At 71.2% G+C, this 54,205-nt stretch carries 59 protein-coding genes, 1 tRNA gene and 1 pseudogene (2 of these 61 running past the window's edge); 39 read left to right on the plus strand and 22 right to left on the minus strand.

The genetic code is table 11. The annotated features are described in order from the left end of the window. The 6 genes in view from AB0F61_RS08570 to AB0F61_RS08595 are tightly spaced (at most 13 nt apart) and all read right to left on the minus strand, a layout consistent with a single transcriptional unit that may run on beyond the window. On the minus strand, positions 1 to 421 hold the start of the coding sequence (locus tag AB0F61_RS08570) for a SpoIIE family protein phosphatase (RefSeq protein WP_357805296.1). Its footprint begins 1,109 nt before the window's first position; the window shows 421 of its 1,530 coding nt (coding positions 1–421); it begins with the start codon at positions 419 to 421; the stop codon falls past the left edge of the window. Positions 422 to 434: 13 nt separating this feature from the next. After that, complete coding sequence (locus AB0F61_RS08575; RefSeq protein WP_357805299.1) at positions 435 to 1,796, minus strand: ATP-binding protein; 1,362 nt, start codon at positions 1,794 to 1,796, stop codon at positions 435 to 437. Further along, complete coding sequence (locus tag AB0F61_RS08580) at positions 1,793 to 2,806, minus strand: SpoIIE family protein phosphatase (RefSeq protein ID WP_357805981.1); 1,014 nt, start codon at positions 2,804 to 2,806, stop codon at positions 1,793 to 1,795. The genes AB0F61_RS08575 and AB0F61_RS08580 overlap by 4 nt, the downstream gene beginning before the upstream one ends. After that, complete coding sequence (locus tag AB0F61_RS08585; RefSeq protein ID WP_357805302.1) at positions 2,803 to 3,222, minus strand: anti-sigma regulatory factor; 420 nt, start codon at positions 3,220 to 3,222, stop codon at positions 2,803 to 2,805. The genes AB0F61_RS08580 and AB0F61_RS08585 overlap by 4 nt, the downstream gene beginning before the upstream one ends. After that, positions 3,219 to 3,629 (minus strand): STAS domain-containing protein, encoded by a 411-nt coding sequence (locus AB0F61_RS08590; protein ID WP_357805305.1) that lies wholly within the window; start codon positions 3,627 to 3,629, stop codon positions 3,219 to 3,221. Before AB0F61_RS08590 ends, AB0F61_RS08585 begins: the two co-directional genes overlap by 4 nt. Next, the gene (locus tag AB0F61_RS08595; protein ID WP_357805308.1) at positions 3,629 to 4,492 is read right to left on the minus strand and encodes an STAS domain-containing protein; all 864 of its coding nucleotides are present in this window, start codon (positions 4,490 to 4,492) and stop codon (positions 3,629 to 3,631) included. Before AB0F61_RS08595 ends, AB0F61_RS08590 begins: the two co-directional genes overlap by 1 nt. Positions 4,493 to 4,655: 163 nt before the next feature. Between AB0F61_RS08595 and AB0F61_RS08600 the strand changes: the two genes are divergently transcribed. After that, positions 4,656 to 5,012 (plus strand): STAS domain-containing protein, encoded by a 357-nt coding sequence (locus tag AB0F61_RS08600; protein WP_007454464.1) that lies wholly within the window; start codon positions 4,656 to 4,658, stop codon positions 5,010 to 5,012. Between the two features lie 13 nt (positions 5,013 to 5,025). Here AB0F61_RS08600 and AB0F61_RS08605 read toward each other — a convergent pair whose 3' ends face one another. After that, entirely contained in the window at positions 5,026 to 6,177 is a 1,152-nt protein-coding gene (locus AB0F61_RS08605; RefSeq protein ID WP_357805985.1) for an MFS transporter, read from the minus strand. Positions 6,178 to 6,356: 179 nt separating this feature from the next. Between AB0F61_RS08605 and AB0F61_RS08610 the strand changes: the two genes are divergently transcribed. From AB0F61_RS08610 to AB0F61_RS08625, 4 genes are all read left to right on the plus strand, one after another. Continuing rightward, on the plus strand, positions 6,357 to 7,049 hold the full coding sequence (locus tag AB0F61_RS08610; protein ID WP_357805310.1) for a FadR/GntR family transcriptional regulator: 693 nt from the start codon (positions 6,357 to 6,359) through the stop codon (positions 7,047 to 7,049). 39 nt (positions 7,050 to 7,088) lie between these two features. Further along, on the plus strand, positions 7,089 to 7,547 hold the full coding sequence (mscL, locus tag AB0F61_RS08615; protein ID WP_357805312.1) for a large conductance mechanosensitive channel protein MscL: 459 nt from the start codon (positions 7,089 to 7,091) through the stop codon (positions 7,545 to 7,547). Positions 7,548 to 7,628: 81 nt separating this feature from the next. Next, a complete protein-coding gene (locus tag AB0F61_RS08620; RefSeq protein WP_238678688.1) occupies positions 7,629 to 7,880 on the plus strand; it encodes a hypothetical protein in 252 nt (83 codons plus the stop codon). Positions 7,881 to 7,960: 80 nt separating this feature from the next. Next, complete coding sequence (locus tag AB0F61_RS08625; protein ID WP_357805315.1) at positions 7,961 to 8,332, plus strand: hypothetical protein; 372 nt, start codon at positions 7,961 to 7,963, stop codon at positions 8,330 to 8,332. Between the two features lie 67 nt (positions 8,333 to 8,399). Here the strand turns inward: AB0F61_RS08625 and AB0F61_RS08630 are convergent, their stop codons facing one another. Next, positions 8,400 to 9,638: a benzoate/H(+) symporter BenE family transporter gene (locus tag AB0F61_RS08630; RefSeq protein ID WP_357805317.1), complete on the minus strand. Its 1,239-nt coding sequence runs from the start codon at positions 9,636 to 9,638 to the stop codon at positions 8,400 to 8,402. 55 nt (positions 9,639 to 9,693) lie between these two features. Between AB0F61_RS08630 and AB0F61_RS08635 the strand changes: the two genes are divergently transcribed. The 8 genes from AB0F61_RS08635 to AB0F61_RS08670 all read left to right on the plus strand — a co-directional run bounded on the left by AB0F61_RS08635 (position 9,694) and on the right by AB0F61_RS08670 (position 16,402). Further along, positions 9,694 to 10,254 carry an XRE family transcriptional regulator gene (locus AB0F61_RS08635; RefSeq protein WP_357805319.1) on the plus strand — a complete coding sequence of 187 codons (561 nt, stop codon included), beginning with the start codon at positions 9,694 to 9,696 and terminating at the stop codon, positions 10,252 to 10,254. Positions 10,255 to 10,369: 115 nt separating this feature from the next. Beyond that, positions 10,370 to 11,089, plus strand: a complete 720-nt coding sequence (locus AB0F61_RS08640) for a protein phosphatase 2C domain-containing protein (RefSeq protein WP_357805322.1) — start codon at positions 10,370 to 10,372, stop codon at positions 11,087 to 11,089. Between the two features lie 103 nt (positions 11,090 to 11,192). After that, positions 11,193 to 11,531, plus strand: a complete 339-nt coding sequence (locus tag AB0F61_RS08645) for a PadR family transcriptional regulator (protein WP_357805325.1) — start codon at positions 11,193 to 11,195, stop codon at positions 11,529 to 11,531. Next, positions 11,528 to 12,373: an ATP-binding cassette domain-containing protein gene (locus AB0F61_RS08650; protein ID WP_357805328.1), complete on the plus strand. Its 846-nt coding sequence runs from the start codon at positions 11,528 to 11,530 to the stop codon at positions 12,371 to 12,373. Before AB0F61_RS08645 ends, AB0F61_RS08650 begins: the two co-directional genes overlap by 4 nt. Then, on the plus strand, positions 12,370 to 13,062 hold the full coding sequence (locus tag AB0F61_RS08655; RefSeq protein WP_357805331.1) for a hypothetical protein: 693 nt from the start codon (positions 12,370 to 12,372) through the stop codon (positions 13,060 to 13,062). The genes AB0F61_RS08650 and AB0F61_RS08655 overlap by 4 nt, the downstream gene beginning before the upstream one ends. Positions 13,063 to 13,130: 68 nt before the next feature. After that, positions 13,131 to 14,321, plus strand: coding sequence for a GNAT family N-acetyltransferase (locus AB0F61_RS08660; protein WP_357805335.1), 1,191 nt, complete (start codon positions 13,131 to 13,133; stop codon positions 14,319 to 14,321). A gap of 42 nt (positions 14,322 to 14,363) precedes the next feature. Next, complete coding sequence (locus AB0F61_RS08665) at positions 14,364 to 15,113, plus strand: ZIP family zinc transporter (RefSeq protein WP_357805338.1); 750 nt, start codon at positions 14,364 to 14,366, stop codon at positions 15,111 to 15,113. A gap of 89 nt (positions 15,114 to 15,202) precedes the next feature. Then, positions 15,203 to 16,402: a hypothetical protein gene (locus AB0F61_RS08670; RefSeq protein WP_357805988.1), complete on the plus strand. Its 1,200-nt coding sequence runs from the start codon at positions 15,203 to 15,205 to the stop codon at positions 16,400 to 16,402. A gap of 25 nt (positions 16,403 to 16,427) precedes the next feature. On the opposite strand, the gene AB0F61_RS08675 is transcribed toward AB0F61_RS08670, so the two are convergent. Together AB0F61_RS08675 and AB0F61_RS08680 are read right to left on the minus strand one after the other, a co-directional pair. Further along, positions 16,428 to 17,510 (minus strand): NAD-dependent epimerase/dehydratase family protein, encoded by a 1,083-nt coding sequence (locus AB0F61_RS08675; RefSeq protein ID WP_357805341.1) that lies wholly within the window; start codon positions 17,508 to 17,510, stop codon positions 16,428 to 16,430. Positions 17,511 to 17,705: 195 nt separating this feature from the next. Next, the gene (locus AB0F61_RS08680) at positions 17,706 to 18,014 is read right to left on the minus strand and encodes a hypothetical protein (RefSeq protein ID WP_357805344.1); all 309 of its coding nucleotides are present in this window, start codon (positions 18,012 to 18,014) and stop codon (positions 17,706 to 17,708) included. A gap of 211 nt (positions 18,015 to 18,225) precedes the next feature. On the opposite strand from AB0F61_RS08680, the gene AB0F61_RS08685 reads away from it, so the two are divergent. Continuing rightward, positions 18,226 to 18,297 (plus strand) — tRNA-Lys (locus tag AB0F61_RS08685). 425 nt (positions 18,298 to 18,722) lie between these two features. On the opposite strand, the gene AB0F61_RS08690 is transcribed toward AB0F61_RS08685, so the two are convergent. Continuing rightward, positions 18,723 to 19,772, minus strand: a complete 1,050-nt coding sequence (locus AB0F61_RS08690; RefSeq protein WP_357805347.1) for a hypothetical protein — start codon at positions 19,770 to 19,772, stop codon at positions 18,723 to 18,725. Positions 19,773 to 20,280: 508 nt separating this feature from the next. Between AB0F61_RS08690 and AB0F61_RS08695 the strand changes: the two genes are divergently transcribed. Both AB0F61_RS08695 and AB0F61_RS08700 read left to right on the plus strand, forming a co-directional pair. After that, complete coding sequence (locus AB0F61_RS08695) at positions 20,281 to 20,574, plus strand: DUF3349 domain-containing protein (protein ID WP_357805350.1); 294 nt, start codon at positions 20,281 to 20,283, stop codon at positions 20,572 to 20,574. A 149-nt stretch (positions 20,575 to 20,723) separates the two neighbouring features. Then, complete coding sequence (locus tag AB0F61_RS08700; protein WP_357805353.1) at positions 20,724 to 21,749, plus strand: hypothetical protein; 1,026 nt, start codon at positions 20,724 to 20,726, stop codon at positions 21,747 to 21,749. 177 nt (positions 21,750 to 21,926) lie between these two features. Here AB0F61_RS08700 and AB0F61_RS08705 read toward each other — a convergent pair whose 3' ends face one another. Next, entirely contained in the window at positions 21,927 to 23,210 is a 1,284-nt protein-coding gene (locus tag AB0F61_RS08705) for an acyltransferase (RefSeq protein ID WP_357805356.1), read from the minus strand. Between the two features lie 270 nt (positions 23,211 to 23,480). After that, positions 23,481 to 23,897 (minus strand): hypothetical protein, encoded by a 417-nt coding sequence (locus AB0F61_RS08710; RefSeq protein WP_357805359.1) that lies wholly within the window; start codon positions 23,895 to 23,897, stop codon positions 23,481 to 23,483. A 136-nt stretch (positions 23,898 to 24,033) separates the two neighbouring features. On the opposite strand from AB0F61_RS08710, the gene AB0F61_RS08715 reads away from it, so the two are divergent. From AB0F61_RS08715 to AB0F61_RS08735, 5 genes are all read left to right on the plus strand, one after another. Beyond that, a complete protein-coding gene (locus tag AB0F61_RS08715; RefSeq protein WP_357805362.1) occupies positions 24,034 to 25,068 on the plus strand; it encodes an NBR1-Ig-like domain-containing protein in 1,035 nt (344 codons plus the stop codon). A 260-nt stretch (positions 25,069 to 25,328) separates the two neighbouring features. Beyond that, positions 25,329 to 26,192: a peptidoglycan-binding protein gene (locus AB0F61_RS08720; protein ID WP_357805365.1), complete on the plus strand. Its 864-nt coding sequence runs from the start codon at positions 25,329 to 25,331 to the stop codon at positions 26,190 to 26,192. A 33-nt stretch (positions 26,193 to 26,225) separates the two neighbouring features. Continuing rightward, positions 26,226 to 27,110 (plus strand): peptidase inhibitor family I36 protein, encoded by an 885-nt coding sequence (locus tag AB0F61_RS08725; RefSeq protein WP_357805368.1) that lies wholly within the window; start codon positions 26,226 to 26,228, stop codon positions 27,108 to 27,110. 6 nt (positions 27,111 to 27,116) lie between these two features. Beyond that, positions 27,117 to 28,043: a SpoIID/LytB domain-containing protein gene (locus tag AB0F61_RS08730; protein ID WP_357805371.1), complete on the plus strand. Its 927-nt coding sequence runs from the start codon at positions 27,117 to 27,119 to the stop codon at positions 28,041 to 28,043. 163 nt (positions 28,044 to 28,206) lie between these two features. Then, on the plus strand, positions 28,207 to 28,977 hold the full coding sequence (locus AB0F61_RS08735; protein ID WP_357805375.1) for an IclR family transcriptional regulator: 771 nt from the start codon (positions 28,207 to 28,209) through the stop codon (positions 28,975 to 28,977). A 60-nt stretch (positions 28,978 to 29,037) separates the two neighbouring features. Here the strand turns inward: AB0F61_RS08735 and AB0F61_RS08740 are convergent, their stop codons facing one another. Further along, a complete protein-coding gene (locus AB0F61_RS08740; protein ID WP_357805378.1) occupies positions 29,038 to 29,232 on the minus strand; it encodes a hypothetical protein in 195 nt (64 codons plus the stop codon). 43 nt (positions 29,233 to 29,275) lie between these two features. On the opposite strand from AB0F61_RS08740, the gene AB0F61_RS08745 reads away from it, so the two are divergent. After that, the gene (locus AB0F61_RS08745; protein ID WP_357805381.1) at positions 29,276 to 30,712 is read left to right on the plus strand and encodes an extracellular solute-binding protein; all 1,437 of its coding nucleotides are present in this window, start codon (positions 29,276 to 29,278) and stop codon (positions 30,710 to 30,712) included. A gap of 125 nt (positions 30,713 to 30,837) precedes the next feature. Then, positions 30,838 to 32,745, plus strand: a complete 1,908-nt coding sequence (locus AB0F61_RS08750; protein ID WP_357805384.1) for an ABC transporter permease subunit — start codon at positions 30,838 to 30,840, stop codon at positions 32,743 to 32,745. Between the two features lie 81 nt (positions 32,746 to 32,826). On the opposite strand, the gene AB0F61_RS08755 is transcribed toward AB0F61_RS08750, so the two are convergent. The 3 genes from AB0F61_RS08755 to AB0F61_RS08765 all read right to left on the minus strand — a co-directional run bounded on the left by AB0F61_RS08755 (position 32,827) and on the right by AB0F61_RS08765 (position 35,020). Further along, positions 32,827 to 33,384 (minus strand): GNAT family N-acetyltransferase, encoded by a 558-nt coding sequence (locus tag AB0F61_RS08755; RefSeq protein ID WP_357805386.1) that lies wholly within the window; start codon positions 33,382 to 33,384, stop codon positions 32,827 to 32,829. An 80-nt stretch (positions 33,385 to 33,464) separates the two neighbouring features. After that, positions 33,465 to 34,412, minus strand: a complete 948-nt coding sequence (locus tag AB0F61_RS08760) for a GNAT family N-acetyltransferase (protein WP_357805389.1) — start codon at positions 34,410 to 34,412, stop codon at positions 33,465 to 33,467. Next, the gene (locus AB0F61_RS08765; protein WP_357805391.1) at positions 34,409 to 35,020 is read right to left on the minus strand and encodes a dihydrofolate reductase family protein; all 612 of its coding nucleotides are present in this window, start codon (positions 35,018 to 35,020) and stop codon (positions 34,409 to 34,411) included. The genes AB0F61_RS08760 and AB0F61_RS08765 overlap by 4 nt, the downstream gene beginning before the upstream one ends. A gap of 130 nt (positions 35,021 to 35,150) precedes the next feature. Here AB0F61_RS08765 and AB0F61_RS08770 point away from each other — a divergent pair, with 130 nt between their 5' ends. Further along, the gene (locus AB0F61_RS08770; protein WP_357805394.1) at positions 35,151 to 36,032 is read left to right on the plus strand and encodes a LysR family transcriptional regulator; all 882 of its coding nucleotides are present in this window, start codon (positions 35,151 to 35,153) and stop codon (positions 36,030 to 36,032) included. A gap of 71 nt (positions 36,033 to 36,103) precedes the next feature. After that, positions 36,104 to 37,285, plus strand: coding sequence for a low temperature requirement protein A (locus tag AB0F61_RS08775; RefSeq protein WP_357805397.1), 1,182 nt, complete (start codon positions 36,104 to 36,106; stop codon positions 37,283 to 37,285). A gap of 19 nt (positions 37,286 to 37,304) precedes the next feature. On the opposite strand, the gene AB0F61_RS08780 is transcribed toward AB0F61_RS08775, so the two are convergent. Then, complete coding sequence (locus AB0F61_RS08780; RefSeq protein ID WP_357805400.1) at positions 37,305 to 38,201, minus strand: helix-turn-helix domain-containing GNAT family N-acetyltransferase; 897 nt, start codon at positions 38,199 to 38,201, stop codon at positions 37,305 to 37,307. Between the two features lie 10 nt (positions 38,202 to 38,211). Continuing rightward, positions 38,212 to 39,375, minus strand: a complete 1,164-nt coding sequence (locus tag AB0F61_RS08785) for a low temperature requirement protein A (protein ID WP_357805403.1) — start codon at positions 39,373 to 39,375, stop codon at positions 38,212 to 38,214. 191 nt (positions 39,376 to 39,566) lie between these two features. Between AB0F61_RS08785 and AB0F61_RS08790 the strand changes: the two genes are divergently transcribed. Beyond that, on the plus strand, positions 39,567 to 40,031 hold the full coding sequence (locus tag AB0F61_RS08790) for a hypothetical protein (protein WP_357805406.1): 465 nt from the start codon (positions 39,567 to 39,569) through the stop codon (positions 40,029 to 40,031). Between the two features lie 36 nt (positions 40,032 to 40,067). Here the strand turns inward: AB0F61_RS08790 and AB0F61_RS08795 are convergent, their stop codons facing one another. Continuing rightward, a complete protein-coding gene (locus AB0F61_RS08795; protein ID WP_357805407.1) occupies positions 40,068 to 42,467 on the minus strand; it encodes a glycosyl hydrolase family 65 protein in 2,400 nt (799 codons plus the stop codon). 170 nt (positions 42,468 to 42,637) lie between these two features. Between AB0F61_RS08795 and AB0F61_RS08800 the strand changes: the two genes are divergently transcribed. After that, on the plus strand, positions 42,638 to 43,267 hold the full coding sequence (locus tag AB0F61_RS08800) for a phosphatase PAP2 family protein (RefSeq protein WP_357805409.1): 630 nt from the start codon (positions 42,638 to 42,640) through the stop codon (positions 43,265 to 43,267). 8 nt (positions 43,268 to 43,275) lie between these two features. On the opposite strand, the gene AB0F61_RS08805 is transcribed toward AB0F61_RS08800, so the two are convergent. Continuing rightward, complete coding sequence (locus AB0F61_RS08805) at positions 43,276 to 43,953, minus strand: A24 family peptidase (RefSeq protein ID WP_357805992.1); 678 nt, start codon at positions 43,951 to 43,953, stop codon at positions 43,276 to 43,278. Between the two features lie 857 nt (positions 43,954 to 44,810). Between AB0F61_RS08805 and AB0F61_RS08810 the strand changes: the two genes are divergently transcribed. The 12 genes and pseudogenes from AB0F61_RS08810 to AB0F61_RS08865 form a co-directional block, all read left to right on the plus strand. Next, on the plus strand, positions 44,811 to 45,377 hold the full coding sequence (locus AB0F61_RS08810) for a hypothetical protein (RefSeq protein ID WP_357805410.1): 567 nt from the start codon (positions 44,811 to 44,813) through the stop codon (positions 45,375 to 45,377). Between the two features lie 86 nt (positions 45,378 to 45,463). Next, a complete protein-coding gene (locus AB0F61_RS08815) occupies positions 45,464 to 46,330 on the plus strand; it encodes a hypothetical protein (RefSeq protein ID WP_357805994.1) in 867 nt (288 codons plus the stop codon). Then, positions 46,327 to 46,986 carry an SAF domain-containing protein gene (locus AB0F61_RS08820; RefSeq protein WP_357805413.1) on the plus strand — a complete coding sequence of 220 codons (660 nt, stop codon included), beginning with the start codon at positions 46,327 to 46,329 and terminating at the stop codon, positions 46,984 to 46,986. The genes AB0F61_RS08815 and AB0F61_RS08820 overlap by 4 nt, the downstream gene beginning before the upstream one ends. Positions 46,987 to 46,988: 2 nt before the next feature. Further along, positions 46,989 to 47,789 (plus strand): ParA family protein, encoded by an 801-nt coding sequence (locus tag AB0F61_RS08825; protein ID WP_357805416.1) that lies wholly within the window; start codon positions 46,989 to 46,991, stop codon positions 47,787 to 47,789. Continuing rightward, positions 47,779 to 49,320 (plus strand): ATPase, T2SS/T4P/T4SS family, encoded by a 1,542-nt coding sequence (locus AB0F61_RS08830; protein ID WP_357805418.1) that lies wholly within the window; start codon positions 47,779 to 47,781, stop codon positions 49,318 to 49,320. The genes AB0F61_RS08825 and AB0F61_RS08830 overlap by 11 nt, the downstream gene beginning before the upstream one ends. A gap of 4 nt (positions 49,321 to 49,324) precedes the next feature. Next, the gene (locus AB0F61_RS08835) at positions 49,325 to 50,227 is read left to right on the plus strand and encodes a type II secretion system F family protein (protein WP_357805997.1); all 903 of its coding nucleotides are present in this window, start codon (positions 49,325 to 49,327) and stop codon (positions 50,225 to 50,227) included. Continuing rightward, positions 50,227 to 51,096 (plus strand): type II secretion system F family protein, encoded by an 870-nt coding sequence (locus tag AB0F61_RS08840; RefSeq protein WP_357806000.1) that lies wholly within the window; start codon positions 50,227 to 50,229, stop codon positions 51,094 to 51,096. The genes AB0F61_RS08835 and AB0F61_RS08840 overlap by 1 nt, the downstream gene beginning before the upstream one ends. A 21-nt stretch (positions 51,097 to 51,117) precedes the next feature. Further along, the gene (locus tag AB0F61_RS08845) at positions 51,118 to 51,324 is read left to right on the plus strand and encodes a hypothetical protein (RefSeq protein ID WP_357805422.1); all 207 of its coding nucleotides are present in this window, start codon (positions 51,118 to 51,120) and stop codon (positions 51,322 to 51,324) included. An 8-nt stretch (positions 51,325 to 51,332) separates the two neighbouring features. Further along, complete coding sequence (locus AB0F61_RS08850; protein ID WP_357805424.1) at positions 51,333 to 51,779, plus strand: TadE family protein; 447 nt, start codon at positions 51,333 to 51,335, stop codon at positions 51,777 to 51,779. Continuing rightward, positions 51,776 to 52,243 carry a TadE/TadG family type IV pilus assembly protein gene (locus tag AB0F61_RS08855; protein ID WP_357805427.1) on the plus strand — a complete coding sequence of 156 codons (468 nt, stop codon included), beginning with the start codon at positions 51,776 to 51,778 and terminating at the stop codon, positions 52,241 to 52,243. Before AB0F61_RS08850 ends, AB0F61_RS08855 begins: the two co-directional genes overlap by 4 nt. A gap of 68 nt (positions 52,244 to 52,311) precedes the next feature. Beyond that, complete coding sequence (locus AB0F61_RS08860; RefSeq protein WP_357806002.1) at positions 52,312 to 52,689, plus strand: hypothetical protein; 378 nt, start codon at positions 52,312 to 52,314, stop codon at positions 52,687 to 52,689. Between the two features lie 14 nt (positions 52,690 to 52,703). After that, positions 52,704 to 53,738 (plus strand): annotated as a pseudogene (locus AB0F61_RS08865) (LysM peptidoglycan-binding domain-containing protein); the annotation flags it as partial. 383 nt (positions 53,739 to 54,121) lie between these two features. Here the strand turns inward: AB0F61_RS08865 and AB0F61_RS08870 are convergent. Further along, on the minus strand, positions 54,122 to 54,205 hold the 3' portion of the coding sequence (locus tag AB0F61_RS08870; protein WP_357805430.1) for a Rieske 2Fe-2S domain-containing protein. It continues 771 nt past the right edge of the window; only the last 84 of its 855 coding nucleotides appear in the window; its start codon lies off the right edge, out of view; it ends in the stop codon at positions 54,122 to 54,124.

Here is a 54,205-nt window from a genome sequence, read left to right on the forward strand (position 1 = left end):
TGTCGGCAAGCCCGAGCAGGCGCTCGGCGAGCAGTTCGGCGCGCTGCCGGGCCTGGTAGTAGCGCAGCACCGCGCGCGTGGTGGCGATCAGCTCTTCCGGCTCGATCGGCTCGGTCAGGTACGCGTCCGCGCCCCGGGTCAGCCCCTGGGCGCGATCGGCCACGTCGACGGCGTGCGCCGACACGTGGATCACCGGCATCGCCGGGTGCCGGGCCTTGATCTGTTCGCAGACCTCGTACCCGCTCAGGTCGGGCAGCCGGACGTCGAGGACCACCAGGTCGATCCGGTCCACCTCGACCCGCGCCAACGCCTCGGCGCCGTTCTCGGCTTCGAGCACTGTGAACCCGGCCCGGGTCAGCCAGCTGACCAGCAGGTAACGCTTGGTACGACTGTCATCGACCACCAGGATGGTTGCCGGCATGCCGTCCACGCCGTCACGCCTCGACGGCGGGTAGGGAGACGGTGAATGTGCTGCCCTGGCCCGGCGCGCTTGTCAGCGCCAGCGTCCCACCGAGCAGCGTCACCAACCGCCGGGCGTACGGCAGGCCGAGGCCGGTGCCGCCGACCCGGGTGGCGCCCGGCACCTGGTAGAACTCCTCGAAGATCCGGTCGTGCAGCTCGGGAGCGATGCCGGGGCCGGTGTCACTGACCTCGAGGTTCCACCGGTCGCCGTGCCGGCGGGCCCGCAGTCGCACCTCGCCGCGCTCGGTGAACTTCAGCCCGTTGTGCAGCAGGTTACGCAGCACCTGACCGAGCAGCACCTCGTCGGTGCGCAGCGTGGCCGGCGCGGTCGGCTCCTCCACCACCAGCGCCACCCCCGGGCGGGTGGCCAGGGCGCGCAGTGTGCCGCGCAGTTGGCCGAAGACCGGACGCAGGTCGACGTCCGCCCAGTCCGGCTCGATCCGGCCGGACTCCGCCTTGGCGAGGTCCAGCAACTCGTTGACCAGGTTGAGCAGGTCTGCCGCCGACGAGCGGATCAGCTCGATCTGGCGGCCCTGCTCCTCGGTGAGCGGGTCGGAGGCGGAGTCGGTGAGCAGCCGCCCCAACCCGATGATCGCGGTGACCGGGGCGCGCAGCTCGTGGCTGACGTTGGCCAGGAACCGGCTCTTCGACTCGCTCGCCGCGCGCAGTTGCGCCGACTTCTCGTCCAGCTCGGCGTAGAGGGCGACGACGCCCCGGTTGGTCTCCTCCAACTCCTCGGTGAGCTGGTTGTAGAGCGCCAGCACGCCCCGGTTGGTCTCGGCCAGCTCCTCGTTCAGCACGGCCAGTTCGTCGCGCTGGCTGCGCACCTCGTCGAGCGCGGCGATGAGCTGCCCGTTCTGCACTGTCAACTCGTCCAGCGCGCTGCCCGGCCTGATACGGCCGAGTTCGGTGCGGAACTCGGCGAGCCGCTCCGGGGTCGGCGTCGGCGCGTTGGCCGGAACTCGTCGGGACATCCTTACGACCGTAACCCCCTCGACGGTCGTAAGGCTCAGTGTGTCGACCAGTCGGGACACCGCGCCGGACTGCGGCTGGTAGGTGCCGTGTGGGAGCGCGGCCACCGGGGCGAGGTCGGCGCGCAGGTGGAACCGGCCGTCGACGCCCGCGTCGATGTGGAAGGAGACGTCCGCTCCGCCGGTCGTCCGCAGCAGGTCCCGGGCGACCTCGCTGAGCGCTGTGGCGATCCGCACCTGGTCCTGGTGTTCGAGGCCGACGACCGCGGCCACCTCGCGGCCCCGCTGGCGGATCACGAAGATGTCCTGCTCGACCCGCAGCGCCATCTGCAGCAACGGCAGGGCGGCCGGCTCGCCGGTCATGCCCAGGACCTCGCCACCAGTACGCAGGCGTCATCGCGTCGTACACCCGCGTCGCGCAGGAGGGTCGCCGCCATCACCAGCGGGGACCGCTCCGCCAGACCCGGGTAGTCGGCCAACCGCCAACGGTCGACCACCCCATCGCTGTGCATCACCAGCCGGGCCCCCGGAGCGAACGGATAGTCGTACTCCCGGATCGTCGGGCGCTGGTGGCCGGCGATGCCGGGCAGTGACACCAGCCCGCGGCGGCGACCGTCACCCTCGATGACCACGCCGGAGATGTTACCGAGCCCGGCGTAGCGCAGGATGCCGGCCGCTGGCGCCAGTTCGGCGACCGCGAGCGCGGCGCCCCGGGTGTGCGACATGCTCCGGTGCAGGTGGCCCACCACGGCCGCCGGTGGCCCGGTGGGGGCGTCCCGGAACGCGGCGAGCGCCGCGTCGGTGGCGGCGGCGGCCAGCGGGCCGTGCCCCAGCCCGTCGCTGACAAGCACCTGGTGCCGCCCGTCGGCGATCCGGACGGCGTACCCGTCGCCGCTCACCGTTTCGCCTGTCAACGGGCGGGTGAGGGCACCCGCCCAGGACGGCAGCGCCGGCTCCGCCGGCCAGACCTGCACGGCGAGGACGGTGCCCCGGCCCGGTAACGAATATCCGTCGAACCAGCTCGCCTGCCGGACGATGGCGCCCAGGCCGATGCCGAGCGTGCCGGTGGTGGAGTGCCCGTCCTGCGACGAGACGGTCAGGTCGGCCATGCCGGGGCCGGAGTCGATAGCGATCAACTCCACGCCGGCCTGCCCGGCCCGGCGTACCGGCCGGAGCAGCAGGACCCCGTCGTCGGCGTGCTTGACGAGGTTGCTGGTCAGCTCGGCGGCGACGATGGCCAGGTCGGCGACGCGCGTCGCACTCATCTCCACCTGCGCACCGAGGCGTTCGGCGGCGCGCCGGACGGCGCTCGCCGCGCTGCTGGCCTCTACCCGGAACCAGATGCCACTGTCGGTGACCGCGTCGGCGTTCACCGCGACCACTTGGTGACCGTGATCCGCGTGCCCGACTCGGGGGATGTCTCGATCTCGAACTCGTCGACGAGTCGGCGTGACCCGCTGAGCCCGAGGCCGAGCCCGCCGCCTGTGGTGTAGCCGTCGGTGAGGGCCATGTCCAGGTCCGGGATGCCCGGCCCGGAGTCGGCGAAGACGATCCGCACGCCCTTGCGTCGACCGTTGTCCACAGTTGTCACCTCGACCGAGCCGCCGCCGCCGTACACCAGGGTGTTGCGGGCCAGCTCGCTCGCCGCGGTGACCACCTTGGTCTGGTCGACGAGTGACAGCTTGACGGCCACGGCCACGCTGCGGACCAACTGCCGCACCCGCACCACGTCCTCGTCGCTGCGGACCGACTGCGCCTGCGGGTGGCCCAGGTCGATGTCCGCGGTCACGTCGTGGCCGTCTCGGCGTCCGGATCGTCGTCGAGCTGATGATCGAGCTCGTCGGCGTTGGCCGCCGCGATCAGCTCCATGCCGCGCTCGACGTTCAGCGCGGTACGGATGCCGTTGAGCGACAGCCCCAGTTCGACAAGGGTGATGGCGACGGCGGGACGCATCCCGACCACCACCGTCTCCGCGTCGAGCACCTTGGAGATCGACGCGATGGTGGAGAGCATCCGCCCGACGAAGGAGTCGACGATGTCCAACGCGGTGATGTCGATGATGACGCCGTGGCAGCCGGTGTCCACGATCCGCTCGGCGAGATCCTCCTGAAGCTGGACCGCCGTCTGGTCGGACATGTCGAGCTGGATGGAGACGAGCAGGATGTCGCCGATCTTGAGGATCGGCACCCGTTCCATCAGACGCCCCGGCGTGGCTGCTGGCGGCGGGCGGTCTCCACCCCGGTGAGCCGCAGCACGTGACGCAGCGCGTCGGCGAGGCTCGCCTTGGTGGCGATGTCGCCGAACTCGATGCCGAGCGCCACGATGGTCTGCGCGATCTGCGGGCGGATGCCGGAGATGATGCAGTCGGCGCCCATCAGCCGGGCGGCCACCACGGTCTTCAGGATGTGCTGAGCGACCTGGGTGTCCACCGCCGGGACGCCGGTGATGTCGATGATCGCGTACGGGGAGCTGGTATCGACGAGGGTCTGCAGCAGCCGCTCCATCACCACCTGGGCCCGGGCCGAGTCCAGGGTGCCGACCAGCGGGACGGCCACCACGCCCTCCCAGAGCTTGACCACCGGCGTGGAGAGTTCGAGCAGTTGCTCGGCCTGATCGGCGATCAGGCTCTCCCGGGTGCGGACGAAGCTCTCGAAGGTGAACAGGCCCATCTCGTCGACCAGCTTGGAGAAGGCGATGTAGTCGTGCAGCGCGTTGCTGCCGCCGGCCTCCTGCACCAGCTCGGCAAGCACGTCCTTGAGCGCGAAGATGCTGACCGTGGTCTCGGTGGCCGAGAACCCCTGCCGGGCCCGGCCACGGGACAGCTCGGAGAGGGCGGCCCGCAACTCGGCGGCCTTGTCGCCGGTCAGGTCGATGTCGCCCTGCTCGGCGGCAGCGACGACGACGCGATGCAGGTCCTGGACCTGCCGGCGCAGCTCGGCCTGGCTCAGCCGGCCTCGCAACGAACTGGTGACGATCTCGGTCCACCGCGACGTGACCCGGTCGGCCTGCCCGCTGAGCAGCGCGGCGAGCCGACCACTTTCTTCGGTGCTCAACGCCATTTGGAACCCCCTTGACCTGGACCGGGCGGACTCTATCACCGGGGTCTGATCAACTAGTTGCCACGTAGCAACGGAATGACGACGGCCACCGGCTCCCGGCTCCCGTTCTGCGTACGACCCCGGTCGTGGGATACCGTTCCCCCGATAACAGGAGGTCTGGCAAATGTCCTTGACGGTGCACACGGAACAGCGCGGCGACGTGGTCGTCGTGTCGGTCGCGGGCGAGCTGGACATGGCCACCGCACCGCAGCTGCAGGACCAGATCACCGACCTGCTCGACAAGGGTCGCAACCGGCTGGTGTTCGACCTGGCGGACGTCTCGTTCTGCGACTCGACGGGTCTGTCGGTCTTCGTCCGGGCCAAGAACAGTTGCGACGAGGCCGGCGGCGTCGTGCGTCTGGCCGCCCCGCAGCGGGGCGTGCTTCGCATCCTCGAGGTGAGCGGGCTGGTCGAGGTGCTGCACACCTACCCGACGGTGGACGAGGCAGTCGCCGGCGAACCGACGCCGGCCTCCTCCTGAGCGCCGCCGTTCGTCACTCGTCCTCGACGTAGCGGGGACGAGCGATCGCCATGCCCGCCGCCGTCTGCACGGCGAGCGCGCCCAGCAGGAACCCGAGCGGAGCGGTCCAGCCGCCGGTGACCTCGTAGAGGATGCCGACCATCAGCGGGCCGAGGGCGGCGATCACGTACCCGGTGCTCTGCGCGAACGCGGAGAGCGCGACAGTCCCCTCGGCGGTGCGGGCGCGCAGACCGATGGCGGTCAGGATCATCGGGAACGCGCCCTGGCCGATCGCCAGGAGGGCGACCCAGAGCAGCGCGGCACCGCGCGGGGCGAACGCCAACCCCAGGTAGGCAAGCGTCGACGCGGTGGTCAGCCCGAGCACCAGCGGACGCAGGCTGCCCAGTCGGCCGGCCACGGTGGGCATCAGCAGCGCGATCGGCACGCCGAGCGCGGTCACGCCGGCGAGCAGCAGCCCGGCCGACTCCGGCTGGTAGCCGGCGTCCCGGAACAACTGGGCCAACCAGCCCATGATCGCGTACCCGCTGAGCGACTGCGCCCCGAAGTAGACGGCCATCGCCCAGCCGAGCCGGGTCCGCGCCGGCCGGACGCGTACCGGCGCGGCGACGGCAGCCGTCGGGGTCGAGCGCCGTGCGCCCGCCCGGGTCCGCAGCGCGAGTGGCACCCACGGGAGTACGGCCACCGCTGCCATCGCGGCCCAGACGCCCAGCCCTGCCCGCCACGAGCCGAAGGCGTGCGCGATCGGCACCGCGGAGGCCGCGGCCACCGTCGTGCCGAGGGTCAACGCCATCGTGTACGCCCCGGTGACCAGCCCGGTGCGGTGCGGGAAGTGTTGCTTGACAAGCATCGGCAGCAGGATGTTGGCGACCGCGATGCCGGCCAGTGCCAGCGCGCTGGTGAGCACGAAGATCCAGGCCGAGTCGGTGGTGGCCCGGAGCACCTGGCCGACGGCGAGGGCGAACATGGCGACCACCAGCACCCGGGCCGGTGCCACCCGGCGGACCAGCCACGGGGTGAGCGCGCCGAGGCCGGCGAACGCGATGGTCGGCAGGGTGGTGACCAGACCGGCCATGGTGCCGGAGAGCCCCAGACCGTCGCGGACCTCGTCGAGCAGGGCGCCGAGGCTGGTCACCACGGCGCGCAGGTTGAGCGCGACAAGCAGCATCCCGACCAGCACGAGCGCCCCACCGGTCGCCGGGTGCGTCCGTCGGCCGGCACCGGGGTCGCGCGTCGGGGGTGGGTCGACGCGGACGGGAGCGGGCGGCGCCGGAGCGGCGGTGGGTGGCGGGGTCATGACCGCTAACCTACAATCATGGGATGAATTATGGGCCGGTGATGTAACCAGTGCCACCGTCTGTGGATTCCCCCTCCGCCCCGCTGGTGCCGCCCCGCGGCCACCGGGTCCGGCAGACCATCGAGCAGCTCCGCGCCCGGATCCTCGGAGGCGAGTGGCCCGTTGGCGGGCGCATCCCCACCGAGCCGCAGCTCGTCGCCGCGCTGGGCGTGGGGCGCAACACCGTCCGGGAGGCAGTCCGCGCCCTGGTGCACGCCGGGGTGCTTGAGTGCCGGCAGGGCTCCGGCACGTACGTGGTGTCCACCGACGAGCTGGCTCCGGTGGTCGCCCGCCGGCTCAGCGACGACCGGATGACCGAGGTCATCGAGGTGCGGCGCGCCTTCGAGGTGGAGGCCGCCCGGCTCGCCGCGCTGCGGCGTACTCCGGAGGACCTGGCGGCGCTCGACGGCGTGCTCGCCGAACGCGAGGCCGCCTGGCGCGGCGGCCGGGTCGACGCGTTCGTCGAGGCCGACGCGGCCCTGCACATCGCGGTGGTCGCCGCCGCGCACAACACCATGCTCGCCGAGCTGTACGCCTCGGTCGGCACCGCCCTGCGCAGCACTGTCGCCCAGGCGATGGGGGGCGCGCTCACGCCCGAGCGCTACGTCGACCACACCCGGTTGGTCGAGGCGATCCGGGCCGGTGATCCGGGCCGGGCGGCGATCGAAGCCGGCGCTTTTCTGGAGCCCGCCGCAGGGGCATAGGTTGTCCCGGACATAAAAGCGGACACCTCGGGAGTACGGATGCTCAAGGGCTTCAAAGACTTCATCATGCGCGGCAACGTCGTCGACCTGGCGGTCGGCATCGTGATCGGCGCCGCGTTCACCGGCGTCGTCACCCAGCTCACCAAGTCGTTCCTCGAACCACTGATCAAGATGATGGGCGGAGGCAGTGGCCTCTCAGCCGGAAGGTGGAAGCTCGGGGGCCAGTACTTCGAGTGGGCCGCGTTCATCAACGCCCTGATCACGTTCCTGCTCACCGCGGCGGTGCTCTACTTCTTCGTGGTCTACCCGATGAACAAGCTGGCCGAGCGGCGGCGTCGGGGCGAGGAGCCGCCGCCGGCGGCGCCGAGCGAGGAGGTCAAGCTGCTCACCGAGATCCGGGACGCGCTGGTCTCCGCCGGTCACACCACCCCCGGCCAGCAGCGTGGGGCACTCGACGACGTGCTGGGCCGGCGCACCGAGCCCCCGACGCAGCGCTGACCCGAACGGATGCACATCGGCCCCTGTGGGATTCCCGCAGGGGCCGCACCTTCTCGTACGTGTGTTCGATAGAGTCCCGCCATGGAGCAGCGGAAGCACTGGTGGAACGGGAAATGGGGGCGGCTGGCCCGACGGGACGTCTTCCTCCGGGTGGACGCCGACAGGTGGCACGTCGAGCAGCGGGCCGGCGGCGCCGAGGGCATCTCCCGGTTCTACGAGTACGGCAGTGCGGACGAGGCCGAGGACACCGTCCGGGCGCTCCTCGACGGCCCGGACACCTGGCGGGAGCTGTCTCCTCGCCCGCCCGGCGGCTGGACCCTCCCGAACGGCTGAGCGGTCGCCGCAGGCTCGCGGCTGGGCTGCCGGGCTGCTGGCGGCGTTTAGCGGCGTACCGCCCCGGGAACCGCAATGGGATGGATCAGCAGGACGCGCAGCAGACGCCCATCTCGCGGATCACCACCGGGATGCCGGTGATCGACTCAGCCGGCACCGAGGTCGGCACGGTGGACCTCGTCCAGCGGGCCGACCCGAACGCGGTGACCGTCCAGGCACCGACCGCCGACCCGGGCAGCAGCCTGGACGAGCTGATCGAGGCGACCGCGGTCGAGGAGCCCGACGTTCCGGCCGATCTGGCGGCACGGCTGCTGCACAGCGGCTACCTGAAGGTCTCCACCGAGCTGACCCGCACGGGCGCGGTCTACGTACCGGCCGACCGGATCGGGTCGGTGGCCGACGGCCGGGTCCTCCTGGCTGTCGGCGTGGCCGACCTGCCTCCCGAGGAGTAACCCCAGCGCGCTGATCGACTCGGGCTCAAGGAAGTCGGGGCGTCCGGAGCCTCGGGACAGCCCGACTTCACGAAACCCGAGTGGATCTTTCCGGAGGGGCGGCGGCGAGCTGGTCCGGCACGGCGGCGAGCTGGTCCGGCTCGGCGGGGGCGGGTGCGCGGCGGTGGAAGAGCAGCAGCATCAGGCAGCCCGCGATCAGACCCCAGAATGCCCCGCCCACGCCGACCAGGGTCACCCCGGAAGCGGTCACCACGAAGGTGACCACGGCGGCCTCCCGGGTCGCCGGGTCGGTCACGGCCGCGGCCAGCGCGGTGGCGAGGGCACCCAGCAGCGCCAGCCCGGCGACCGCCTCGATGAGGATCGGCGGGGCGACCGCGACCAGCGCGGTTGCCACGCCGGCACCGAGGCCGAGCAGGGCCAGCCCGGCACCGGCGGTGACCGAGGCGACCCATCGGCGCTCCGGGTCCGGGTGCGCGTCGGGGCCGGCGGCCAGCGCGGCGGTGATCGCCGCGAGGTTCACGGCGTGCCCGCCGGCCGGGGCGGCGAGCAGGCTGGCCAGGCCGGTGGCCCGCAGCGCGGCGCCGAACGGCGGCCGGTAGCCGTAGCCGGCCAGCACCGCCATCCCGGGCACGTTCTGCGCGGCCATGGTGACCAGGAACAGTGGCAGGGCCAACCCGACAAGCGCGGACGCGTTCCAGGCCGGCGCGGTAAGCGTGATCGACGGGGCCAGCGTGGCACCGGTCAGGCCGGCCGGCGGTGCGGTGAGCGCGATCGCGACCACTGCCACCAGCAACGCGCCGGGCACCGCCCAGCGGCGGGCGAACCGGTGCAGCAGCAGCCAGCCCACCACCACCGGACCCGCCACCGCGGGCAGTTCCACGAGTGCGCGTACCGGGGCGGTGCACAACGGGAGCAGCACCCCGGCGAGCATCGCGCCGGCCACCGGCTTGGGGATGGCGGCCACCGCACGGCCGAGTGGCGGAAAGAGCCCGGCCGCCACGATCAGCACACCGGAGACGAGGAAGGCGCCCACCGCGACCGGCCAACCGCCCGGCGGTGCTCCGGTGGCCACCAGCAGCGCGGCGCCCGGCGTGGACCAGGCCACGCTCATCGGTATCCGGTGCCGCCAGCCCAGCCAGGCCGCGGCGAGCCCGCACGCCACGCAGAGGGCGAGCAGACCGGAGGCGGCCTGCTCGTCCGACGCGCCGGCCGCGCGGAGCCCGGCCAGCACGACCGTGAACGAGCTGGCGAAGCCGACAAGGGCGGTCACCACGCCGGCCAGCACCGGTTGGACGCGTCCGGTCATGCCACCTCCCGGGGTGTTCCGTTTACGGAACGACAGTGTGTAGCACGATAGCCGGGTGCCGCAGCAGCCACCGAACCCCCGCCCCGGCCTCGACGTGGATCCTGCCGTCGTCGGCCGCCGGGTCCGCGCCCTGCGCGAGGAGCGGGGAATCTCGCTGTCCACCCTGGCCCGGCTCGCCGGCGTCGGAAAGGCCACCCTCTCCGGCCTGGAGCACGGCAGCCGCAACCCGACCCTGGAGACGCTCTGGGCGGTCACCGCGCAGCTCGGCGTACCGTTCACCGCCCTGCTGGCCGAGCCGACCGCCGGGCCCACCGTGCACGGCACCGCGGTCACCGCCACCCTGCTTGAGGTGTTCACCGACACCGACGCGACCTACGAGCTGTACCGGATGCGGGTCGCGCCCGGCCCGGTACAGCTCTCCCCCGCCCACCAGCCGGGGGTCACCGAGCACGTCACCGTCTTCGCCGGAGTGCTGCGCGCCGGCCCGGTCGACGCGCCGCTTACCGCGCCGGCCGGCGGTCATCTCCGCTGGGTGTCCGACGTGCCGCACAGCTACGCGGCGGTGGGTGACGAGGAGGTCGCCGCCAGCCTGCTGCTGCGCTATCCCCGGCGCTGAGACCCGGCCGACCGGTCACGCACCGTCGGGTCCGTCGACGAAAATCGCAATCATTTCTCGACGCACGCAGGAGGCGTAGAGACGAAGGCGGGGTGTTCTTGGCAAGCTTGACCCCATGACGCTGATCCTCCGCTCGGTCATCCTCAACGACATCGGCCTGGTCCGCACCAACAACGAGGACTCCGCCCTCGCCGGTGACCGCCTGATCGCCGTCGCCGACGGCATGGGTGGGCTGCCCGCGGGCGAGGTGGCGAGCGAGATCGTGATCCGGATCCTGGACGAGCTGGCCCCGCCCACCGATCCCGACAGCGCCGCCGACGCCCTGCGTGCCGTGGTCAGCACCGCCAACCAGCGCATCCACGCCGCCATCACCGTCGACCCGAGCCGCGACGGGATGGGCACCACACTCACCGCGGCGCTGCTGGCCGGCGAGACGCTGGTGCTGGCCCAGGTCGGCGACTCCCGCTGCTACCTGCTGCGCGACGGGGAGCTGACCCAGCTCACCCGGGACGACACGTTCGTCCAGGCGCTTGTCGACCAGGGCACCCTCTCCCCGGAGCAGGCCCGCCACCACCCGCAGCGGTCCCTGGTGACCCGGGCCGTGCAGGGCGCCGACACCCCACCCGCGGTCGGCGTGCTCACCGTGGTCCCCGGCGACCGGCTGCTGCTGTGCAGCGACGGGCTCTCCGACTACGTCGAGGACGAGGCCATCGCGGCGGCACTGGGCATGTACGCCGACCGCCAGCAGTGCGGTGAGCAGTTGGTGAAGCTGGCCCACCACGCCGGCGCACCGGACAACGTCACAGTCGTGGTCTCCGACGTCGTCGCCCGCTGACCGGTACGGCTCACTCGACGGCTCGCCCGAACCGAATGGTTCGGGTTTCGCCGACCGCAGTAGGTGGTTGTGCCATCTAGGTTGCGGCGCTACTGTCCGACGCGTGGATTCCGACAGGCGCGGGCAGTGGCTGCGGGGGGTGCTCGACATCTGCGTCCTGGCCCTGCTGTCCGAAGGTGAGTCCTACGGCTACCAACTCGCCCAGGCGCTCGACGCGGCGGGCGTCGGGCCGATCCAGGGCGGCACGCTCTACCCCGTACTGCTGCGCCTGCAGAAGACCGGCCTGGTGACCGCGCAGTGGCGGGAGGGCAGCGCCGGGCCGGCCCGCAAGTACTACCGGCTCACCGACGACGGGTACGCGGCGCTCCGCGCCGGCGGCAGCTCCTGGCTCACCTTCGTCCGGCCGGTGAACGACATCGTCACGAAGGGGGTCACCCGGTGAACGCCGATGATTGGCTGCGTGCGCTCACGACCGAGTTGCACCAGCGCCGGGTCGCGGCCGACGCCGCTCGGCACGTGGTCGCCGAGGCCGCCACGCACCTACGCGAAGGTGGCGGCGACCCCTGGGTCGTCTTCGGCCCACCCCAGCAGTACGCGGTCGCGGTCGTGGAGAGCATCGGCACCGCGCCCGGACCGCGCCCCGGGCCGGTCCGGCTGCACGCGGCGGGCATCACCAAGCGCTACGGACGACAGACGGTGCTGAACGACGCCACGCTCACCGTCCGGGCCGGACAGATCGCCGCCGTCATCGGCGCGAACGGCTGCGGCAAGAGCACCTTCCTGCGGATCTGCGCCGGACTCATGTCGCCGGACGCCGGTGAGGTGACCGTCTCCGGGCGGCTCGGCTACTGCCCGCAGTCCGGCGGCACCGCCGACTTCCTGCTCGCCGACGAGCACTTCGTGCTTGTCGGGGCCGCCCAGGGCGTGGCCCGAGGGCCCGCCCGCCGGGCCGGTCGGGCGGCGGCCCGTCAGCTCGGCTGGGAGGCGGGCGGGGACGTGCAGGCCCGTCACCTGTCCGGCGGCACCCGGCAGAAGCTCAACCTGACCATGTCCACCCTCAGCACCCCCGACGTGCTGCTGCTCGACGAGCCGTACCAGGGCTTCGACCAGGGCACCTACGTCAACTTCTGGGACCAGCTCAGCAGGTTGCGCGACACCGGCGCGGCCATCGTCGTGGTGACCCACCTGCTCAACCACCTCGACCGGGTGGACATCGTGCTCGACCTGACCCCGGCACAGGTGAGCGGGCGGCAGGCGCCCAGTGTGCAGGGAGGCCACCGGTGAACCGGCTCGTCGTCGTCGCCGAGATGACCATGCGGGAGCTGCTGCGGCGTCGGGGCGTACTCCTGCTGTTGTTGTTGATGCCGTTGACCTTCTACCTGATCCGACGGGACGCCTACCTCGGGCAGTCGGTCCGGTCGCTGCTCCTCGGCGTGGGTTGGGCGGTGAGCACCGCCGCGCTGTTCGCCACCACTGCGGCTCGTGAGGTGGAGCCGAGGCTGCGGCTGGCCGGCTACCGTCCACACCACCTCTACCTCGGCCGGGTGCTCGGCCTGTGGACGGTGGGACTGGTCATCTCCGTGCCGTTCTTCCTGCTCCCCATGATCGACGGCGCGGATCTGCGGTACGGCGGACTGGCCGCCGCGCTGCTCTGCTCGGTCGCGGTGGCGGCGCCGTTCGGGATGCTGATCGGCGCGCTGCTGCCCCGCGAGATGGAGGGGACGCTGCTGCTGCTCACCGTGGTCACGGTGCAGATGTTGATCGACCCGGCCGGGTCCGGGGCGAAGTTGACGCCGTTCTGGTCGACCCGGGAGATCGCCACCTGGGCGGTGGACCACACCGACCAGGGCTACCTCTCCCGTGGCGTGCTGCACGGGCTCGCCGTCACCGCCCTGCTGGTCGTCGGGGTGGCCGCCGTGGTCAGCGTCCGCCTGCGCCGCCGCCGGCACCTGCGGCACCTGCCGGTCGGCTGACCGCGGCCGGCGCCACGGATCGGGCCAATCCGGTTGCTGCGATCCGCGCGGCAGGTTGAGATAGGCGGATGACCATCCGCCGGGTGACCGCCGACGAACGTCTCACCACCAGCTTCCCGCTGGCCGCGTACGCCTTCGAGTCGTCGCCGCTCGGCGCTGCCCGGACCGAGGAGTTCCGCGACTACCTGCCCTACAACCAGGGCAACCGGACGCTCATCGCCGAGGAGGGCGGCACCACGCTGGCCGCCGCCTCGTCCATCCCGATGCGGCAGAACCTGCGCGGGGCGGTGTTGCCGATGGCGGGTGTCGCCGGGGTCGCCACCCACCCGCTGGCCCGCCGGCAGGGGCACGTGCGGGCGCTGCTGCACCAACTCCTCGACGAGGTACGCGACGAGGGGCACCCCCTCAGCGCGCTCTACCCGTTCCGGCCCAGCTTCTACGCCCGGTTCGGCTACGTCGGGTTGCCCAAGGCGCGCCGGGTCACCTTCGCTCCGGCCCACCTGGGTTCGCTGCTGCGCGCGGACCTGCCCGGCGAGGTGGGGTGGGAACGCATCGCGGCCGGCTATCCGGCGTGGCGGGCGTTCACCGAGCGCTGCCTGAAGGAGCGGCACGGCTTCGCGCTCTTCCCGGACTACCGGGCGGACGGGATGCGCGACCGGGACGAGTACTGGCTGCTCACCGCCCGGGTCGGCGGGGAGGTCACCGGCGCGGTGACGTACCGGATCGACGAACACGGCGGCACGCTGCACGGCAACGAACTGCTGGTCGGCGACCCGCTCGCGCGGGCGCTGCTGTTGCAGTTCTTCGCCCGGCACGTCGACCAGGTCGAGCGGGTCACCGTCCAGGTCCCGCCCGACGAGTTGCCCGAGCTGTGGGTGACCGACCTGGACGTGCACGTCGAGGCGCGGACAGCCATCCCGGGTTCGTCCGCGCCGATGGCCCGGCTGCTGTCGCTCGACGCGTTGCGCGGGCTGCCGGCCGGCCCCGGTCGGGTGCGGGTCGAGCTGACCGGGGACCGCTGGTTGGCCGGCACCCATCTGTTTGACGGCACCACCGGCGCGCTGGAGTTGGTCGACGACACCACCGGCCGCGCGCCGACCGCCACCCTCACGGCGGCCGGGCTCTCCGCCCTGGCGTACGGGGTGCTGGATCCGGCCGAGCTGCCGTTGCGGGGCCTGGGCGTGGTGCCGGTGGACGCCGCCGCGGAGTTGCGCGGCATCTTCCCGCGCCAGGTGCCGTACCTCTTCGCCGACTTCTGAGGGCGGTTTGCCGCCCGTGCCCCACCGGGTACGGTCCCGGGAATGCCGGAGTGGTTACAGGCGGGTGGGTGGGGACTGCTGGCCGGGTCGGCCCTGCTGGTCGGGGCGGCGGCCGGTTGGTTCGCCCGGGTGCCGCAGCGCGTCATCGCGTCGATCATGGCGTTCGGGGCGGGGGTGCTGCTCTCCGCCGTGTCGTTCGAGCTGATCGCCGAGGCACACGCGCAGGGCGGGCTGCTGCCCACCGCGCTCGGCGCGGGCGGCGGTGCGGTGGCCTACACCCTGGCGAACCTGGCCCTGGCCCGGCACGGCGCGCGGCACCGGAAGCGCTCCGGCGACCAGCAGCCCTCCGAGGGCGAGCAGCCCGGCTCGGGGTCGGCGATCGCGGTGGGCGCGCTGCTGGACGGCATCCCGGAATCCGTGGTGATCGGCGCGAGCCTGCTCAGCGGCGGCACGGTCAGCCTGGTCACGGTGGCGGCGGTCTTCCTCAGCAATGTTCCGGAGGGGCTGTCCAGCGCGGCCGGCATGCGCCAGGCCGGCCGGTCCCGGCGGTACGTCTTCCTGCTCTGGATCGGCATCGCGCTGATCAGCGGGGTGGCGGCGCTGCTCGGCAACACGCTGCTGGGCGGTGCGCCGCCGGAGGTGCTGGCCGGAATCACGGCACTTGCCGCCGGGGCGATCCTCGCCATGATCACCGACACCATGGTCCCGGAGGCGTTCGAGGACGCCCACCTGCTCGTCGGTCTCATCACTGTCGCCGGCTTCCTGACCGCCTTCGCCCTCTCCCACGCCTGACCAGCGACCACCGCGTCTTAGCGGCGCATTAAACCGGCACTGTGGATTCGTCGCGACGCCGCTACGGCTCCTAGCATCACGGGGTGCGCATGACGTCGCTTGCCGCTCTGCTCGTCCTCGGTGTCGCCACGGCGACCCTGCCCGCCTGCGCCTCGAACGAACCGGCGCCCGCCTTCCAACCCGGCTCGTCCGCCTCGCCGACCGCCTCGCCGGCGAGCGCCCAGGCCGAGGCGCCGCAGACCCGCGACGGCCTCGGCGGCCCGGGGGCCAGCGCGAGCCCGAAGCCCGCCGCGAAGGTGCTCGCGGCCGGCAACCCGAACGGCAGGGCCACCGTTCCGGCCGAGGCACGGGCGGTGGACACCTCGAAGCCGACCCGGACCATCGGCACGGGCACCCCGGCGAGCTGCACCTCCGCGGCGGTCGTGAAGGCCGTCGCGGCCGGCGGTGTCATCACGTTCAACTGCGGACCCGCCCCGGTGACGATCAAGATGACCGCCACCGCGAAGGTCCGCAACGCCAACGGGCCGAAGATCGTGCTGGACGGCGGCGGCAAGGTCACCCTGAGCGGCCAGGGGCAGCGCCGCATCCTCTACCTGAACACCTGCGACGAGGCCCAGGGCTTCACCACCTCGCACTGCCAGAACCAGGACCACCCGCAGCTCACCGTGCAGAACCTCACCTTCGCCGACGGCAACTCCACAGGAGAGAAGGCCGAGGGTGGTGGCGGCGGGGCGATCTTCGTCCGCGGCGGGCGGTTCAAGGTGGTCAACTCGCGCTTCGTCCGCAACCGTTGCGACCGCACCGGCCCCGACCTGGGCGGCGCGGCCATCCGGGTGCTGAGCCAGTACGAGAACAAGCCGGTGTACGTGGTGAGCAGCACCTTCGGCGGCGCGTCCGGCCAGGGTGGCTCCTGCTCCAACGGGGGCGCGTTGAGCAGCATCGGCGTCTCCTGGGTGGTGCTGAACAGCGTGCTCAGCCACAACGAGGCGATCGGCAGCGGCGCCAACCCGGCCAAGTCCGGCACGCCCGGCGGCGGCAGCGGCGGCGCGATCTACTGCGACGGCAACGAGTTCACCGTACGGCTCGCCGGCACGATCATCGAGAACAACAAGGCAAACGAGGGCGGCGGCGCGGTCTTCTTCGTCAGCAACAACCGCACCGGCACGATGAAGATCGAAAGCTCGACCCTGCGCCGCAACCCCAGCGCAAAGTTCGAGACCCGAGGCTTCCCCGGCATCTTCTTCCTGGGCGCCCAGAACCCCACGGTGACCGGCTCCAAGCTGAGTTGACGGTGTCGCGCCCACCGGGCGTACCTCAGTAGGGGTTTCCCTGGCCTGGAGGTCGGGCCTGAAGGAGCGCGGCCGGGCGGCCGGGCAGGTCGCGCGCGCCGGACAGCGGAGGGCTTGCGGTGTGGCCGCCGTCGGCCATGCCGGCGAAGAGTTCCTTGAGCGCGGTCAGCGCACTGATCCTGGGCCGCCAGCCCAGCTCGCTCTCCGCCCGCTCGCTCGACATCAGCGGGGCGTTCAGGCCCAACTCCACCCAGCCCACGTCGACAGGCTGCAACCGCGCCCGCCAGGTGAGCGCCGCCGCCGCCCGCAGCACCGGCGCGGCGACCGGCACCGTCCAACCGTGGAAATGCCGAGCCACCAGCTCCGGAGTCAGCACCGGGTCCGCGGCGACGTTGAAAGCGCCGCGCACATCACCCAGGACCGCCCGGGTGTACGCGTCAGCCACGTCGTCGGCGTGCACCGCCTGCATCCGCAACCGGCGGTTCGTCGGCACCAGCGGGATCCGACCGAAGCGCAGCAGCCGCACCGGCGCCAGCGGGCCGAGAAAGTAACGGGTGATCTCCGCACCGGCGGCCCGCTGGAAGATCAGCCCAGGTCGCATCCGCACCACCCGCAACGTCGGATGATCACGCTCGAACCCGTCGAGCAGCGCCTCCACCTCGGCCTTGTGCTCGCTGTACGACGAGCCGGGCACCCCCGTGGCCGGCCACCGCTCACTGATCGGGTGGTCCTTCGGGCCAGGGGCGTAGGTGCCGACCGACGAGGCGTACACCAACGCCGGCACACCGGCCCGGATCACCGCCTCGAACACCGCCCGGCTGCCCTCGACGTTGGTCCGACGCAGCACCCGCTGGTCGTGACTGGGCTGGATCTGCCAGGCCAGGTGCACCACCGCGTCCACACCCGCGAACACCTCGGCGAGCTGCCCCGCCGCCCCCGGCGCGCCGATGTCGCAGGAGTGCCACTGAACCTGGTCGTACGGCTCACCGGCATCCGGACCGGGCAACCGCCGGGCCACCCCGGCCAACTCCACGTCCCGCTCCTGGCGCAGCCGCCGCAGCACCGCCGTACCGACATTGCCGCTCGCCCCCACCACCACGATCCGCATGCTCGACCCCGTACCCGCCCAGCAGCCGCTCAACCGCCCCCGCCGGCCTGGCGGCCGTCCCTGCGCGGCGGCCTCGCGCGGCCTCGCGGGCGGCGGCCTCGCGGGCGGCGGCCTCGCGGCTTGATCCACTCGACTTCCTGGAACTCGCGGTGTCGTGGCAAGCGGGACAGCCCGACTTCCGGTATTCCGAGTTGATCAAGGGCGAGGGGAGTCGCGGACCCAGCCGCGCCTACCCTCCCCGCGTCGGCCGGTGGTGGCGGCCAGGCAACGCGGGCAGATCCAACCAACCGCGTCCGCCTCGGTGAGCACGTCAGTGCCCGAGTAGTCGAAACTGATGTGCGGGAAGCGACGCAACCGGGTCCGGCTCAGCGCCAGGCCGCAGACCGTCTGGTTCTGACCAGGCAGCCAGGCGTGCACCTCCCCGCCGGGCTGGCGTACGCCGTCCGACCCGATCTCCTCCCCGGACGCGGCTACCGACGGGGTGCGGCTCGATCTCATGCCCATCCCGGTTCCCCATCCACCCGGACCCATGCACCGCTGCGCTACCTGGCTTGATCCACTCCTCCTTGCCGACCCGGAATGTCCGAGGTGTCGGACAATGCCAGCCCGTCGAACTGGTCATGATCAGGTGCGACGAGCCCGCAAGCCGCAGGCATCGACGGCCGGCCGGAAGCCGTGAGCCGCCGACGCTCACCGTCGGGTAACCTGAGCGCGCGGGCCGCTAGCTCAATGGCAGAGCTGTGGACTTTTAATCCATAGGTTCAGGGTTCGAGTCCCTGGCGGCCCACTCTCCCGCAGCTCAGCGGCCCTTTGCGGGGCCGCTGTCTTTGTCAGCACGGCTCATACAGCAGTCGGTGCGCTGCTCGCCCAGGCCCCGGCCGGTCTGCCGCTCGACAGCGGCGATCGTGCCGGTGAGGCGAACAGGGCGGGCGCATCCGCCGGCGGTACGGGTGTGCTCCAGCCAGCCGGAAAACTCAGGCGTGGCGGTCGGCCTTGAGCACAAACCGATTCCCAAGCTGACTGTGCGGGACCGAGTCCCATCACCTGCTCCATGGGGAAGGCCCTGGTCGGGACGTGAATCCCGGTCAGGGCCTTTGGCGTTACGCAGCTCATCGGTGGTCGGCGGGCCAGCCGTCGATGGGCGGCCAGGACCTGGATCGCTTGATGAGGCTGGGGCGCGCCGCCGAGTGGTGGCGCGCCCCAGCAGCACAGTCAGACCAGCTGCTTGGCGCGGGTCGTGGTCACCGTCGCGGTGCCGGTTGTCGAGAGACCGGAGATCAGGTATGCCCGGTAGGTGCCGTTCGGCAGCACGGTCCACAGGTCCGGGGTGCCGTCGGCGTTGATGTCGGCGGCCTGCAACGTGCTGATCGCGACGCCGGTGTTCCAGTTCGCCGCCACCTGGTACTGGTTGTGGGTCAGCGTGCCGGTGCCGTCACCGTTGTCGACCATGGTGACGCCGGTCCACAGGTACAGGTCACCGGTGGTGGCGTTGCGCAGGAAGAGCGCGACGCCGGAGGCGGTCTCGGTGCTGGCGATGCTCCAGTTCTGCCAGTCGCTCCCGCCGGTCGGCGTGGGGTTGGACAGCGTCGTGGTGCCGAAGTAGAGGCCAGCTGCGCCGAAGCTGGGGTGGTAGCCAAGCCGGTAGCCGTTGGTGGCGTCACCGGCGATGCCGAGTAGATCCGGAATGCCGCTGTCGACACCGTCAGCCTGGAACACGTTTACCAACTGCAGGGGGCTGTTGCCGTTGGCGTCGAGCAGATTTTCGTATCCAATCGTGAATTGGTTGTTGTACGGGCTGGCCATCGTGCCGTCTCCGGTGCCTCGGATGACGCCACCGATACCGGCGGCGGTGCCGGTCGGGTAGTAGTACAGGAAGTCCTGGCGGTCGACGCCGGTGAAGCGTCCGGTGAGGACCTGGGCACCGTCGAAGTCGGCCGGGGATTCGTTCCCGGTGACTCCGTTGCCGAGTAGGCCGATGTTGGTGGCCGGGGTCTGTACCTGGCCGGTGCCGACGCCGGTCTTGCGGGATTTTACGCCGAGCGCCGACCAGACGCCGGAGCTGAGGCCAGTACCCGGGCCGCCGCTGGTGACCAGGTCGGGGACGCCGTCACCGTTGAGGTCCTTATCGACCGGGCCGGCCGTGGCGGTGGGCCTGGGCTTCGCTGCGGCCTGGGCTGGCAGAGTCGGGGCGAGCGCGCTCAGCGCGAGCGCCACGGGCGCGGTCCAGGCGAGCATGCGGCGGGAACTGAAGGAATTCGTCAAGGGTTCCCCCGTGTTGTTAGGAGTTTGCCGCTCGGACGGTACTGGATCAGAGCAACGGTCACTACAGCCAATTGGTAGCAGCCCTTACGATCGAGACAGCCAAGAGTTAGACGTGGGCGCCGGTTCAGCGCGTGCATGCCTACATAGCTCTCGACTGCCTCGTATCGCTCGTCTGGATGACCGACATCCCATGAGCGGAGCGGTCGCGGACAACGATCGGGACCGGCGGCCTCGCGCGGACAGCCGCCTGAGGTTGTGGATCTGGACGGCCCATCGCCGAACACCGTGCCCATCGTCAGCAAGGAGGCAGCACGACCCCTTGAGGCGGGTCGGTCCGGAACATCAACCGACGATGTCCGGCACCTACTCGCCGACACGGGTCATCACCACGGCAGCAGGCGACAGCCTGAGGCCGCATCCCCCGGCGGGTTTGACCGAGGCGTAGGGAACGGCGACGTTGCGCCTGCGGGGCGCGCTACTGGTTGCCCCACCTGGGATGCTGGTAGCCATGTTGCCGCCGCACCTGGTGCCGGTTCTCAAGATCTTGCGGCTGGCTTACCCGGGAGGGCCGCCGGACCGCGATTACCTGCCCCTTCTGGCTGCACTACAGGCTGACCTCTGCGAATCGAACCTTGCCGCCGTCGTCGCGGAACTGGTCGACGGCGAAGCGGCGGTTGTCGACAACGACGCCGCTGCGGCAGCGTCGACGCGTCGACCACCTCCGCAGGAGGTGGAGAGGGTCCGCAGGCTGCTCATTTCGGCGGGCTACGCGGAGGAAGATCTGTACCCGCAGGACTGGTAGGCGTGATCCGCACCCGCTATGACAGCTCGCCGGGCTTTGAGCGCCGGCCAGTCCGGACTCAACTGCAGGACCCCCGGCGCGTCGACCAAACGGTAGGCTCTCGCGTCGGAGCGCACTGATCCAGTGACAACAAGGAGTGGCGGCCGGTCATGTCCTTCCTGCCCTCACCACCGAAGAGCCGGCACTGGACCTTCACCGCTGTCGCCACCGCGCTTGCCTCACCGACGCTGGCGTGGGGCATCGACTGGTCGTACGGGTCCGTGGACAGGTGTCTTCGGGCGCACGGACAACGGATCAGCGATTCAGAGGTGGACATACCCGACGCCTGCTCGGGGATCAGCGCCCTGCTGGCTCTGGTGGCACTGATCGCCATCGTCTTCGTCGCCGCGACGGCGATCACAGGCCTGTGCGTGGGAGTGGTGGAGGGACGGCACCGACGTGGCTTCGGCCACCGACGGTGGTTCGCTGTCACGGTCGTCGGGCTCGCCGCCCCGTGGGCGCTAGCAACCTACGCCGCCGGCTACGGCATCGGCCGGCTCGTACCGCCTCCCCCCGTCGACACGGCATGGGCCGAAGGTCGCGACGCCGCGCACCGGCTTCTCGATTTCCTCTCCCTGGGTGGCAAGCCGGGAGCCGTCCTCGCGCCAGGTTTTCTCACCGAGGAGCCGGTGTACCTGGACGCGCGGCTGCACTACACCCGCCACTACGGCTCGACGGTCACCTACACCCAGACCTCGGCGGTGGCGTTCGGATCGGCGGGCTTCGTCGCTGGCGCTCTGGTAGCCAATGCCATCGGCAACAGCAGCGCCAGGTCCCGGGCGGAACGCCTGGCCCGCCCGCAGTGGCGCGAGCACCAACTCACCAGAGTCGTGCTCACACCCACCAGGACCTGGTGCTACGCCTCGGGACGGTGGTTGTCGTTCGACCACGCCGCCGTCATGGAATACCACCTCGACCACCAGGGCGTGGTCCTTCTCTTCGCCGACTCCGAGCCGCTGCGACTGAGCGGGCCCGCCGCATGGGCTCACGCTGTGCTCTTCGCGTACTTCCGTTTCGGCGCGCAGGCGCTGTCCACCGCCCCGTTCCTCATGCCGATCCGCGCCACGCCTCCGCAAGCACCTGTCGCGCGGTCAACGGCCAAGGGTTCCGCGACCTCACCCGCGGCAGGCAGGTAGGAGCACGGACAACACCGACCGGAGCACCACCCGGTCGACGATCCTGTTCGATGCCGACACCGTTCATCCGCGCCCGGTGCACCGCCGTTGGCCGAGATCACGAAGCGCGGCACTACCCGTGCCGAACGCGCCCACGTGGCTCGGCAGCCGAACCGGCTACACCGGCGCCGCGCCGGATCATCGGCCGTCGAAACTCCCGGTGCTCCGATAGACGCCTGGTTCGAATTCCTGAGTGACGACCCCGTGCCCGGTCAGGACGACTTCGGTGGGCTGTTCGGACACCACAGCCACCGCCAACTCCTGCGGCTCCAGCGGTTCCTGCGCCACGGGCGCCACGGGCGGCGTGGACGCCACGGGCGGTGCAGGAGGCGCGGGCGGCACGCGGCGCGGGTAGAGGTTGCGCAGGAATCTCTCCACCGGGTGTTCGACCCAGCGGTAGCAGGCCCAGGCCAGGGCGATGCCCAGCACCGTCCAGATCAGGAGGACCTTGAGGTTCGTCCAGCTCGCGGGGCTGGTCTTCACCGTGCCCATCAGCCAGTGGATGACCGACAGGTGGACCAGGTAGAAGGCGTAGGACCAGGCGCCGAGGGCGACGAGCGGTTTGCTCCGGAAGATCGAGGGCCGCCCGGAGATGTCGCGGATCGCTGCCGCGAGCACCACGAGTACGCAGGCGGGCACCAGACCCTGCTGCGACCAGTGCGCACCCCACCAGCCCTGCTGGGCACCCCACCACAGCAGCAGCACCGATGCGGGCACCGTCGACAGGGCGAGCCACAGGTTGAGTTTCGGCCGCCATCCGCGGAGGAGAGCGGCGGCGGCGATCATTCCGAGCAGGAATTCGATGAATCGGATCGGTGGGAAGCGGAGGTACCAGGAGAGCTGGATCCAATACTGCTTCGGGTCGATCAGATCCTGCACGAAGAACCAGTAGGCCCACTCGATGAACAGGCCGGCCGCCGCGATGATCGCGAGTGCCGGCAGCCGCAGTCGCAGCAGCGGCCGGATGACGAACGGGAAGAGCAGGTAGAAGAAGGCCTCGCAGGAGACCGACCAGGCCACCGGGTTGGCGACGAGGAAGTCCGCCGGGCGGAACCACGACTCGGTGAGCGTCAGGCTCAGCAGGGTTCGCTTCCAGGAGTCGTGCCAGACCTGGTCGAAGCTGACCCAGGCGATGATGGTGCTGACCACGAGCGCGGGCCAGACCCGGGCGAAGCGGCGCCAGTAGAACGTCCCGGTGCCCACTGCGGGGGAGAACGACCAGGTCAGCACGAAGCCCGAGAGAACGTAGAAGAACGTGACGCCGGCGTCACCGAACCGGAAGAAGTCGCCGAGTTTGATGCCGTAGACGGTGGGCAGCTTGATGATCTGGTTCGCGTGGAACAGGAACACGGCGAACGCGGCGAACCAGCGCAGCCCGGTCAGCGATTCGACCCGAGGCATGCGTTCTTTGGCGGAATTCATCGTGATCTGGCACCTTTTGGGCATCGGCCTGACCGAGGGTCGGCTGGCGCTCCAGGCATAATGCCAGGCTTCCATCTGCCGTGGCAGAGGGGCCGGTCGCGGCCCGGCCCCTCCGCGAGGGCCGGTCAAAGCCTCCGTCGCGCATCATCGGCGTCCCGCGACCGACCGGCTGCCGGCGTGCAGATCCCGGCCGTGACGTGACACGCCGTCGGCCGCTCGGTCGCGGGGCACGGACTCAACAGAGGGACCGGCCGCGTTCGGGCTCGCCGATCAGCAGCGCTCTGCGGTCTCCTTCTGCGCCACGTCGGAGATCCCGCCGAGCGCCCGGGTGCACACCGACAGCGTGTTGGCGCCTGAGGACCAGACGTCCGGCCCGCTTGAGCACTGCAGGTCGCGCAGGGTGTTCCCGGTCACGATCGAGGTGCAGACCTGGTACGAGCCGTGGCTCGCCCGGTACTGCTGCCACACGTACGTGTAGGCGTAGTTCTTTCCGCACCCCTTGTACTGCTTGACCGATGCGGCGGTCTGCCCACCGACCGTGACGTACGCGGTGGCGCCGATCTGCACCGAGCTCGCGCAGCGCGGGTTGGTCTCGGCGTAGGCGGGACCGGCGACCACCAGCGCGGCGGGCATCGCCAGCCCGGCGGCCGCGAGGATGCGCACCCCACGTCGGGAAAGGCTCTTCATCGGTGACCTCCTCGGATGCACCGGGACCGTCGCGCCCGGCGTCTTCATCCATCACGGTGATCGTTGACGAGGGCCGTTCGGTACCCTCTTACACGCCCTGACAACGGCTGACGACGATGTCTGACATGGGGGACGGATGGAAGACCAGCGTGCTGCCGCCGAGTCGATCCAGGACCGGGTGGCCGCGGAGGAATTCGCCGAACAGTTGCGGACGCTGCGCAACGCCGTAGGCAACCCGTCGTTCCGGAAGATGGCGGGGCGGTCGGGCCGGATCTCGCACACGACACTGCACGAGGCTGCCGCTGGAACGAGGTTCCCCTCCTGGGAGACCACGCGCGAGTTCGTCCGCGCCTGCGAGGCTGACGAGGCCCAGTGGCGGCGCGCCTGGGAGGACGCTCAGCGTCAGGTGACGGTCCGCGCCGTCCCGGCCGGCGAACCGGCGCCGGTCGGCAGCGACTTCCCGACCGACGTCGATGCCCGCAACACGGTGGGCACCGACCTGGCCGGCGGCACCACCGCCACGTCTGACCCCGCGGAGACTCCGTCGGCCGGTCGGTCGGTGATGTCCGACGATGCCGCACCCTCCGGCCAGGTGCCGGGCCAGCGCGCGCTGCGGGGCGTCGAGGACCCGCGGGCGGCGGAGGATCGGGCCACGGACGGGCGACGGCACCGGTCACCGTGGCTCGCGGCCGCCGCGGTGATGGTGGTGGTGTCGGTCGCCGCCGTGGGCGTCATCATCCGCGACCGGTCGTCCTCGAATGGCGCCGGCGCGGCGAGCGCGTCGCCGACAGCGACACCGTTCTCGGACGCGTTGATTGCCGGGGACTCGAGCAAGTTCGTTGCCGACGCCACCATCCCCGACGGTACGCAGGTGCCGGTGAACGCCACCTTTGTGAAGGTGTGGACGCTCGCGAACGTGGGGAAGGTCGACTGGCACAACCGCTTCCTGGCGCGGACGAACCCGACCGCTGACGCGGACGGTTGCCGGGTGCCGGATCGGGTGCCGATCGGCGACACGCCGCCCGGCGAGAAGGTCAACATCAGTGTTCAGGTCACCGCGCCGGACCGCCCCGGGAAGTGCTGGGTCAGTTGGAAGATGGTCGACGAGCACGGGCAGGAGTTCTTCCCCAGCCGTAGGCCGGTCTACTTCATGGTCAACGTCGTCGCCTGAGCGCGTCCGGCGGCGGGCGCGGTCAGGGCCGCCGAGCCGCCGACCGCGGCCGGTTCTCCGGGTCGCGGGTCGTCGGGGGGGTGTCAGGGCTCGACGGCTCGATGTCAGTCCCGGGCGCCCGCCGAACTGACAACACCGCATCGATCGAGGTCGGTGCGGGCCTGACGAATCTGACAGGGCAGCGGGGTACCGAACAGGTGGCCCCTTCTCGCACAGTGATGTCCGTTCCCAACGTGACTCACCTTCGAGGAGGACCGTCTATGCGCCGTCCCTGGATAGCCGTCGGGCTGGCCGCGCTCTGCGGTGCCGTCGGCGTCCCGGCCCATGCCTCTGGCGCGCCATCAGGCGTCAGAGCCCAGCCGAGCGTCACCACTGCCGCGCGGCCCGTCGTGAACATGGAGGCGACCGTCCTGGCCGCCCAGATCGACCCCCGCCGCGCCGACAACACCCTGACCACCGGCGCGAAGAGCTCCGTGCTCGCCGTGGAGCAGGCGCTCCAGGCGCAGGGCCTGCTGGACGCGCAGTGGGTCGACGGCTACTTCGGCACCGTGACCATCTCGGCGTACGCGGCCTACCAGCGCTCGCTCGGCTACACGGGCCTGGCCGCGAACGGGCTGCCCGGCACGACGTCGCTGACGAAGCTCGGGCTGAACCGGTACACCGTCGCCAACACCATCGGACCGGGCGCGAAGGTCCAGCGGGACGGGTACGTCGTCAATGCCCGTACCCAGGCGATGCTGGCCGAGGCCCAGCGTCTGCTCGGTTACTCCCTGGTGCTGGAGCAGGGCTCGTACAACCCCGGGGGTGACCCGACCTCGGCCGGTACGCACGACGGCGGGGGTGTCGTGGACATCTCGGTCGCCGGCATGACCGCGGCGAAGCGCACCGCCGTCGCCAAGGCTCTGCGGCAGGTCGGCTTCGCCGCCTGGGTCCGTGATCCGAGTCAGGGTGACTGGCCGTGGCACATCCATGCCACGGCGATCAGCGACACCGACCTGTCGAGCCAGGCGCAACACCAGGTCGGCGACTACCACCTCGGCATGAACGGCCTGGCCAACCGCGGCCCGGACGACGGCCCCCAGGTCCCGATCAGGACCTGGGAGCAGTACCAACGCGCGCAGTGACCCGCACCCCCTCACCGTTTCTGAAAGGACACCATGAACATTCGTAAGAGTCTCGCCGTCGTCGGCACCGCGCTCGCGATGTCCACCTCGATCCTGAGCGTCGCCTCGCCGGCGTCCGCGGCTGCCCGCGACGGGATCTGCGACAGCGGTGAGTTCTGCTACTACTACAACAGCGACAACGCGGGATCGATCTCGGACTTCACCGGATCGCTCGACGACTACGGCACCGAGCAGCCCTCGTGCTACGACTTCAAGGGCGCTGGCGCCGGCAAGGGCCTGTGCATCAAGAACGAGGCCGCCTCGGTCTGGAACCGCAGCACCAAGACCGTGCGCGTCTACTTCAACAGCGGGTACGCCGGTTCTTACCAGGACTTCGCGGCCGGCGCGAAGGGCAACCTCAACGCCACGCTGAAGAACAACAACGCCTCGCACCAGTTCTCGCCGTCGACGCGCACGAACATGTCGTACGCCCTGTACCAGGCCAGCGGCGGCACTGTCACGTGCGGCTTCGACGGTTACACCACCACGCCCGGCCGGCACGAGGGCATCGACATCGCCCGCAGCGTCGGCTCGGACGTGCACGCCCTGGTCTCCGGGACGGTCATCTACGTCGCGCAGGGCAGCACCGGCAGCGGCGGCCTGTCCACGATCTCCGTCTACAACTCCTCGCTCAACAAGTCGGTGATCTACCTGCACACCGCGCCGAGGTCCGGCGTGAGCGTGGGCGACGCCATCAGCAAGGGCGAGATCATCGCCGACGAGTCGTGGCACGGGGTTTCCTCCAGCTCCGGCGCGCACACCCACGTCGAGGTCCGGGCCGGCCGGCAGACCCACGCGGCCGTCAGTGTCGGTGACTCCACCCTGGACAACGCCGACCCGACCTCGTTCTGGAACTCCCAGGGCTACAACGAGAAGTAGGACACCGTGAATCTTCGCAAGGGCCTCGCCGTCGTCGGCACCGTCCTCGCCATGTCCATCTCCATCCTGACCGTCGCCTCGCCGGCACAGGCGGCCGCACGGGACGGTGTCTGCGACAGCGGCGAGTTCTGCTACTACTACAACAGCAACCAGGCCGGCTCGGTCTCCGACTTCACCGACTCCCAGGACGACTACGGCACGACCCAGCCGTCCTGCTACGAGTTCAAGGGCGCGGGCAGCGGCAAGGGCCTGTGTGTGAAGAACAACGCCGCGTCGGTGTGGAACCGCACCTCCAAGACCGTGCGGGTCTACTTCAACAGCAACTTCGCCGGTGCGAGCCAGGACTTCGCGGCCGGTGCCAAGGGCAATCTCAACGCCACGCTGAAGAACAACAACGCCTCGCACGACCTGTTGACGGGCGGTCCGACGGGGTGCAGCACTGACGGCACCAACAGCAAGCTGCCCACCACCATCCTGGTGTACCGGGTGAGTCTCGGGCGGGTCGACCGGGTGGACTTCAAGACGTACGTCAAGAATGTCCTTCCGAACGAGTGGGTGACGAGTTGGCCGGCAGCCTCGCTTGACGCCGGTGCCATGGCCGTCAAGAGCTACGCCTGGTACTGGGCGCTGCACTCGACCCGGAAGACGCCCTCCGGGCAGTGCTACGACGTCGCTGACAACACCAACGACCAGGTCTACCGGCCGTCGTCCGCAGTGGCATCGACGTCGGCCGCGGTGGACCGCACCTGGTCGACCCGGATGACCCGGAGCGGCAACATCCTGCGGGCGCACTACTGCGCGACCACGACCGCGTGCGGTGGCTGGGTGGACGGGAACTGGATGTCGCAGTACGGCTCGCGTGATCTCGCGAACGCGGGCAAGACCTACCAGGCAATTTTGCACTACTACTACAGCGACGTGACCATCTCCTGATGGTCTGAGAGCACGCGCCAACCGTGCCGCCCGCCACGAGTCCGTGGCGGGCGGCACGCTCGTCGCCGCAGCCCGTGCCGGGGCTGACGCGGTTATCCTCTTCAGGTGCTGGTCCGTGTGGATCTCGCTGACACGGGTCCGGCATTTCGAAGGGACTATCGACATGGCCCGTGTGGTATCGGCGGTCATCCGCGCACTCGACATCCTCGAACTGTTCCTGGACCACCCCCAACTGTCGGCCCGCCAGGTGATGGAGCGGCTCGACCTGCCCCGCACCACAGTCCACGAACTGCTCGTCACGCTCGAGGCTCGCTCGTACCTGATCTCCGTCCCGGGCCAGCCGGTGCACTATCGGCTCGGCATGCCGCTGTTCCAGCTCGGCGCGGCGTTCGCCGGCCGGCTCGACCTGGTCCGCGAGGCACAGTGCGTGGCGCGGGACGTGGCCGCCGCGTGCGACGAGGCGGTCCACGTGGCCGTGCTCGACGGCGCCGATGTCATCTACCTCGTCAAGTTCGACAGCACGCACCCGGTCCGGATGGTCTCCGCGGTCGGGCGGCGGTTGCCGGCGCACTGCACGGCGGTCGGCAAGGTGCTGCTGTCGGGCCTCGACCAGGCGGCCCTGGACGCCGTCCTGACGAAGGGCGACCTGCCGGGCATGACGCCGGACAGCATCACCGACCCGGACCGCCTGCGTGCCCATCTCGAACGCGTCCGGGCGGAGAGCGTCGCTGTCGACATCGGCGAGTCGGACAGCGCCATGCGCTGCGTCGCCGCGGCGGTTCGCGATCATTCCGGTGCGACGATCGCCGGGATGAGCCTGTCCGCACCGATCATCCGCTGGACGCCGGAGGCGCACGTGCGGTGGACCGGGCTGGTTCGCGAGGGCGCCGCGGCGCTGTCCACCCGCATGGGCTACCGGGCCCAGCCTCGATAGCCGGCCTCGCGCTTTCGGTCGAAACACCATCGAAACATTGACATCCATCAGGATGCTGCTCTAGCGTCGCGACCACTCGATGCGGTATCTCGAACTCAGTTCGAAATCTCGAACGGTGGTGGTCCCGTGGCCCGACCGGGGCAACCCCACCAGCTCCAACGACGAGTACGCGAACGCATTGATCGATGCGGCGACGTGCCAGCGGTCGCCGGCCCGGAGACACACCTGGAGCACGAGCATCGCAGTGTTCGCCATGAACTCCTTCGGCGTCCAGCGGTGCCGAAATGAAGGAGGGCGAATGGCCATGGAGGACAACCCGGCTTGGTCCCGGCGCGGCTTTCTGGGGATGGGGGTGGGGGTGCTCGGCGCGGCCGGTCTGGCCGCGTGCGGGGGAAGCTCCGAGTCACCAAGCAAGGTGCAGCCGGAGGTTCCGCAGGAGCTGATCGACGCCGCGGCGGCGATGAAGGGCTCCTCGATGGGAATGCTGTCGCAGAAGCTGTACTCGACTGCGGCGAACGAAGCGCTCGACAGCTCGATCAAGAAGTTCGCCGACACCACCGGAACGAAGATCGAGAACAGTCTGGTCCAGGCCGACGCCGGTGATGTGGTAGCCAAGATCGATGCCGAGGTCAAGGGCGGGGTGGCGCGTGACCTGGCGTTCATGACCGACTCGCGGTTCGTCGCGCAGTTCCAGGCGCTTGGCGACCTGGAGGACGTGACGGACGTCGTCCAGGCGCTGACCGCCAGGTACGGCGAACCCTGCGCCGAGGCCAAGAACTTCTGCGTCTTCGACGGCAAGTGGTTCGCCATCCCGTACCACTTCATCGGGATCGGGTCGTTCCTGCGCAAGGACTGGATGCAGGACAAGGGCATCGCCCCCAAGGACATCTACAGCTGGGAGGAGCTGCGGGACCTGTGCCTGGAGATCTCCGATCCGGCCAAGCGCCGGTTCGGCTGGGGCATGACGGTGAACCGGTCCGGTGACGGCAACGGCATGATCGAGGCGCTGATCAACGCGTACGGCGGGTCGATCGCCTCGAACGACGGCAGGAAGGTCACGTTCGACTCCCCCGAAACGGTGCAGGCGGCCACCTTCCTGGGCGACATCTACACCAATCCCAAGTACAAGCCGATGCTGCCGCCCGGGGTGGCGAGCTGGACCGACACCAGCAACAACGAGAACTGGCTCGCCGGGGTCCTTGGCTACACCCGCAACCAGTTCAGCGTCTACGCGGACTCCCGGACCAAGAAGAACCCGGTCTACGCGAACACCCACGTGTTCTCCGACTGCATCGGGCCGGCGACGAAAAATCCTCTGCTGCTCGGCCAGTCGCAGGGTTTCGTCGTCTTCAAGGGCGCCAAGAACCCGGCGCTCGCCAAGCTCCTGGCGCAGTACCTGGTCAGCGCGCCAGCGCTGCTCGGGGTGGCGAAGGAGGCGCCCGGCCTGGTGATGCCCGCCTGGGAGAAGGTCTGGGACGCCGACCCGTTCTTCACCAGCGGCGACCCGGCGTTCCCGATGCTGCGTAGGATCACCGAACTGTCGCTGCCGCTGAACACGAAGAACGGCCTGGCCTTCCCGCAGAAGGCCAGCGCGGGCCAGCAGGCCGTCGGGGCGGCCTACGTCCTCACCGACATGATGCAGCAGATCGTTCAGGGCACGGCGCCGGCGCAGGCCGTGACGGCCGCCCACGCGAAGATGGTGCAGATCTTCAACCAGCAGGGGCTGCCGCGGTGAGGTCCGTCCGCCCTGCGCGGGTCCCGGCGGCGACGAGTTCGCGGCCGCCGGGACCCGGCTCTCTCACCGCCACGCAGCGGCGGCTGGGTCGTGACTGGCGGCTGGGGGCCCTGTTCCTGGCACCCATGGCCGTGCTTGTCGGTGGTCTCGTTCTCGTGCCGATCGTCCGGTCCATGGTCACCAGCACCACCGAACGGCACGGGCAGGACACCGTGTTCGTCGGCTTGGACAACTACCTCGCCCTCGCCGGTGACGAGCAGTTCCACACCGGCGTGGTGAACTCGTTCGTCTTCACCGCGTACGCCGAGGTCTTCAAGGTGGTGCTGGGGTTGTCTGCGGCCCTGCTGCTGCACCAGCGGCGTCGTGGGCGGGCGGTGCTGGCCGGGCTGCTCCTGCTGCCGTGGGTGGTGCCGACCGTGGTGACGGCGTTCAGTTGGCGCTCGCTGCTCGACCCGATCTTCGGCAGCGTCAACACGGTGCTCACCGCCTCGGGGATCGGGCCGCTGCTGGCAAGCGCGCACCTGGTCGAGAGCTGGCCCGCGGGTTGGCTGTCCGAGCCGTCGCTGGCCATGCCGTCGGTGATCCTGGTCAACGTCTGGAAGGGGGTGCCGTTCTTCACCGTGTGTTTCCTCGCGGGGTTGAAGGCCATCCCGGCGGACCTCTACGAGGCGGCGACAATCGACGGCGCCTCGTCGTGGCAGCGGTTCGCCAACGTGACGCTGCCCGGACTGCGCCACGTGATCACCGTGACGGTGACCCTGTCGTCGATCTGGACGTTCAACAACTTCGACCTCGTCTGGTTGTTGACGCAGGGCGGCCCCGGCGACGTGACCGCGCCGTACGTGCTCGTCGCCTACTCGAAGGCGATCCTGCAGTTGCAGTACGGCGCGGGGGCGGCGGCCACCCTCGTCATGCTCCCGATCATCGGCGGACTGGTGTTCGTCCTGGTCCGACTGCTGCGCCAGGACACAAACGTCAAACTGCCCCGGCGACGCCGGACCGCACGGTCGATCAGGACGGGGCGGTGGGCCCGGACGGCGCGGAAGGCGCTGCCGTGGGTCGTGGCCGCGGTCGTCACCGGTCTGCTGGCCTGGGCATCGCCACAGATCTTCTGGAAGGCGGCGGTCGTCCTCGGGGTGATCCTGCTGATCGCGGCGGCGGTCGGCCGGGTGGTCTCGGCCCTCCAGTCCCGGGGTGGTCGCCGGGCGTCGTCAGTGGTGTCGGGCCTGGGGTCCGGTGTCGCGCTGGCCGGGTTGCTCGTCTTCGTGCTGGGCCCGCTGTACTGGATCGCCGTCACGGCCTTCAAGTCCGAGGGCCAGGTCGTCATGCGCACCCAGGACCTGTGGCCGACGCCGTGGACGTTTGAGCAGTTCGGTGCGCTGTTCGACAACCAGCCATTCGGCCGCTGGTACCTCAACACCCTGCTGGTGTCCGTGGCGTCCACCGCTGTGGCACTGGTCTGCGCCGCCCTGGCGGGGTACGCGTTGGCCCGGCTGCGGTTCCGCGGGGCGCAGGGCTTCACCGTCACGGTGCTGCTCACCTACGTGATGCCGGGCGCGCTGCTGTTCATCCCGCTGTACCAGATGCTCATCGGCGTACGGCTCACCGACTCGTTGTGGTCGCTGGTGCTGACCTACCCGACCTTCACGCTTCCGTTCGCCACCTGGCTGCTGGTCGGGTACTTCTCGTCGATCCCCGTCGAGCTGGAGGAGGCCGCGCTCGTGGACGGCTGCACCCGCGTCCAGGCGTTCCGCCGGGTGGTGCTGCCGCTGGCCAAGCCAGGGCTGCTGGCGGTCGCGCTCTTCACCCTGACCAATGCCTGGAACGAGTTCCTCTTCGCCTTCGTGTTCATCACGAAGGACGAGTACAAGACGCTCCCCGTGGGGATGCAATCGATGATCGCTGGAGATGTGGTGCCGCAAGGACAACTCGCCGCCGCGTCGCTGCTCGTCAGCATCCCCGTGGTCGTCATGTACGCCTTCGGGCAGCGCTTCCTCACCGAAGGGCTCACCGCCGGCGCGGTGAAGGGCTGATCGAGCGCACCGACGGGCCGCTGGTGCCGATGGGGCACCAGCGGCCCGGCAACGCAACGTCCGGCTCCCGCAGGCGTCGGGTCAGCGGGTGGCGTCGACCGTTCCGACGTCTGTCGAGATCATCGAGAAGACGGCCAGGTCATGCGTCTTCTCGCCATCCCAGTCGGCCATCCGTAGGGTGCCCTCCCGCTGGTATCCGGCCTTCTCCGCGACCCGTAGGGAAGCGATGTTGTCGACCCGGGAGCGCAACTGGACACGTCGCATTCCGCCGTCGGTGAGCGCCCATCGGCCGACCACGCGGGCCGCCGTGGCCGCATAGCCTCGGCCGCGACGACTGGCCCGCACCCCGTAGCCGATTTCGCCGCGTCCGGCCCTCCAGTCGATGTCACGCAACCCGATGCTGCCAACGATCTCGCCACTGGCCGCGTCCAGAAGTGCCAGGAGCACACCGTCGCCGTCCAGCCGTCGGCGCACCGTCCCGGTCAGCCACTCGTCCACCTCGGCGACGGTTTGCGGTGCGCCGGGCGGCAGCGCCGTCCGATCGTCGGCCGCCACGAACGCCGCCACCTGGGCGGCGTCCTGCGGCCCGAACTCACGAATCTCCAGACCACCCGAAATGATCTTCACTGGTGCGAACATGGTGCGGAGCGTAGAGCCCGGTCCCGAGTCGTCGCGCACCTTTATCCCGCCCGGGAGGAGAACGGATGCCGGGCCGCGGCTCACTGCCAGGCCATGTTGATGGCCCGTTCGAAGTTGACGTAACCGGCACGGGCGAACGCCGCTGCCATGGGCACGTTGCCCAGGTCGGTGGCGGCGCGGATGCGGGGGACGTCCTCGGCGGCCAGGATTCGGGTGCCCTCGGCGAGAAGGCCGTCGACGTAGCCGTGGCCCCGGTGTTCGGGGACGACGCCGAGATAGGCGATCACCGGGTGGTACGCGTTGCGGGCCGGAATGACGAACCCGACCGGCTCACCGTTCTCACCCAACGTGCCGATCCGCCACCATTGCCGAGGGCTGGAGTACGTGGCGAGTTCCTGCTCGTAGTGCTTGAGCGCGGCCTCGTCCGGCGACATCCGCGCGAGGTCGGTACGGCTGTGCGCGTCCAGGGTGCCGGCCAGGGCGCGGGTCATCAGCGCGACCAGCTCGTCGGTGTCCAGGGCCGGGCGGAAGGCCAGACGCGGGTCGGGCGCGGGCAGGCCGCTGTCGGGACGCCACTGGAGGCGTAGCCGTTCGACGGTCAGGCGTGCGCCGGTGCTCTCCAGGACGCTCATCCTCGTGCGCACCGCCCGGTACGTGTCCGGGTCCTCGCGCCAGTCCGCCGGGAGGAAGCGGCCGTACTCCGGCGGGGTGACGCCCGCGGGCAGGACCTGCCTCGCGGCCGTCTCGTACAGCGCCCGCGCCACCTCGGTGAGGTCTTCGGTGCCGTCGTCGACGTCGAGGATGTCCAGGAGCAGCGGGCTGCTGTCGTCGCCGCGGCCCCACCAGGCGACCCTGGCCAGCAGGCGGTCCCCGTGCAGCGCCACCCACATCCACTCCGGTCGCCGGCGTTGCGCGGCGAGGTCGTCGGCGAGTTCGTGGTTGATCGTGTACGGCAGGCGGTTGAACAGCGCCACCTCGTCCGGCCCGGTGAGGGGACGGATCGTGACGGTGTCGAGGGCTGTGCTCATGCGGGCTCGTTTCCGGTCTGGGCGTGGGTGTAGGTGAGGAAGAGCGCGCCGCTGCCCAGGACCGTGTGGTCGGTCAGGCGCCAGGTACGCGGCGCGAAGACGGCGTCGCGGCCGAAGAGCGGGATGCCGGCGCCGATGGTCAACGGGGCCAGCTTGACGATGAGCTTGTCGATCTCCGGGTAGAGGGCACCGGCCAGGGCGCCGCCGCCGATCACCCAGACGTCCTTGCCGTCGTGCCGCTTCAGCTCACGTACGGTGGCGATGGGGTCGGTGTCCAGGACCTCGACGGCCGGGTCCGGGCTGCCGCCGAGCGTGCGGGAGAACACCAGGTGGCGCAGGTGCGGGTACGCGTCGGTCACGCCCGCCTTCAGGCCCACCTCGTAGGAGTGGCGCCCTTCCAGGACGGTGTCGAACCGGCTGCCCTGGTCGGTGATGCCGAACGCCTGCCGGGCCGGGCCGGGCAGGGTCTCCGGATATTCGGTGACGAGGTGGTGCAGGTAGTCGTCCGGGATGGGCCAGAAGCCGTCGGGGCCGGTGGGGTCGGCGCCGTCGGGCCCGGCGATGAAGCCGTCCAGGGTGGCGGCGATGTAGTACACGAGCTTGCGCACGAGCATCTCCTTGGTTGAGGCGTGTTCCGCGCTCCGACGTGGATCAGCGTGCGCGACGACAGGCCCGTCCACAAGATCACTTCTGGTAACGTGCCATAACCCTTCGCTAATTCATGAAACGAGATGAGCGGTGGAGCTTCGAGACATCGAAATCTTTCTGACCCTGGCGGAGGAGCTGCACTTCACCCGCACCGCCGAGCGGCTGCACGTGACCCAGGCCCGGGTCAGCCAGGCGATCAAGAAGCAGGAACGTCGGATCGGCGCCGCCCTGTTCGAGCGGAACAACCGACTGGTGGCGCTGACCCCGATCGGTAAACGGCTCTTCGACGACATCCAGCCCATGTACCGGGGCCTGTGCGAGGGGATGGACCGGGCCAGGCTCGCCGCCCGCGGCAGGACCGGGGTGCTGCGGGTCGGGTCGATCGCCGTCAACCTGCACGACTTCCGCGAGTTGTTCGACGCGTTCGCTCAGGACCACCCCGAGTGCGAGGTGCAGCTCCGGCACGTCGACTTCGGCGACCCCTTCGCTCAACTGCGCGCCGGCGACATCGACGTGCAGATCGTGTGGTTGCCCGTCAGGGAGCCGGACCTCACCGTCGGCCCGGTCATCTACACCGAACCCATCGTGCTGGCCGTCGGGGCAAGCCACCCGCTCGCCACTCGTGACTCGGTCTGCTACGAGGACCTGGCCGACGTGACAGTGATGGGCGGGGCCCGGCCGGACTACTGGCGGGAGATCCTGGTGCCCCTGCGCACACCCAGCGGGCGCCTGATCCGCATCGGCCCGTCCGTCTCCAACTTCCAGGAGATGATCCCGATCCTCGTCACGGGCGAAGCCGTCTCGCCGGTCCACGCCCAGGCCGCTCGCTACTACGCGCGCCCGGACATCGCGTACGTGCCCATTTCTGACGCCCCGCCGGGCCGGTGGGGGCTGATCTGGCGCACCGGCAGCGAGACCGAACTCGTCAGGTCGTTCGCCAACGCCGCCCACCGCCTCGACTCCGTCGAATAGCCGGCTGGCTCACCCCTGCCGCGTGGTACGAATGCCGCGAAGCGCGCGTAAGCCACTGGACGGGCGGGCCGATGACGACGAGCAGGGCGGGCAAGCTGCTACGGAAGCCCGGTGATCCGCAACGGGCCACCTTTCTGGAACTCTTCTTCGACCTGGCGTTCGTCTACGTGCTCGTCCAGCTCGGGCAGGTGCTCAGCCAGGACCTCACCTGGCGCGGCGCCTTCCACACGCTGGTGCTGTTGCTGGCGGTGTGGTGGGTCTGGTGCAGCACGGCGACGGTCCCGGACCGGTTCGACCCGCAGCGGCCGACGATACAACTGCTGGTCATCGCGACTCTGGTCGGCAGTCTGCTGATGGCTGTCGCGTTACCGGAGGCCTTCGGAGCGCAGGCCCTGGTCTTCGCGGGCGCGTACGTCGCCGTCCAGATCGGTCGCAGCGTCGGCCTTCTCATCGCCCTGCGGGGCCACGAGCTGCAGCGTGGCGCCCTACGGGTGGTCATCTGGTTCGGCGTATCCGCTGTGCCGTGGATCGCGGGGGCACTGGTGCACGGCACCGCCCGGGAGGCGCTGTGGGTGCTGGCGGTGGCCATCGACTATCTGGCGGGCAAACTCCGCTATCTGACACCCGGCCTGGGCCGCTCGCCGCCCGCGGAGTTGCCGAGCGCGGCCGAACACCTGGCCGAACGTCACCGACAGTTCTTCATCATCGCGCTGGGCGAGATGATCCTGGTCTCCGCGTCGACCCTCGGCGGCAGCGGCTTCGCACCCGCCCGGACCACGGCGTTCCTGGTGTCGATCGCCGCCACGGTGCTGCTCTGGCGCATCTACATCTACCGCGCCGGGGAATTGTCAGCGGCAGCCATCGCCAGTTCCGCCGATCCGGCCCGCCTCGGACTGTCGGCGTTCTACGCCCACCTGGTCATGGTGGCCGGTGTCGTCGTCGCGGCGGTCGGCGCCGAACTCGTCGTCGCCCATCCGTCCGGGCATCCGGAACCGGCCTGGATCGCGATCATCCTCGGCGGACCGGCGCTGTTCCTGGCCGGGCGCTCCCGCTTCGAGTACGTGGTCTTCAGCCGGGTGTCCCGGGACCGGCCGGTCGGGCTGCTCGCCCTGGCCGCCCTGACGCCGCTGCTGCTCCTCGTACCGCCGATCGTGGCCGCCCTCGCCGCCGCCGCTGTCCTGGCCGGGGTCGCCATTTCGGACGCCGCCCGCGCGAGAGCACGTCCATCTGAGGTGCCGTCGCCACCTGGATAGCCGGCCAGGACCCCCACCGTCACCGGCGCAGCTGCTTCTCGAACCAGTGGTGGGCGTAGTGCTCGGTGTTGTACGCCTCGATCTCCCGATAGCCGGCCGAGCGGTACATGGCGATCGCCTCGGTGAGGTTGCGGTTGGTGTCCAGCCGGACCGCCGTCGCGCCACGCTCGGCGGCGTACCGTTCCAGCTCGCCCAGCAGTCGTCGCCCGATGCCGAGCCCGCGTACGGTGTCGGCCACCCACAGGCGTTTGAGCTCGGCGGGGCCGTGCGGGTGAAGTTTGACCGCGCCGCAGCCGACCGGCTCGCTGTTGAGGGTGGCGAGCAGGAGCACGCCGGCAGGCGGGACGAGCGCCTCGTCGTGGACCGGGTTGCTCAGTGCCGGGTCGAATCCGTCGTCGAACCGTCGTCCGATCTCCCGGGCGTAGGCGCGCAGGCAGGCGCGGGCTCGCCTGTCGCTCGGCGGGCATGCCTCGATGACGACCATCGACCCGACGAGCAGCCGTTCGACCTCGGCCATGGCGGCGACGAGTCGTTCCCGCCGGCGCTCGGTGAGCGGTTCGAGGATCGAGGCGGCGAGGTCGTCCGACCGTTTGTCCAGATCGGCCCATTGGATCCGGCCGGCGTCGGTGAGCGCGGCAACGCGTACCCGGCCGTCGCCTACGGCCTGGTCGGCCGGTCCCACGGTGACCAGGCCGTCGTTCTCCAGGGCGCGCAGCAGTCGGCTGAGGTGGCCGGAGTCCAGGCCGAGCCGGGCCCGTAGCGCGGCGACCTCGGCGCCGGCGGGGCCGATCTCCCAGAGCAGACGCGCCTGCCCGAGGGGTCGCCCCTGGGCCATGTACTCGTCGTCGAGCGCACCCACACGTTGGGTGACTGTCCGGTTGAACCGCCGCACGGCGGCGATGAGCGCGGTGTCCATACGTCTGACTTTAGTCAGGATTTTGGATGCGACGGTAGGAGCGGATGCCGGCGTGGTCCAGGAGGACCACCGTGAGCACCACCCCGGTGGCGACCGCGCTGACCGCCAGCAGCGGCAGCCGCAGCACCACCGCCGCGCCGGACATGACGACCAAGGCCGCGACCCGGGGCCAGGAGAGTCTCCGGTGGATCGCCAACGAGAACAGGATCCGCCCGAGGAGGAACAGCGCCGGACCTCCCAGGATGACGACGCCTGCGGTCAGGTCACTCGCCTTCGTGGGATGGGCGATGCTCAGTTCGGCCCCGACGGCGGTGACCACCAACCCCGCGACCATCACGAGATGCAGGTAGCCGATGATGACGCCGAGCCGGGTCGGGTCGGCCTGCTCGATGGCCGGGCCCAGGCGCTGACCGGCGGGCGTCACGTAGAGCAGACCGATGAGCACCGCGGCGGCGAAGACCAGCAGGAAGGCCGCGGTCTGCGGAGGGTCGAGGTGGGTGCCGGCGTACGAGAGGCCGGCGACCAGGACGAGTTCACCGAGCGCGATGATCATGATTTGCTGGTACCGCTCGGCGAAGTGCTCGCCGGCCAGGTGCAGTTCCTGCCTGTTCGTCCGTCCGAGCCTTGGGGTGGGCCAGCCGACTCGTGGGCCGGTGAAGTCGACAGCGAGAGCGAACAGCCACAGCGGCACCCGCCACTCCGGCAGGAACCCGCCGACCAGCCACGGCACGGCGGAGACGCTGAACCAGAAGAGGATCCGCAGCGCCCTCCTCTGCCGGGGGTGACCGCGCAGCGAGAAGGCGGTCACCACGCCCCGGGCGATGTGGACCGCGACGTACGCGCCGGCGAAGAGCAGACCCCGCCCGTCCAACGCCTGCGAAATCGCCACCCCGGCCAGCAGGCTGCCCAGCGCGGAACCGACAAGCAGCCAGCGGACCCACGGACTGTCCGGGTCGTACCAGTCGGCGAACCAGGTGGTGGTCACCCAGATCCACCACACCCCGCCCAACAGCAGAGCGGTACGCAGCGCGCCGAGCACTGTGAGGTCGTGCAGCAGATGGTCGGTGAGCCGACTGAGGGCGAGCACGAACGCCAGGTCGAAGAAGAGCTCCAGGAACGAGGCGCTCAGCGGCGAGTCGTCGCCCCGCAGCAGCCGTTCGGGCCTCCTCGCCATCGGCGCTCCTCCCGGTGGCCCACACGCCCTGCCTCCGTCGTACCACCCGAGGCTGGCCGCCGGAGCCGGAAACGGGTCAACGGCGGATCCCCGCGACGACGACCCGCCGACCCCTCGTGTCGTTGATCCGGCAGCGCCCAAGGTCGCCGCTGACCACGGTGGGGGCACCGACTCAACGAGGGGGGACGACGATGACCGCTCAGCGGGAGACCGTGCAGGTCGACCACGACCTGTTCCGCGCCGTGTACGACTCGCCCGCGGCACTGCCCGGCCGACACCGCTGGACCACCCCGGAGTCGGACGTCCGGCGACTGGAGAAGCTGCTCGGCATGCCGGCACGCACCATCGGCGCCCCGCTCTGGGTCAGCGGCGACGAACCCGACTGCCCGAAGTGCGGCCGACGGGTCACCTGGTACGACATCGTCTCGTCGGCGCTCTCCGGCCTGCACGACAAGACCATGATCGCCACCGTCATCCTCGGTGAGCACAAGTACGTCAACACCGGGATCCCGGACGCCATCGCCGGCGTGCGCTGCGCCGACTGCCACACCGCGATCGACGGCCTGCGCAGCTTCAAATGCCACAACTGGGCGTACGCCTTCGAGGCGCTGGAGGCCGTCCGCGAACGAATGGCCGGCCGTCCCGGGCCGACCTGAGCCGGCCGCGCGATCCCGAGCCGCGCGCGCTGCGGCTCAGTCGGCGAAGCGGCGGGCGGGGCGGCGACCGGGCGGGGAGGGCGGCTCCGGCCCGGGGTCCGGCACCGGCGGCATCGGTCGGGTGACCGGCTCGGCCCCGGTGATCCGCAGCGACTCACCGTGGTGCCACAGCTCGACCTCGGCGTCCGGGCCGGCGCCGGGCAGTTCGTAGCGGGCCTCGGCCGGAGTCAACGTGACTCGCAGCCGGTGGCCGCGCCAGCGCAGGCTGAACGCCAGCCGGTCGATCCGTCGCGGCAACCGGGGATCGAAGGAGAGCACGCCCCGGTCGTCGCGCAGCCCGCCGAAGCCCTGCACAAGCGTCAGCCACGCACCGGCCAGCGACGCCAGGTGCAGCCCGTCGGCGGTCTTGTCCCCCAGGTCCGCCAGATCCTGCAGGACCGACTCGGCGAACAGGTCGTACGCCAGATCCAGGTGCCCGACCTCGGCGGCCAGCACCCCCTGCGGGGCCGCCGACAGCGACGAGTCGCGGACCGTGCGGGCCTCGTAGTAGGCCAGGTTGCGGGCCTTCTCGGCGGCGCTGAACTCGCCGGGGCAGAGCTGCATGGCGAGCACCAGGTCGGCCTGCTTCACCACCTGCTTGCGATACAGCTCCAGATAGGGGAAGTGCAGCAGCAGCGGATAGTCGTCGTCGCCCGTGTTCGCGAAGTCCCACTCGGGCTGCTCGGTGAACCCGGCGGCCTGCTGGTGCACCCCGCGCTCGCTGTCGTACGGAACGGCCATCGCGTCGGCGGCGGACCGCCAGTGGGCGATCTCGTCGCCGTCCACGCCGAGTCGGCCGGCCAGGTCGGGGTGGCGCTCGGCGGCCTCCGCCGCGCCCCGCAGGTTGCGCCGGGCCATCAGGTTGGTGAACACGTTGTCGTCGACAAGCGCGGCGTACTCGTCCGGGCCGGTCACCCCGTGCAGGTGGAAGTCGCCCCCGTTCGACCAGTGCCCGAAGCCGTGCCAGAGCCGGGCCGTCTCCACGAGCAACTCCAGCCCCGCCTCGGCGAGGAACCGCTTGTCGTCAGTGGCGGCCAGGTAGCGCAGCACCGCGTCGGCGATGTCGGCGTTCACGTGCAGCGCGGCGGTGCCGGCCGGCCAGTAGCCGGAGCACTCCCGGCCGCCGATGGTGCGCCACGGGAACGTCGCGCCGGTCAGCCGTAGTTCCGCGGCCCGCTCGCGGGCCTCGGGCAGGTGGGCGTGCCGCCAGCCAAGCGCCGAACGGGCCACCGCCGGGGCCAGGTAGGTGAGCACCGGCAGGACGTAGGTCTCGGTGTCCCACAGGACGTGCCCGTCGTAGCCGTTGCCGGTCAGCCCCTTCGCCGCGATGGTCCGGCCGGAGTCCGGGCGGCCGGCCTGGATCAGGTGGAACATCGCGAAGCGGACCGCCTGCTGAAGCTCCGGGTCACCGTCGAGCTGCACGTCGGCGACCTGCCAGGCCGCGTCCAGGGCGGCCCGCTGGTCGGTGAGCAGCGCGTCGAAGCCGTCCGCGCGGGCCGCCTCGGCCTCGGCCACGACCAGGGCCGCCAACTCGTCGGCGGACGTGGCGTCGATCTCCGCCCACTCGTACGCCGCGAACTTCGTCAGCCGCAGCCGCTCCCCCGGGTGCAGCCGGTCCGCCACGGTCAGCCGAACCCGGTCCGGGGTGCGGTCACCGGTGACGGTGGCCGTGCCCGGCCCGTCCACCAGGTGGCTGACCGCGACCGCGACACGCTGACCGCTGCGTTCGGTGCGGTGCACAAGCACCCCGTCGAGGTCGGTCGCGCGGTACACCTCGGCGGTCAGCGGGTTGTCGGGCACCGACGCGGCCCGCGGATCGTCCGGGCGCTCCGGCACCGTCTCGTTGGCCAGCAGATCCGAGCAGACCCGCACCTCGACGGGGCCGTCCAGCGGCTCGACCTCGTACCGGACGGCGGCCACCGGGCGGCGCGGCAGGGACACCAACCGGGTGCTGCGGATACGCACCCCCCGCCCGGCCGGCGAGATCCACTCGGTTTCCCGGCGCAGCACGCCGGCGCGCAGGTCGAGCACCTGTTCGTGGCCGCGCAGCGTCCCGGTGCGGACGTCCAGCGGCTCGTCGTCGACCCAGAGCCGGATCAGCGCGGCATTCGGCGCGCTGATGACGGTGTCGCTCTCCTGCGGAAACGCGTACCCCTCCTCGGGGTAGCTCAGCTCGCGCCGCTCGTGGAAGCCGTTGACGTAGCTGCCCGGCATCCCGCACGGCGCACCCTCGTCGAGAACACCACGCCAACCGACCCATCCGTTGCCCACCGCGAAGATCGACTCAGTCTCGCCGAGCCGGTCCAGGTCGGCCTTGGTACGCCGAATCCGCCAGGTCTCGTCGTCCACCGATCCGCTGGCGGGCGGCGGTTGGTCGGTGGCCGAACTGGTGTGCACAAAGCCTCCTGTGGATGCCGACGTCCTCGACAAGCCAAGCAGAGCCGGCTGGACGAATCCTGGACGAAGGTCAGGAAGCCCGACCGACCTTCGACTGCTCCGTTGCCCTCTGCCGTGTTCCTAGGGTGTCCCCAAGGTGAACAGGGTATGAACGTGATGTGAGGTGATGCATGGCCGCCAACGGCAGCACGGATGTTCCAGAGATCAGCGCTGAGTGGTACCGCGACGTCGTCGACGCCGCCGCCAGCACCCCCGAGCCGGTGCAGTGGTTCGTCGGACACGCCACCGAGGGGGTGATCCTGCTACTCGGCGCGCTGCTGGTGATCGCCGCGCTGACCCGCCGGTCCGGCGGTCCGCACGACCGGGCGCTCGCCCTTGTCGCGCCGGTGCCAGCTCTCCTGGCGTACGCCGGCAGCGAATGGTTCAAGACCGTGGTGGACGAGGACCGCCCCTGTCGGACGGTCGGCCGGGCGATCATCGCGGGCGCCTGTCCACCCCCGGGTGACTGGTCGTTTCCCAGCAACCACGCCACCCTGGCCGGCGCGCTGGCGGTGACCACGCTCCTGCTCTCCCGCCGACTCGGCCTGGTCGCGCTGCCACTTGCCGCGTTGGGCGCCTTCTCCCGGGTCTTCGTGGGCGTGCACTACCCGCACGACGTGATCGCGGGCGTGCTGTTCGGCGCGCTGGTCGCCGTGGTGGCAACCCCGCTACTGGCCCGTCCGACCGCCGAGGCGCTGCGCCGTCGAACCGACCGCGCCGACCGCCCGGTCCCGAAACTGGCGAGCCGCACCCGCCCCTGAGCCAGCGGTCAGCCGGCCAGCAGGAGCGCGCCCACGGTGCCGAGCAGCAGGAACGGGCCGAACGGCAGGTGCGTGCTCCACCGGGCCCGACGCCCGGCCAGCAGGCCCACACTCACCAGCGCGGACAGCCCGAAGGCGAGCAGCAGCCCGAGGAGCAGCACCGGCCAGCCGTACCAGCCGAGTAGTGCTCCCACACCGAGCGCCAGCTTGGCGTCACCCAGCCCGAAGCCCCGTTGGCCCAGCAGCAGCGTGGTGGTGGCGAAGAACAGCGCCAGCCCCGCGCCGCTGAGGACGGCCGTCAACAGGTGCCCCGGCCCGCCGTCGAGGGCGGCGACGCCGAGCAGTAACCACGTCCCGGCCGCCGCCGGCAGGGTGAGCCGATCCGGCAACCGGTGCACGGCCAGGTCGACGAAGACCGCCGGGATCGTCCAGCCGAGCCACCAGGCCAGCGCCGGCAGCACACCGCCCGACGGACCGACAAGCGCCAGCAGCAGCACCGCGGTGAGCCCGGCCAACTCGACAGTGCCCGGCGGTGGGCCGACGGGTGCCCGGCAGTGCCCGCACCGGGCCGCCGGGCCCAGCGCGGGCCAGGGCCGGGTCAGGCCGATCGGCGCGCCGCAGGCGTCGCAGCCGGTCCGGTCCGGCCGGCCCGGAGGTACGGCGTAGCGCAGTGCGGCCATCCGCATCAGCGGGCTGACCGTGAGGAACGCGAGCACGGTCGGGACCCGGACGCGAGCCACGGCTGCGGCACGTGCCGCCGTTGGTGCGCGAGGCCCCGGGGACGACGACGTCGTCGTGTGCGCCGAGCCGGCGGGCGTCGTCGTGCTAGTCCCGGGTGCGGCCGCTGACGGGCGGGCGGGTGCCGTCGGGCCACCGGACGACGGGGGTGCCGGGCTCCGATCGGGTGGGTTTTCCCGACCGGGGACGGCCGCAGGGGGGCCGGTCAGCGCCATGTCACCGCCGGTGCGCCCCGGTGTTGCCCCGCAGCGGTGAACACGGATCGTGACGGAACGATCGCTACGGTGTAGCGGATGGCGCAGAAAGCGACCTGCCCGCCCGACCACCGGAGGACGCCGCCGACCGGTTCGGGGCCGGGCGGCCCGTCGGGTGGGGCAGGTCGCCCATCGGTCGACAACCGCGCCGGGATGCCGGGATCAGGCCGCGATGTCCCACTCCCAGGACCGGCGACGACACCCCGTCGGGCCGATCCGGCGCGACGCCGCGCGGCCACCGACGATCGCTCGCTCCGCCATCGCGCGGGATGCGGTACGGACACCCGCCACCACCACCTCTCATCACGCAGAGTATTCGGTTGAATTGCCTCTGTTGCATCGGCGAGCGTCAGCCTATGCTCGCCCCTTGGGTGTGACGCAAGCCTCACCTTCACCACCCGACGACACAGGACATTGCATTTGTAGAAGATCCGTAACGGTGAATGCAGAAGCGCAATGATCGGCTCCGGATGTGCTGATCCGGGCGCGCTTCCGCATGCCCTGCGGCGGTGATCCGTCACCACGCCGGGCGACCACGAGGAGGCTCGACGGTGCGCGGACGGCAGCTCAGACGAGCGGCAATCTGCCTGCTCGCGGTCGTGACAGCGGTGCCGGTCGCCGCCTGCGCCAACGGGCGGGAGGCCGTCGAAAGGCCGACGGCAGCCCCTGACGACGGGCAACGGGCAGCTTCCGACGCCGAACGGCGCGCCGCCGAAAAGGCGGCACTTGACGCGTATTCCGGATATCTCGCGGCCTCGCGGACGGCGAGCGGCCGCAGTGATCCGCGCGCGCCGGAACTGTCCCGGTTTCTCGCTGATCCACTTCTGACCCGGGTGCAATTGTCCATTCGAGACGCCAAGGAGCACGGTGCTGTGCGTACCGGGACGTTGAAGTCCGACCCGACCGTGACCGCCGTCAGCCTGGACGCGAACCCGGCCACCGTCGAGATCCAGGACTGCCTGGACCTGACCGGGTACCGGCTGGTCTACGCCAAGAACAAGCGCGTCGTCCCGGGCAGTGGGGGCGGCAGGCACCTCTCCACCGCCACGGCGACCCGATATCCCGACGGCCGCTGGCTGATCAACTCGGGCGCGTTGCACCGGGAGCAGCCGTGCTGACCCGGGCCTACGAGGACGCGGCGGCCCGTACCCCGGGGGCCTCGGCAGCTCGGCGGGCGCTCGCCGGCATCGGGCTCGCTCTCCTCCTGGTGGCCGGCACCACCCTGCCGGCCGCCGCCGCTCGGCGCGCCGGGCCAGGGGCGAGCTGCCCGCCCGACCAGCCCGACTGCAGCGTCTGGGACGACGAACCCGGCAACCCGGGCGGCCCCGGCGGTGGCGGCGGAGACGACGACGGCGACGACGGTGGCGGTGGCGGTGGCGGCGTGTGCCGGTGGGAGGGGCGGACCGTTCCCTGCTACGACGACCTCAAGGGGTGGTTCAACAGCGGCGACGGCTGCTACTACGAGCTGGCCGAGCCGCAGGAGGAGGCGCCCGAGGGTCAGCACTGGTACACGCGGACCTGCAACGGTGACGGCATCGGCAACATCACTGTGGTGTTGCGGGAGCCGCCGCCCGGCTTCGGCGCGCCGCCCAACCCGGAGGAGTTGGCCCGACGCGCCCTGGCGACGATCACGCTGCACCCGGCGCCGCTTGCTGTCGCACCCCGCAAGGCCAACGGCCCCGGTCTGGTCGGCCTGCCGGTGTGGATGTGGTCCGAGCAGGATCCCAAATACTTCGGCCCGATTCCCGCGCACGCCGAGGACCGGGACGTGATCGTCCGCATCACGGCGGAGGTCGACCAGATCGTCTGGGACATGGGCAACGGCGACCAGGTGTCCTGCCCCGACGCCGGCACCGCGTACGAGGCGACGAACAAGGACCTGGCCGGCCGCACCTCCCCGGACTGCGGCTACGACAAGGGCTACCAGAGGGCCGACACCTACGACATCACCGCCACCACGCACTGGAAGGTGACCTGGAGCGGCGGTGGACAGAGCGGAGTGATCCGGGTGACTCGGAACAGCGGCATCGTACGGATCCGGATCAACGAACTACAGGTGGTCACCCGATGAGCCTCGCGACGCGCAACGGAACCGGGTCGGTGGACGCACCTGTCAACCCGCCCAAGGTGGTTCGGCAACGTCGGGTCCGCCCCGGGTTGCTCGGTCTCGCCGTACTCCTGATCGCCCTGGGTGGGCTGGGCTCGGCGTTCGCGGTCACCTCGGTCCGGGCCACCGGCAGCTATCTCGCTGTCGCCCGGCCGGTGGAGGTGGGCCGGGAGCTCAGCGCCGCCGACCTGATCACCGTGCAGGTCGCCGGCGGTCAGGGGCTGCGGCCGGTGCCCGCCGGCCGGCTCGACGAGGTGGTCGGCAAACGGGCCGCGGTGACGCTGGTCCCGGGCACCCTGCTCACCCTGGGGCAGGTCACCGACGATCCGCTGCTCGGCCCCGACCAGCAGCAGATCGCGCTCGGCCTGAAGACCGCCCAGGTGCCGGCCCGTCAACTGCACCCCGGGGACAAGGTCCTGCTGGTGAGCACCCCGGACCGCAGCAACACCGGGGACCCGGCCGCCGCCGGCACCAGGTTCCCGGCCACCGTGATCGACATGGTCAGCCCCGCCAACGACGACAAGGTGCTGTATCTGGCGCTGCCCACCCGGGACGTGCCAGCGGTGGTGGCCCTCACCGCGCAGGCTCGCATCGCCGTCGTGCTCACCGAAGCGGCCTGAGCATGGCGATCATCGCGCTGGTGTCCGCGAAGGGTTCGCCCGGCGTCACGACCTCCGCGCTCGCCTGCACGCTGGCCTGGCACCGACGGCTGGTACTCGCCGAGTGCGACCCGGCCGGCGGCTCGATCCTCGCCGGCTACCTCGGCGGCCAGCTCGACGGCCCCCGCGGCATCGGCGAACTGGCCGTCGGGGAGCTGCGCGACGGCAACCTGGAGACCGCGTTCTGGTCGCAACTCGTCGACCTGGACGCACCCCGCCGGGAACGACTGCTGCTGCCCGGGCTCGTCGACCCGGCCCAGGGTGGCAGCGTCACCCCGCTCTGGCAGCGGTTCGCCGACTACTTCACCGCCCTCGACCGCGGCACCCCCGGCTACGACGTCCTTGTCGACTGCGGCCGGTTGCACGTGACCGGGCCACCGTGGCCGGTGCTGCGGGCGGCCTCGGTGGTGCTGCTGGTGACCCGGGCGCAACTGCCGGACCTCTCCGGCACCCGCGCGGTGGTCACCGCGATCGAACGCGACTTCGCCGAGCACCGGGTGCCACCCGGCACCCTGCGGCTGCTGCTGGTCGGCGGCGGACACGGGCGAGCCGAGATCAGCCGCGCCCTGAAACTACCGGTCATCGCGCGGCTGCCACACGATCCGCGTACCGCCGGGGTGCTCGCCCTGGGCGGGACCGTACGGACCGGACGGCCGCTGATGCGCGCGGCCGCCGCGTTGGAGGTGCCGATCGGCGCACTCCTGGAGCGGCGGCAGGCCCGGCTGGCGTGGCCCGTGCAGCAGGAGGTCCCGGATGCGGTTTGAGCCGGTCTCCACCGATCCTCGCCAACAGCCGCCCAGCGCGACCTCCACCGAGCCGCCGCTGGCCGTGCCGAACGGCCGGCACCACCAGTCCATGCCGACGCCGCAGCCGATGCCCGCGGCCGCACCGCAGCCGGCATCGTCGCCGCGACCTCGGATGGACTTCCAGGTGGTCCGGGAGCTCCGCCGGGAACTCACCGAACGGCTCACCCTCTGGCAGCGCGGCCGGGAGTTCACAGTCGACGAAGAGGACACCGAGCGGGCCCGGCTGGCCGTCCGGGTGGTCGCCGAGTACGCGGACTTCGTCCGCCGGGCCGGCACCCCGATGGCCGCCGACGAGGAACGTCTGCTGCTCGACCAGGTGACCGCCGAGCTGGTGGGGCTCGGTCGGCTACAGACGCTGCTTGTCGACGACACCATCGAGGAGGTGCACATCCTCGGCTGCGACCAGGTGCGCATCACCCGGCACGGCGGTGGGGTGGACTGGGCCGAACCGATCGCCGACAGCGACGCCGAACTGGTGGAGATCCTCCAGGCGGCGGCCCGCCGGGCGGGCGCGACCGAGCGGTCGCTGTCCACCGTGAAGCCCACCCTCGACCTGCAACTGCCCGACGGCAGCCGGCTGGCGGCGGTGTTCCTGGTCAGCCACCGCCCGTACGCGGTGATCCGCAAGCACAACACCCTGGACGTGAGCCTCGACGACATCGCGGGGACCCGGGGCGACCTCGACGAGATGATCGACCCGCTGCTGCGCGACTTCCTGCGCGCGGCGATGCGCGCCGGGTTGAACATCATGGTCGCCGGGTTGGCCGGTGCCGGCAAGACCACGATCATCCGGGCGTTGATGAACGAGATCCCGCCCGACGAGCCGTACGTGCTGCTGGAGGAGAGCCGCGAACTGCTGCCGGCCCGCCGCCGGGAGCGGCACCGGGCGGTGATGAGCTTCGAGGCCCGGGAGGGGCACGGCGAGCGCGGCTTCGACGGCCGTCCGGCCGGTGAGGTGACAATCGCCGACCTGATCCCGCTGTCGCTGCGGATGGGCGTGTTGCGGATCATCGTGGGTGAGGTGCGGTCCCGGGAGATCGTGCCGATGCTCCAGGCGATGACCACCAGTCGGGGCTCGATGTGCACCATCCACGCCCGCTCGGCCGCCGGGGTGGGCGAACGGATCGTCGAGCTGGCGCTGGCGCACGGCCGCGAGATGACAGTCGACCAGGCCCGCCGGATGGCCGGCAACGCCCTCGACCTGATCGTCTACGTCACCATCGAGGACGAGACCGCCATCGGCGGGCGTAAACACCGGTTCGTCTCCCACGTGGAGGAGGTGATCGGGGCCGGCGAAGCCGGTCGGATCACCACCACCACTGTCTTCGGGCCCGGCCCGGACGGCCGGGCGGTCCCCCGGCACCTACCGGAGCGGGTCCGCGACCAGTTGCTGCGGGTGGGGTACGACGCGCGGTTGCTGACCCGGTGGGTCGAGGCTGGCGCCGGTGCCTGGCGACGACCCCGGCAGACCCGACTGGCCCGGCGGTGACCTGATGCTGAGCAGCCTGGAGTTGATCGCGGTGGTCTCCGGGGCCGCCTGTGTGGCCGGGTTGCTGTTGGCCGTGGTCGCCCTGGTCGGCACCCGCCGACCCCCCGGGCCTCGTCCGGGAGGCGGGCAGGGTCTGGGTCGACTGTGGCGCGGGCCGGGTGCCACTCCCGGCGAGCAGCGGGCCTACCAGATGCTGCTTGTCGCAGCGCTTGGTGCCGGCGCACTGGCGTTCCTGCTGACCGGGCTGCCGGTGGTGGGCCTGCTGGTGGCGGTGGCGGTGCCCGGCACCCCGTGGCTGTTCGGGGTGGGCAAGGCCGAGCAGAAGGCGATCGCCCGGATCGAGGCGGTCGGCGAGTGGACCCGCCGGCTCAAGGACGTCTCCGGCACCGGGCAGGGCCTCCAACAGTCGATCATCGGCACGATCGGCAGCGTGCCACCCGGGATCGAGGAGGAGGTACGGCTGCTCGCGGCCCGCCTACAGGCCGGCTGGACGGCCCGTTCCGCGCTGCTGGCGTTCGCCGACGAGATCGCCGACCCGGTCTGCGACCAGGTGGTGGCGGCGCTGATCCTGCACCTCTCGGACCGGGGCGAACGACTGGGTGACGTGCTCGGCTCGATCGCCGGCGCGGCATCCGCGGAGGTGGCCACCCGTCGGGAGATCGAGGCCAAGCGGACGCAACCCCGGTTCGCGGTCCGCTTCCTCACCGGCATGACCCTGGCCACCCTGGCGTACGGGCTGTTCAACACCGAATACATCAAGCCGTACGGCACCCCGGCGGGTCAGGTGGTGATGGCCGCCCTCGGCGCGGCCTTCATCGGCCTGCTGGCCTGGGTGCGGTCGATGAGCCAGCCACAGCGGCCGTCCCGGTTCCTGCCGGCGCCCGACCCCGCCGAGGTGATCGCATGATGCTGAACTGGCAGCTCGCCATGGCGGTCTGTGGTGGTGCCGGCATCGGGCTGGGCGTGTTCCTGGTGGTCCGGGAACTGGTGCCGGCGACCCCGGCGCTCGGTCCGGCGCTGCGCCGGCTGCACCAGCCGCCGGGCACCGGCCGGGTCGCCACTCCCGCCTCCCGGCGGCTGGACTCGCTGACCGGGCTGTCCCGCTGGCTACGTCCGCCGCACCGGCAGCTCGCCCTGATCGGCCAGACCCCCGAGCAGTACGCGCTGTCGGTGCTGCTCTCCGCACTGATCGGGCTGGCCACGCCGACTCTGCTCGGGGTGGCGCTGCTGGTGCTCGGCATTTCGTTTCCGCTCGTCGTACCGGTGCTCGGCAGCCTCGGCCTGGCACTGATGGGCGGGCTGCTGGCACACCGGGCCGTACTGACCAAGGCCGAGGCCGCCCGGGACGAGTTCCGGGCGGCCGTCTGCACCTACCTCGACCTGGTGGCGTTGCAGCTCTCCGCCGCGCACGGGCCGGTGCAGTCGCTGGAGCGCGCGGCGGCGGTCTGCGACGGCTGGGTGTTCGACCGGCTCCAGGAGTCGCTGCGGATCGCCCAGATGCAGATGCACGCGCCCTGGGACGAGCTGCGCGACCTCGCCGACAAGATCGGCATTCCGGAGCTGGGCGATGTCGGCGCGATCATGCGCTCCTCCGGCAGCGAGGGGGCGCAGGTGCACGAGACCCTGCGCAGCCGGGCCGACTCGCTTCGCGACCAGATCCGCACCGACAACCTCGCCCGCGCCGAGGGGGTCACCAGCCGACTCGACATCCCGGGCGCACTGCTCGTCTTCGTGCTGCTCGGTTTCGTCGTCTATCCGTTCATCGCCCGTATCTGACCCGTCCCGAAGGAGTAGGCAATGTCCATCCTCAGCTACCTGCACGTCGTGCTGACGACGCGCCTGGCCGAGCTGCGCCACGACGGCGAGCGCGGCGACAGTCCGGTGCCCACCGCGGTGATCATCTTCGGGCTGGTCTTCGTGGCGACGGTCGTCACCGGCCTGGCCCTGAACCGGGCCAACAGCTGGATGACGAACATCCCGACCTTCACGAACCCGGTCCCGTAGCAACCGACATGAGTCGAGCCAGGTACCCGAGGTGGCGCCGGGCGGTCACCGCCACCCGGCGCCGACTCGCGGGCGACGACCGGGAGCGGGGCGCCAATCCGGTGGAGCTGGCCGTGATGATGCCGCTGATCCTGGTGCTGCTCTTCGCCTCGGTCCAGGTCGCGGCCGTCTTCCTGGCCCGCACGACCGCGTTGCACGCCGCGCAGAGTGGTGTCAACGCGCAGCGGCCCTACCAGGCGTCGGACGGTGCCGGGGTGTCCAGCGCCATCGGATTCCTCCAGGCCGCCGGTGGCTGGCTGGTGGGCTGGGACAGCGACGGCCCGACCTGCGTGATCATCGACGACGCCGAGGTCACCTGCACGGTGAGCGGCCGGTCCCTGTCGGTGGTGCCGGGCGTGGACTTCGCGGTACAGCAGACCGCCCACGGCACGGTGGAGAGGGTGACCCAGCCATGAACCGCACCGCCGAACGGGGTTCGGTCTCCATCGAGGTGGCGGTGCTCGCCCCCGCGTTCATCGCGCTGATGGTGCTTGCCGGTGTCGCCGGGCGTACCGCCGTGGCGGCGGAGGCGATCGAGGCCGCGGCGCACGACGCCGCCCGCGCCGCGTCGATCTCCCGGGACTCGGTCACGGCCCGGGAAGCCGCGCTGGAGGCCATCGAGGATCAGCTGGACTGGCGCGGATTGGCCTGCGCCAACGAACTGGAACCGGAACTCACCGCCAGGGTGGGCGGCAACCCCATCAGCTTCGCCGACGCTTTCACCAGCACGATCGGTGCGGACGCGACGGTCACGGTGACGCTTGTCTGCCTGGTGTCGTTCCGGGACATCTCGCTCGACATCCTGCCCGGGATGCCGGACGAGCGGCAGATCAGAGCGACCTTCACCTCGCCGCTGGACCGTTACCGGGGTCGGCAGTGACCGCCGCGACCGCCCGACGCACCCACTCGGGCGAACACGGCCGGGTGAGCATCTTCCTGGCGGTGACGATGATCGGCGTACTGGCCATCGTGGGTCTCTCCTTCGACGGCGCCGGCCAGCTCCGCACCCTGCAACGTGCCGAGAACCTGGCCGCCGAGGCTGCCCGCGCCGGTGGTCAGGCCATCGACCGGGGGGCCGCGATCGATGGCCGGCCGACGCGGATCGACAAGGACGCGGCGCTGGTGGCGGTCGCCAACTACCTGAACGCCGCCGCGGGCACCAGCGGCCACACAGTGAGCTTTCCCGAGGTCGCCGGCGAGACCCTGATCCGGGTCACCGTCACGATCACCTACAACCGCTCGATGCTCGGACCCTTCGTCGGCGAGCAGACGGTCACCGTCACCGGTGATGCGACAGCGCGCGCCATCACCGCAGCAGCACCGTAGGAAGGAAGGCAGCCATGCCCGTATCGGCTGGGTCCGTCGTACGGCGGACCGGACGCGTCATCACCGGCCTCGGCGCACTGGCCGTGCTCTGCGCGCTGCTGGTCGGCGCGCCGATCGCACTGCTGGCCTTCGCCGGCAATCCCCTGCCTGATCACCTTCCCACCCTGGCCGAGATCGGCACCGCGCTTACCAGCCGGGACGACGGTCAGCTCTTCCTGCGGGCACTGGCGGTGGCCGGCTGGTTCGGCTGGGCCACGTTCGCCTTCTCCGTCCTCGTCGAGCTGGGGGCGCAGAGCCTGCGCCGCCCGGCGCCGAAGCTGCCCGGGATGGGTCGCCAGCAGAAGGCCGCCGCGGCACTGGTCGGCTCGGTGGCGCTGATCCTCGCGGCCAGCCCGGCCGCCGCCAGCGCCGCGGCGGTCTACGGCGCCCCGGTGTACGCGAGCGCCGACGCTGCGACCGCCGCCACCCTGGCCGCGCCGACCCGGGTGGGCGCGACGCCCGACACGGCAGCCCCGCTGGCGCGGAGCGGGCTGGTCGGCCGGGCCGGGACAGGGTTCGCCGCACCCGGTGGCTCGACAGCCGACGACGGGGCCGCGCCGGTGTACCGGGTGGCGCGGGGCGACTACCTCGGCGAGGTGGCCGAGCGTTACCTGGACGAGTTCGGCGACTACCGGCAGCTCGCCAAGCTCAACAAACTCGACGACCCGGACCGGATCCGCCCGGGTCAGCTACTCCGACTGCCGACGGAGGCCGCCGACCAGGGCGCCCGGCAGCACGCCACCGGACGGCTCGTCGACCGGCCCGCGGCACCGAAGCCGCCCGCGCCCCGGCCGGCGCCCGAACGGACCGCGCCGCAGCGGCCGGCCCCAACACCACCCAGCGGTACGGATTCGGCAGGCCAACCACCCGCGATGACCGTCGGCGCAGCCCGAGCCAGCACCGAGGACCGGGTGAACCGACCGCTCGCCGTCTCGGCCGTACTTGCCGTGGCGAGCATTGTCGGCGCTCAGATCGGTGCGGTCCTGGGGCTACGCCGTCGCCCGGCCACCGCCGGCGCGGCTCCCCGGTTGGCCGCGTCCGGCCGCCGCCCCCGGGGCGGTGCCGCCCGGAGCACCGGCGGGAACCCGAGCCGGGGCAGCGGCGCGGCGCGGATCGGTGGTGGGGCGGCGGGAAGTGGCGCCGCCTGGGCCGCAAGTCGGGCAGCCGCGGCCCTCGAAGCGCCAGCGACACGTGACGACGACGGCGCGGCACCGAACGGCAGCGGGGCGACGCCCGCCGATCCGCCGGGCTGGGGTGGCGACGACGGCTGGGTTGGCGGCAGCGCCGACGGCGGACTGTTCGACGGCGGGCACGGCCTGGACTCGGTCGCGGACGGCCCGTCGGTCGGCCGCCACCGACGTAGCTGATCCGAACGCCGAGCGCGGGCCGCGGATCAGGGCAGGCGGGTCTGGAGTACGCCGTTCTGGATCCGGGTGGGCAGGATCTGCTGGTCGTTGCCGGAGGGCCCCTGCACGAC

It is taken from the genome of Micromonospora sp. NPDC023888 (genome assembly GCF_040639415.1).
Classification (GTDB): Bacteria; Actinomycetota; Actinomycetes; order Mycobacteriales; family Micromonosporaceae; genus Micromonospora.

Excerpts from the sequence above, each read along its gene's own strand:
- AB0F61_RS08665 (WP_357805338.1), top strand. The coding sequence starts at position 14,364 with ATGCCGGAGTGGTTACAGGCGGGTGGGTGGGGACTGCTGGCCGGGTCG.
- AB0F61_RS08735 (WP_357805375.1), top strand. The coding sequence starts at position 28,207 with ATGGCCCGTGTGGTATCGGCGGTCATCCGCGCACTCGACATCCTCGAA.
- AB0F61_RS08805 (WP_357805992.1), bottom strand. The coding sequence starts at position 43,953 with ATGCGGATGGCCGCACTGCGCTACGCCGTACCTCCGGGCCGGCCGGAC.
- AB0F61_RS08640 (WP_357805322.1), top strand. The coding sequence starts at position 10,370 with ATGACGCTGATCCTCCGCTCGGTCATCCTCAACGACATCGGCCTGGTC.
- AB0F61_RS08745 (WP_357805381.1), top strand. The coding sequence starts at position 29,276 with ATGGCCATGGAGGACAACCCGGCTTGGTCCCGGCGCGGCTTTCTGGGG.
- AB0F61_RS08620 (WP_238678688.1), top strand. The coding sequence starts at position 7,629 with ATGGAGCAGCGGAAGCACTGGTGGAACGGGAAATGGGGGCGGCTGGCC.
- AB0F61_RS08775 (WP_357805397.1), top strand. The coding sequence starts at position 36,104 with ATGACGACGAGCAGGGCGGGCAAGCTGCTACGGAAGCCCGGTGATCCG.
- AB0F61_RS08590 (WP_357805305.1), bottom strand. The coding sequence starts at position 3,629 with ATGGAACGGGTGCCGATCCTCAAGATCGGCGACATCCTGCTCGTCTCC.
- AB0F61_RS08750 (WP_357805384.1), top strand. The coding sequence starts at position 30,838 with ATGGCCGTGCTTGTCGGTGGTCTCGTTCTCGTGCCGATCGTCCGGTCC.
- AB0F61_RS08575 (WP_357805299.1), bottom strand. The coding sequence starts at position 1,796 with ATGACCGGCGAGCCGGCCGCCCTGCCGTTGCTGCAGATGGCGCTGCGG.
- AB0F61_RS08715 (WP_357805362.1), top strand. The coding sequence starts at position 24,034 with ATGGAAGACCAGCGTGCTGCCGCCGAGTCGATCCAGGACCGGGTGGCC.
- AB0F61_RS08660 (WP_357805335.1), top strand. The coding sequence starts at position 13,131 with ATGACCATCCGCCGGGTGACCGCCGACGAACGTCTCACCACCAGCTTC.
- AB0F61_RS08835 (WP_357805997.1), top strand. The coding sequence starts at position 49,325 with ATGCTGAGCAGCCTGGAGTTGATCGCGGTGGTCTCCGGGGCCGCCTGT.
- AB0F61_RS08695 (WP_357805350.1), top strand. The coding sequence starts at position 20,281 with ATGTTGCCGCCGCACCTGGTGCCGGTTCTCAAGATCTTGCGGCTGGCT.
- AB0F61_RS08830 (WP_357805418.1), top strand. The coding sequence starts at position 47,779 with ATGCGGTTTGAGCCGGTCTCCACCGATCCTCGCCAACAGCCGCCCAGC.
- AB0F61_RS08710 (WP_357805359.1), bottom strand. The coding sequence starts at position 23,897 with ATGAAGAGCCTTTCCCGACGTGGGGTGCGCATCCTCGCGGCCGCCGGG.
- AB0F61_RS08785 (WP_357805403.1), bottom strand. The coding sequence starts at position 39,375 with ATGGCGAGGAGGCCCGAACGGCTGCTGCGGGGCGACGACTCGCCGCTG.
- AB0F61_RS08705 (WP_357805356.1), bottom strand. The coding sequence starts at position 23,210 with ATGAATTCCGCCAAAGAACGCATGCCTCGGGTCGAATCGCTGACCGGG.
- AB0F61_RS08720 (WP_357805365.1), top strand. The coding sequence starts at position 25,329 with ATGCGCCGTCCCTGGATAGCCGTCGGGCTGGCCGCGCTCTGCGGTGCC.
- AB0F61_RS08700 (WP_357805353.1), top strand. The coding sequence starts at position 20,724 with ATGTCCTTCCTGCCCTCACCACCGAAGAGCCGGCACTGGACCTTCACC.
- AB0F61_RS08625 (WP_357805315.1), top strand. The coding sequence starts at position 7,961 with ATGGATCAGCAGGACGCGCAGCAGACGCCCATCTCGCGGATCACCACC.
- mscL (WP_357805312.1), top strand. The coding sequence starts at position 7,089 with ATGCTCAAGGGCTTCAAAGACTTCATCATGCGCGGCAACGTCGTCGAC.
- AB0F61_RS08680 (WP_357805344.1), bottom strand. The coding sequence starts at position 18,014 with ATGGGCATGAGATCGAGCCGCACCCCGTCGGTAGCCGCGTCCGGGGAG.
- AB0F61_RS08840 (WP_357806000.1), top strand. The coding sequence starts at position 50,227 with ATGCTGAACTGGCAGCTCGCCATGGCGGTCTGTGGTGGTGCCGGCATC.
- AB0F61_RS08780 (WP_357805400.1), bottom strand. The coding sequence starts at position 38,201 with ATGGACACCGCGCTCATCGCCGCCGTGCGGCGGTTCAACCGGACAGTC.
- AB0F61_RS08820 (WP_357805413.1), top strand. The coding sequence starts at position 46,327 with ATGAGCCTCGCGACGCGCAACGGAACCGGGTCGGTGGACGCACCTGTC.
- AB0F61_RS08800 (WP_357805409.1), top strand. The coding sequence starts at position 42,638 with ATGGCCGCCAACGGCAGCACGGATGTTCCAGAGATCAGCGCTGAGTGG.
- AB0F61_RS08675 (WP_357805341.1), bottom strand. The coding sequence starts at position 17,510 with ATGCGGATCGTGGTGGTGGGGGCGAGCGGCAATGTCGGTACGGCGGTG.
- AB0F61_RS08850 (WP_357805424.1), top strand. The coding sequence starts at position 51,333 with ATGAGTCGAGCCAGGTACCCGAGGTGGCGCCGGGCGGTCACCGCCACC.
- AB0F61_RS08855 (WP_357805427.1), top strand. The coding sequence starts at position 51,776 with ATGAACCGCACCGCCGAACGGGGTTCGGTCTCCATCGAGGTGGCGGTG.
- AB0F61_RS08605 (WP_357805985.1), bottom strand. The coding sequence starts at position 6,177 with ATGCTGCTTGTCGCGCTCAACCTGCGCGCCGTGGTGACCAGCCTCGGC.
- AB0F61_RS08845 (WP_357805422.1), top strand. The coding sequence starts at position 51,118 with ATGTCCATCCTCAGCTACCTGCACGTCGTGCTGACGACGCGCCTGGCC.
- AB0F61_RS08860 (WP_357806002.1), top strand. The coding sequence starts at position 52,312 with ATGATCGGCGTACTGGCCATCGTGGGTCTCTCCTTCGACGGCGCCGGC.
- AB0F61_RS08630 (WP_357805317.1), bottom strand. The coding sequence starts at position 9,638 with ATGACCGGACGCGTCCAACCGGTGCTGGCCGGCGTGGTGACCGCCCTT.
- AB0F61_RS08740 (WP_357805378.1), bottom strand. The coding sequence starts at position 29,232 with ATGGCGAACACTGCGATGCTCGTGCTCCAGGTGTGTCTCCGGGCCGGC.
- AB0F61_RS08790 (WP_357805406.1), top strand. The coding sequence starts at position 39,567 with ATGACCGCTCAGCGGGAGACCGTGCAGGTCGACCACGACCTGTTCCGC.
- AB0F61_RS08595 (WP_357805308.1), bottom strand. The coding sequence starts at position 4,492 with ATGGCGTTGAGCACCGAAGAAAGTGGTCGGCTCGCCGCGCTGCTCAGC.
- AB0F61_RS08670 (WP_357805988.1), top strand. The coding sequence starts at position 15,203 with ATGACGTCGCTTGCCGCTCTGCTCGTCCTCGGTGTCGCCACGGCGACC.
- AB0F61_RS08725 (WP_357805368.1), top strand. The coding sequence starts at position 26,226 with ATGAACATTCGTAAGAGTCTCGCCGTCGTCGGCACCGCGCTCGCGATG.
- AB0F61_RS08760 (WP_357805389.1), bottom strand. The coding sequence starts at position 34,412 with ATGAGCACAGCCCTCGACACCGTCACGATCCGTCCCCTCACCGGGCCG.
- AB0F61_RS08825 (WP_357805416.1), top strand. The coding sequence starts at position 46,989 with ATGGCGATCATCGCGCTGGTGTCCGCGAAGGGTTCGCCCGGCGTCACG.
- AB0F61_RS08600 (WP_007454464.1), top strand. The coding sequence starts at position 4,656 with ATGTCCTTGACGGTGCACACGGAACAGCGCGGCGACGTGGTCGTCGTG.
- AB0F61_RS08755 (WP_357805386.1), bottom strand. The coding sequence starts at position 33,384 with ATGTTCGCACCAGTGAAGATCATTTCGGGTGGTCTGGAGATTCGTGAG.